Origin of the sequence: Paenibacillus sp. JMULE4 (assembly GCF_013337105.1) — a bacterium.
Classification (GTDB): Bacteria; Bacillota; Bacilli; order Paenibacillales; family NBRC-103111; genus Paenibacillus_G; species Paenibacillus_G naphthalenovorans.
This window is the reverse complement of record NZ_SGWF01000014.1, coordinates 573,642-630,012: the sequence shown is the minus strand read 5'-3', so window position 1 is coordinate 630,012 and position 56,371 is coordinate 573,642. Positions and strand designations below refer to the sequence as shown.

General features: G+C 51.5%; 58 protein-coding genes, 1 tRNA gene and 1 pseudogene (2 of these 60 only partly in view). 40 read left to right on the top strand and 20 right to left on the bottom strand.

Annotation, left to right across the window (positions count from 1 at the left end):
• The 5 genes from EXW96_RS15965 to EXW96_RS15945 form a co-directional block, all read left to right on the top strand.
• A protein-coding gene (locus tag EXW96_RS15965) for a tripartite tricarboxylate transporter substrate binding protein (protein WP_074727274.1) crosses the window boundary here: on the top strand, window positions 1-427 show its end. It extends 599 nt beyond the left edge of the window; the window shows 427 of its 1,026 coding nt (coding positions 600-1,026); its start codon lies beyond the left edge, outside the window; it ends in the stop codon at window positions 425-427.
• 18 nt (window positions 428-445) lie between these two features.
• Window positions 446-910 carry a tripartite tricarboxylate transporter TctB family protein gene (locus EXW96_RS15960; RefSeq protein WP_074727273.1) on the top strand — a complete coding sequence of 155 codons (465 nt, stop codon included), beginning with the start codon at window positions 446-448 and terminating at the stop codon, window positions 908-910.
• A gap of 12 nt (window positions 911-922) precedes the next feature.
• On the top strand, window positions 923-2,452 hold the full coding sequence (locus EXW96_RS15955; protein WP_062406870.1) for a tripartite tricarboxylate transporter permease: 1,530 nt from the start codon (window positions 923-925) through the stop codon (window positions 2,450-2,452).
• A gap of 127 nt (window positions 2,453-2,579) precedes the next feature.
• Window positions 2,580-3,251 (top strand): GntR family transcriptional regulator, encoded by a 672-nt coding sequence (locus EXW96_RS15950; RefSeq protein WP_062406872.1) that lies wholly within the window; start codon window positions 2,580-2,582, stop codon window positions 3,249-3,251.
• Window positions 3,252-3,299: 48 nt separating this feature from the next.
• Window positions 3,300-4,643 carry an MmgE/PrpD family protein gene (locus EXW96_RS15945; protein WP_074727272.1) on the top strand — a complete coding sequence of 448 codons (1,344 nt, stop codon included), beginning with the start codon at window positions 3,300-3,302 and terminating at the stop codon, window positions 4,641-4,643.
• A 107-nt stretch (window positions 4,644-4,750) separates the two neighbouring features.
• Here EXW96_RS15945 and EXW96_RS15940 read toward each other — a convergent pair whose 3' ends face one another.
• The 3 genes from EXW96_RS15940 to EXW96_RS15930 form a co-directional block, all read right to left on the bottom strand.
• Window positions 4,751-5,593 carry a 1,4-dihydroxy-6-naphtoate synthase gene (locus EXW96_RS15940; RefSeq protein WP_074727271.1) on the bottom strand — a complete coding sequence of 281 codons (843 nt, stop codon included), beginning with the start codon at window positions 5,591-5,593 and terminating at the stop codon, window positions 4,751-4,753.
• Entirely contained in the window at window positions 5,590-6,300 is a 711-nt protein-coding gene (locus EXW96_RS15935; protein ID WP_074727270.1) for a futalosine hydrolase, read from the bottom strand. Before EXW96_RS15935 ends, EXW96_RS15940 begins: the two co-directional genes overlap by 4 nt.
• 168 nt (window positions 6,301-6,468) lie before the next feature.
• Window positions 6,469-6,684: a hypothetical protein gene (locus EXW96_RS15930; RefSeq protein ID WP_054817149.1), complete on the bottom strand. Its 216-nt coding sequence runs from the start codon at window positions 6,682-6,684 to the stop codon at window positions 6,469-6,471.
• A gap of 220 nt (window positions 6,685-6,904) precedes the next feature.
• Here EXW96_RS15930 and EXW96_RS15925 point away from each other — a divergent pair, with 220 nt between their 5' ends.
• Window positions 6,905-7,207: a hypothetical protein gene (locus EXW96_RS15925; protein ID WP_054817150.1), complete on the top strand. Its 303-nt coding sequence runs from the start codon at window positions 6,905-6,907 to the stop codon at window positions 7,205-7,207.
• Between the two features lie 33 nt (window positions 7,208-7,240).
• A complete protein-coding gene (locus EXW96_RS15920) occupies window positions 7,241-7,624 on the top strand; it encodes a DUF423 domain-containing protein (RefSeq protein WP_074727269.1) in 384 nt (127 codons plus the stop codon).
• A 276-nt stretch (window positions 7,625-7,900) separates the two neighbouring features.
• Here the strand turns inward: EXW96_RS15920 and EXW96_RS15915 are convergent, their stop codons facing one another.
• A complete protein-coding gene (locus tag EXW96_RS15915; RefSeq protein ID WP_083351207.1) occupies window positions 7,901-8,401 on the bottom strand; it encodes a hypothetical protein in 501 nt (166 codons plus the stop codon).
• Window positions 8,402-8,557: 156 nt separating this feature from the next.
• Here EXW96_RS15915 and EXW96_RS15910 point away from each other — a divergent pair, with 156 nt between their 5' ends.
• The 8 genes from EXW96_RS15910 to EXW96_RS15875 all read left to right on the top strand — a co-directional run bounded on the left by EXW96_RS15910 (window position 8,558) and on the right by EXW96_RS15875 (window position 15,609).
• Window positions 8,558-8,860, top strand: coding sequence for a YunC family protein (locus EXW96_RS15910; protein WP_054817153.1), 303 nt, complete (start codon window positions 8,558-8,560; stop codon window positions 8,858-8,860).
• A gap of 199 nt (window positions 8,861-9,059) precedes the next feature.
• Window positions 9,060-9,773 carry a FadR/GntR family transcriptional regulator gene (locus EXW96_RS15905; RefSeq protein WP_074727342.1) on the top strand — a complete coding sequence of 238 codons (714 nt, stop codon included), beginning with the start codon at window positions 9,060-9,062 and terminating at the stop codon, window positions 9,771-9,773.
• A gap of 123 nt (window positions 9,774-9,896) precedes the next feature.
• Window positions 9,897-10,646 carry a (Fe-S)-binding protein gene (locus EXW96_RS15900; protein ID WP_062406886.1) on the top strand — a complete coding sequence of 250 codons (750 nt, stop codon included), beginning with the start codon at window positions 9,897-9,899 and terminating at the stop codon, window positions 10,644-10,646.
• The gene (locus EXW96_RS15895) at window positions 10,624-12,129 is read left to right on the top strand and encodes a LutB/LldF family L-lactate oxidation iron-sulfur protein (protein WP_074727268.1); all 1,506 of its coding nucleotides are present in this window, start codon (window positions 10,624-10,626) and stop codon (window positions 12,127-12,129) included. The genes EXW96_RS15900 and EXW96_RS15895 overlap by 23 nt, the downstream gene beginning before the upstream one ends.
• A complete protein-coding gene (locus EXW96_RS15890) occupies window positions 12,122-12,907 on the top strand; it encodes a LutC/YkgG family protein (RefSeq protein WP_074727267.1) in 786 nt (261 codons plus the stop codon). The genes EXW96_RS15895 and EXW96_RS15890 overlap by 8 nt, the downstream gene beginning before the upstream one ends.
• A 199-nt stretch (window positions 12,908-13,106) precedes the next feature.
• Window positions 13,107-13,862 carry an IclR family transcriptional regulator gene (locus tag EXW96_RS15885; protein ID WP_074727266.1) on the top strand — a complete coding sequence of 252 codons (756 nt, stop codon included), beginning with the start codon at window positions 13,107-13,109 and terminating at the stop codon, window positions 13,860-13,862.
• 29 nt (window positions 13,863-13,891) lie between these two features.
• A complete protein-coding gene (locus tag EXW96_RS15880; RefSeq protein ID WP_074727265.1) occupies window positions 13,892-14,665 on the top strand; it encodes an SDR family NAD(P)-dependent oxidoreductase in 774 nt (257 codons plus the stop codon).
• 32 nt (window positions 14,666-14,697) lie between these two features.
• Window positions 14,698-15,609, top strand: coding sequence for a fumarylacetoacetate hydrolase family protein (locus tag EXW96_RS15875; protein ID WP_054817156.1), 912 nt, complete (start codon window positions 14,698-14,700; stop codon window positions 15,607-15,609).
• Between the two features lie 349 nt (window positions 15,610-15,958).
• On the opposite strand, the gene nagA is transcribed toward EXW96_RS15875, so the two are convergent.
• Complete coding sequence (gene nagA / locus EXW96_RS15870) at window positions 15,959-17,140, bottom strand: N-acetylglucosamine-6-phosphate deacetylase (RefSeq protein WP_174350943.1); 1,182 nt, start codon at window positions 17,138-17,140, stop codon at window positions 15,959-15,961.
• Window positions 17,137-17,865, bottom strand: coding sequence for a glucosamine-6-phosphate deaminase (nagB, locus tag EXW96_RS15865; RefSeq protein ID WP_174350942.1), 729 nt, complete (start codon window positions 17,863-17,865; stop codon window positions 17,137-17,139). The genes nagA and nagB overlap by 4 nt, the downstream gene beginning before the upstream one ends.
• Before the next feature lie 235 nt (window positions 17,866-18,100).
• Here nagB and EXW96_RS15860 point away from each other — a divergent pair, with 235 nt between their 5' ends.
• Window positions 18,101-20,956 carry a cadherin-like beta sandwich domain-containing protein gene (locus tag EXW96_RS15860; RefSeq protein ID WP_254611400.1) on the top strand — a complete coding sequence of 952 codons (2,856 nt, stop codon included), beginning with the start codon at window positions 18,101-18,103 and terminating at the stop codon, window positions 20,954-20,956.
• Window positions 20,957-21,121: 165 nt separating this feature from the next.
• On the opposite strand, the gene mtnA is transcribed toward EXW96_RS15860, so the two are convergent.
• Together mtnA and mtnK are read right to left on the bottom strand one after the other, a co-directional pair.
• Window positions 21,122-22,213, bottom strand: a complete 1,092-nt coding sequence (gene mtnA / locus EXW96_RS15855) for an S-methyl-5-thioribose-1-phosphate isomerase (protein WP_373864963.1) — start codon at window positions 22,211-22,213, stop codon at window positions 21,122-21,124.
• Window positions 22,214-22,238: 25 nt separating this feature from the next.
• Complete coding sequence (gene mtnK / locus EXW96_RS15850; RefSeq protein WP_074727261.1) at window positions 22,239-23,444, bottom strand: S-methyl-5-thioribose kinase; 1,206 nt, start codon at window positions 23,442-23,444, stop codon at window positions 22,239-22,241.
• Window positions 23,445-23,651: 207 nt separating this feature from the next.
• Here mtnK and EXW96_RS15845 point away from each other — a divergent pair, with 207 nt between their 5' ends.
• A complete protein-coding gene (locus EXW96_RS15845) occupies window positions 23,652-23,831 on the top strand; it encodes a hypothetical protein (RefSeq protein WP_174350941.1) in 180 nt (59 codons plus the stop codon).
• 70 nt (window positions 23,832-23,901) lie between these two features.
• On the opposite strand, the gene EXW96_RS15840 is transcribed toward EXW96_RS15845, so the two are convergent.
• The gene (locus EXW96_RS15840) at window positions 23,902-24,069 is read right to left on the bottom strand and encodes a hypothetical protein (protein WP_054817164.1); all 168 of its coding nucleotides are present in this window, start codon (window positions 24,067-24,069) and stop codon (window positions 23,902-23,904) included.
• A 158-nt stretch (window positions 24,070-24,227) separates the two neighbouring features.
• On the opposite strand from EXW96_RS15840, the gene EXW96_RS15835 reads away from it, so the two are divergent.
• From EXW96_RS15835 to sufB, 6 genes are all read left to right on the top strand, one after another.
• Window positions 24,228-24,812 (top strand): DUF1802 family protein, encoded by a 585-nt coding sequence (locus EXW96_RS15835; RefSeq protein ID WP_174350940.1) that lies wholly within the window; start codon window positions 24,228-24,230, stop codon window positions 24,810-24,812.
• Window positions 24,813-24,926: 114 nt separating this feature from the next.
• Window positions 24,927-25,757 (top strand): Fe-S cluster assembly ATPase SufC, encoded by an 831-nt coding sequence (gene sufC, locus EXW96_RS15830; RefSeq protein WP_174350939.1) that lies wholly within the window; start codon window positions 24,927-24,929, stop codon window positions 25,755-25,757.
• 32 nt (window positions 25,758-25,789) lie between these two features.
• Window positions 25,790-27,103, top strand: coding sequence for a Fe-S cluster assembly protein SufD (gene sufD / locus EXW96_RS15825; protein WP_074727258.1), 1,314 nt, complete (start codon window positions 25,790-25,792; stop codon window positions 27,101-27,103).
• Window positions 27,100-28,326 carry a cysteine desulfurase gene (locus EXW96_RS15820; protein ID WP_174350938.1) on the top strand — a complete coding sequence of 409 codons (1,227 nt, stop codon included), beginning with the start codon at window positions 27,100-27,102 and terminating at the stop codon, window positions 28,324-28,326. The genes sufD and EXW96_RS15820 overlap by 4 nt, the downstream gene beginning before the upstream one ends.
• Window positions 28,313-28,738 (top strand): Fe-S cluster assembly sulfur transfer protein SufU, encoded by a 426-nt coding sequence (sufU, locus tag EXW96_RS15815; protein WP_062406911.1) that lies wholly within the window; start codon window positions 28,313-28,315, stop codon window positions 28,736-28,738. The genes EXW96_RS15820 and sufU overlap by 14 nt, the downstream gene beginning before the upstream one ends.
• Before the next feature lie 14 nt (window positions 28,739-28,752).
• Complete coding sequence (gene sufB, locus EXW96_RS15810; RefSeq protein WP_062406913.1) at window positions 28,753-30,150, top strand: Fe-S cluster assembly protein SufB; 1,398 nt, start codon at window positions 28,753-28,755, stop codon at window positions 30,148-30,150.
• 364 nt (window positions 30,151-30,514) lie between these two features.
• Here the strand turns inward: sufB and EXW96_RS15805 are convergent, their stop codons facing one another.
• The gene (locus tag EXW96_RS15805) at window positions 30,515-30,745 is read right to left on the bottom strand and encodes a hypothetical protein (RefSeq protein ID WP_174350937.1); all 231 of its coding nucleotides are present in this window, start codon (window positions 30,743-30,745) and stop codon (window positions 30,515-30,517) included.
• A 329-nt stretch (window positions 30,746-31,074) separates the two neighbouring features.
• Between EXW96_RS15805 and EXW96_RS15800 the strand changes: the two genes are divergently transcribed.
• A tRNA-Lys gene (locus EXW96_RS15800) sits at window positions 31,075-31,146 on the top strand.
• A gap of 143 nt (window positions 31,147-31,289) precedes the next feature.
• Here the strand turns inward: EXW96_RS15800 and EXW96_RS15795 are convergent.
• Window positions 31,290-32,294 (bottom strand): ThiF family adenylyltransferase, encoded by a 1,005-nt coding sequence (locus EXW96_RS15795; protein WP_309225123.1) that lies wholly within the window; start codon window positions 32,292-32,294, stop codon window positions 31,290-31,292.
• A 74-nt stretch (window positions 32,295-32,368) separates the two neighbouring features.
• Entirely contained in the window at window positions 32,369-33,085 is a 717-nt protein-coding gene (locus EXW96_RS28085; RefSeq protein WP_054819308.1) for a molybdenum cofactor biosynthesis protein, read from the bottom strand.
• A 131-nt stretch (window positions 33,086-33,216) separates the two neighbouring features.
• Between EXW96_RS28085 and EXW96_RS15785 the strand changes: the two genes are divergently transcribed.
• The 9 genes from EXW96_RS15785 to EXW96_RS15750 all read left to right on the top strand — a co-directional run bounded on the left by EXW96_RS15785 (window position 33,217) and on the right by EXW96_RS15750 (window position 41,800).
• Entirely contained in the window at window positions 33,217-33,366 is a 150-nt protein-coding gene (locus EXW96_RS15785) for a hypothetical protein (protein ID WP_160327335.1), read from the top strand.
• Between the two features lie 233 nt (window positions 33,367-33,599).
• Window positions 33,600-35,054: a bifunctional metallophosphatase/5'-nucleotidase gene (locus EXW96_RS15780; RefSeq protein ID WP_174350965.1), complete on the top strand. Its 1,455-nt coding sequence runs from the start codon at window positions 33,600-33,602 to the stop codon at window positions 35,052-35,054.
• A gap of 23 nt (window positions 35,055-35,077) precedes the next feature.
• Window positions 35,078-35,884 (top strand): undecaprenyl-diphosphate phosphatase, encoded by an 807-nt coding sequence (locus EXW96_RS15775; protein ID WP_062406917.1) that lies wholly within the window; start codon window positions 35,078-35,080, stop codon window positions 35,882-35,884.
• Between the two features lie 199 nt (window positions 35,885-36,083).
• The gene (locus EXW96_RS15770; RefSeq protein ID WP_309225122.1) at window positions 36,084-37,124 is read left to right on the top strand and encodes an HD-GYP domain-containing protein; all 1,041 of its coding nucleotides are present in this window, start codon (window positions 36,084-36,086) and stop codon (window positions 37,122-37,124) included.
• A 131-nt stretch (window positions 37,125-37,255) separates the two neighbouring features.
• Window positions 37,256-38,398 carry a radical SAM/CxCxxxxC motif protein YfkAB gene (gene yfkAB, locus EXW96_RS15765; RefSeq protein WP_174350934.1) on the top strand — a complete coding sequence of 381 codons (1,143 nt, stop codon included), beginning with the start codon at window positions 37,256-37,258 and terminating at the stop codon, window positions 38,396-38,398.
• Between the two features lie 38 nt (window positions 38,399-38,436).
• The gene (locus EXW96_RS15760) at window positions 38,437-39,807 is read left to right on the top strand and encodes a hemolysin family protein (RefSeq protein WP_174350933.1); all 1,371 of its coding nucleotides are present in this window, start codon (window positions 38,437-38,439) and stop codon (window positions 39,805-39,807) included.
• A 17-nt stretch (window positions 39,808-39,824) separates the two neighbouring features.
• Complete coding sequence (locus EXW96_RS27575) at window positions 39,825-40,334, top strand: AI-2E family transporter (protein ID WP_254611399.1); 510 nt, start codon at window positions 39,825-39,827, stop codon at window positions 40,332-40,334.
• Window positions 40,310-40,873: an AI-2E family transporter gene (locus tag EXW96_RS27570; RefSeq protein WP_309225115.1), complete on the top strand. Its 564-nt coding sequence runs from the start codon at window positions 40,310-40,312 to the stop codon at window positions 40,871-40,873. Before EXW96_RS27575 ends, EXW96_RS27570 begins: the two co-directional genes overlap by 25 nt.
• Before the next feature lie 42 nt (window positions 40,874-40,915).
• On the top strand, window positions 40,916-41,800 hold the full coding sequence (locus tag EXW96_RS15750) for a YitT family protein (protein ID WP_062406925.1): 885 nt from the start codon (window positions 40,916-40,918) through the stop codon (window positions 41,798-41,800).
• Between the two features lie 95 nt (window positions 41,801-41,895).
• Here the strand turns inward: EXW96_RS15750 and EXW96_RS15745 are convergent, their stop codons facing one another.
• A complete protein-coding gene (locus EXW96_RS15745) occupies window positions 41,896-42,402 on the bottom strand; it encodes a hypothetical protein (RefSeq protein ID WP_054820364.1) in 507 nt (168 codons plus the stop codon).
• Window positions 42,403-42,448: 46 nt separating this feature from the next.
• Window positions 42,449-43,318: a transposase gene (locus EXW96_RS15740; RefSeq protein ID WP_254611176.1), complete on the bottom strand. Its 870-nt coding sequence runs from the start codon at window positions 43,316-43,318 to the stop codon at window positions 42,449-42,451.
• Between the two features lie 330 nt (window positions 43,319-43,648).
• Between EXW96_RS15740 and EXW96_RS15735 the strand changes: the two genes are divergently transcribed.
• The 5 genes and pseudogenes from EXW96_RS15735 to EXW96_RS15715 all read left to right on the top strand — a co-directional run bounded on the left by EXW96_RS15735 (window position 43,649) and on the right by EXW96_RS15715 (window position 46,514).
• Window positions 43,649-43,852, top strand: a complete 204-nt coding sequence (locus tag EXW96_RS15735; protein ID WP_174350932.1) for a spore coat associated protein CotJA — start codon at window positions 43,649-43,651, stop codon at window positions 43,850-43,852.
• Window positions 43,853-43,875: 23 nt separating this feature from the next.
• A complete protein-coding gene (locus EXW96_RS15730) occupies window positions 43,876-44,139 on the top strand; it encodes a spore coat protein CotJB (protein WP_174350931.1) in 264 nt (87 codons plus the stop codon).
• A gap of 28 nt (window positions 44,140-44,167) precedes the next feature.
• Window positions 44,168-44,737 carry a manganese catalase family protein gene (locus tag EXW96_RS15725; protein ID WP_054819312.1) on the top strand — a complete coding sequence of 190 codons (570 nt, stop codon included), beginning with the start codon at window positions 44,168-44,170 and terminating at the stop codon, window positions 44,735-44,737.
• Window positions 44,738-44,960: 223 nt separating this feature from the next.
• Window positions 44,961-45,743, top strand: coding sequence for a class I SAM-dependent methyltransferase (locus EXW96_RS15720; protein WP_174350930.1), 783 nt, complete (start codon window positions 44,961-44,963; stop codon window positions 45,741-45,743).
• A gap of 118 nt (window positions 45,744-45,861) precedes the next feature.
• Window positions 45,862-46,514 (top strand): annotated as a pseudogene (locus EXW96_RS15715) (HAD family hydrolase).
• Window positions 46,515-46,563: 49 nt separating this feature from the next.
• Here the strand turns inward: EXW96_RS15715 and EXW96_RS15710 are convergent.
• The 5 genes from EXW96_RS15710 to EXW96_RS15690 all read right to left on the bottom strand — a co-directional run bounded on the left by EXW96_RS15710 (window position 46,564) and on the right by EXW96_RS15690 (window position 53,127).
• Window positions 46,564-47,667 carry a YheC/YheD family endospore coat-associated protein gene (locus EXW96_RS15710; RefSeq protein ID WP_137669887.1) on the bottom strand — a complete coding sequence of 368 codons (1,104 nt, stop codon included), beginning with the start codon at window positions 47,665-47,667 and terminating at the stop codon, window positions 46,564-46,566.
• Between the two features lie 7 nt (window positions 47,668-47,674).
• A complete protein-coding gene (locus EXW96_RS15705; RefSeq protein ID WP_174350929.1) occupies window positions 47,675-48,862 on the bottom strand; it encodes a YheC/YheD family endospore coat-associated protein in 1,188 nt (395 codons plus the stop codon).
• On the bottom strand, window positions 48,863-50,227 hold the full coding sequence (locus EXW96_RS15700) for a YheC/YheD family endospore coat-associated protein (RefSeq protein ID WP_062406933.1): 1,365 nt from the start codon (window positions 50,225-50,227) through the stop codon (window positions 48,863-48,865). It lies immediately after the preceding gene.
• 223 nt (window positions 50,228-50,450) lie between these two features.
• Window positions 50,451-51,692: a YheC/YheD family endospore coat-associated protein gene (locus tag EXW96_RS15695; protein WP_254611398.1), complete on the bottom strand. Its 1,242-nt coding sequence runs from the start codon at window positions 51,690-51,692 to the stop codon at window positions 50,451-50,453.
• 61 nt (window positions 51,693-51,753) lie between these two features.
• A complete protein-coding gene (locus tag EXW96_RS15690; RefSeq protein WP_174350928.1) occupies window positions 51,754-53,127 on the bottom strand; it encodes a YheC/YheD family endospore coat-associated protein in 1,374 nt (457 codons plus the stop codon).
• 150 nt (window positions 53,128-53,277) lie between these two features.
• Here EXW96_RS15690 and EXW96_RS15685 point away from each other — a divergent pair, with 150 nt between their 5' ends.
• The gene (locus tag EXW96_RS15685; protein ID WP_074727249.1) at window positions 53,278-54,450 is read left to right on the top strand and encodes a DUF445 domain-containing protein; all 1,173 of its coding nucleotides are present in this window, start codon (window positions 53,278-53,280) and stop codon (window positions 54,448-54,450) included.
• Here the strand turns inward: EXW96_RS15685 and EXW96_RS15680 are convergent.
• Window positions 54,414-55,547, bottom strand: a complete 1,134-nt coding sequence (locus EXW96_RS15680; protein ID WP_174350927.1) for a CdaR family transcriptional regulator — start codon at window positions 55,545-55,547, stop codon at window positions 54,414-54,416. The genes EXW96_RS15685 and EXW96_RS15680 overlap by 37 nt on opposite strands.
• 155 nt (window positions 55,548-55,702) lie before the next feature.
• On the opposite strand from EXW96_RS15680, the gene EXW96_RS15675 reads away from it, so the two are divergent.
• Window positions 55,703-56,371, top strand: the 5' portion of a protein-coding gene (locus tag EXW96_RS15675; protein WP_307722566.1) for a glycerate kinase. 477 nt of this gene lie beyond the right edge of the window; only the first 669 of its 1,146 coding nucleotides appear in the window; it begins with the start codon at window positions 55,703-55,705; the stop codon falls past the right edge of the window.

Genomic DNA, 56,371 nt, shown 5'->3' with positions numbered 1-56,371 from the left:
CTGGGTGCCTTATGAAAGCACCGGTGAAGCGGTTACAGTTCTGTTGGGCAATAATATTGATGTAGCCAATTCCAATCCCGCTCAAGTTTCCCAATATGTCAAGAGCGGTCATTTAAGAGTGCTGGGCGTCATGTCGGATAAGCGTTTGGAAGAATGGCCCGATGTTCCGACCTATAAAGAAGCCGGATATGAAGTGGATACCTCTTGGGCACAATTCAGAGGAATTTATGCGGCTGCCGGGATCCCGGAGGAAGTCCTGGCAAAACTGAACGATGCTTTCGGGAAAGCGATGCAAACGGAAGGATTTAAGAACTATATGAAAAACTCGCAAATGGTGGACGGAACAATGGATCACAAGCAATTTACCGAGTATGTGAAAAAGCAAGACGCCTTGACGAAAGAATGGCTCGGAAAATTGAGCAAGTGATTAAAAGGGAGAGCGAACATGAATAAAACAGTGGATCGATATGCAAGTCTGGTTTTTCTGGCCATCGGAGCTGTTTTCATGTACAAAAGCAGTCAATTGGCGGCCCAAAGCTCGATTGACACAAGCGTAGGGCCCAACGTTTTCCCCTTCGGGCTTGGATTTGTTCTCGTACTGTTAAGTTTCCGGCTGTTATATGAGACCTTTCAATATAAGGGCGAGAGCAAGAAAAAGGCCGCCGCATTGGATTATAAACGATTCGGCATCATCCTGGCCGCCACCATCTTATACGTGCTGCTTCTTGAAGTTCTCGGCTATGTGATTTGTACATTTATTTTTCTTCTGATCGGTTTCCAGACGATGGAAAGAGGAAAGTGGTTCCGGTCCGTTCTGATTTCATTCTTCTTTTCCTTCGGATTGTATTATCTGTATGTCGAAGTTCTTGAAGGTACCTTACCTGGATTACCATCATGGATGGGAATTTAAAGGGGATAAAATATGGACACATTACAGTTTTTATTTACAGGCTTCGGCATCGCCTTTCAATGGCATAACTTGCTCTTCGCCTTTTTCGGGGTGCTGATCGGCACAGCGGTAGGCGTACTGCCGGGAATCGGTCCGATGAGCGGGATCGCCCTGTTAATTCCGGTGACGGCTTCGGTTACAGGCGGACTGGGTCCGGACGAGGCCGCCGCCAGCTCCATTATTTTGCTTGCAGGGGTTTATTACGGAGCGATGTACGGCGGGTCTACCACTTCCATTCTGCTTAATACGCCGGGTGAATCCTCTTCAGTCGTTACGACGTTAGACGGGCACCAAATGGCCAAGCAGGGGAGGGCAGGAGCGGCCTTGGCGATTTCGGCCATCGGATCCTTCGTGGCCGGGATCGTCGCCCTGGTGGCGTTGATCTTTCTGGCGGCTCCTTTATCCAAACTGGCGATTCGTTTCGGTCCGGCAGAATATGTCGCCTTGATGATCCTCGGTTTATGCGCGGTGAGCGGGCTGGCCGGAAAATCGATGACCAAAGCGTTGATGATGACGGTTTTCGGGCTGCTGCTGAGCACGATTGGATTAGATACCGTTTCAGGCGTTGCCCGTTTTACCTTTAATAACCCCGCATTATTTCAAGGGCTTGAATTTTTAACGGTCGCTGTCGGTTTATTCGCGCTCGGTGAAGTGTTTAAAACCATTCTCGAAGGTGATTTCAATACGGGGACCGTCGCCAAAATCCAAAAAGTGATGCCAACGAAGCAGGACATTAAAGTCAGCACCATGCCCATTATCCGCGGATCGTTATTGGGGTTTATTATTGGGGTGCTGCCCGGAGCCGGTGCAACGTTAGCTTCCTTTTTCGCCTATTCCGTAGAGAAGAAGGTGAGTAAAACGCCGGGCAAGTTCGGGCAGGGGGCCATTGAAGGGGTTGCCGCACCTGAATCCGCCAACAACGCAGCGTCGGGGGGAGCGATGATCCCGCTCCTTACCCTTGGCATTCCCGGCTCGGGAACGACGGCTATTCTCATGGGCGCCTTGATTATGTACAACGTGCAGCCGGGTCCTTTGTTGTTTGAGGAGCATCCGACCATCGCCTGGGGACTCATCGCCAGTATGTTTATCGGGAATGTCATGCTGCTGATCCTGAATATGCCGCTTGTGAAGATATTTGCCAAAATTATCGAAACGCCGCCCAAATATTTGATACCCATGATTATAGCCATCTCGATTTTCGGCGTGTACGCCGTGCAGGTATCTGTTTTTGATCTTATGCTGTTGATCGTCTGCGGCCTTGTCGGTTATTTCTTCACTCAGCACGATTTTCCGTTGGCACCCATTGTGCTGGGCCTGGTGTTGGGGCCCATGATTGAAAATAATTTGCGCCGGGCACTGATTACGACCAATGGAAATTATATGATTTTTGTAGAAAGACCGGGCTCCCTGATTTTATTATCCATCGCCGCATTGTGGATCCTGATTCCCATCGTGCTGAAAATGAAAGGGAAAAAAGTGATTGTGAATGACGAGGCGGCTTAAGCGTTGCAAAAATCGACAATTTAACCCGATCCGGGCTTCCCTCTCTCATGAGAACGTCAAGCAGGTTGAAAAATGGAAAAAACATGAGAAAATAATGAAACAACACATTTGAGTGGGGGATGTACAATTGGCGGAGGAATTCAACACCAAAGTAGACGGAGTATATGAGTATATTTTTGATGCGATCAAAAGGGGGGATTTTCATTCGGATAAGATTCTTTCGGAGCGTGAATTAGGCAATTTGCTCGGCGTTAGCCGAACGCCCATTCGCGAAGCTTTTCGTAAACTGGAAAAAGAGGGACTGGTACAGTACGAGCCTCATAAAGGCGTCAGGGTCATCTCTTTCTCTCATGAAAAAATACGCCACCTGTATGAAGTCAGGGAAATGCTAGAAGGCTTGGGAGCCCGGTTGTTATCCCAGCACCCCAACCAATCCGCTATTCAAAGGCTTCACAAGCTGTTGGAGCAGGCCGAGCAGGCGGCGGAACAAGGCAATATCGCCCTGTTATCCAAAATTAACGCCCAATTTCATATGGGTATTGCATCAGGCTCCGAAAATGTGTATTTAATCCATGCCTTGCAAACGCTGCAGTCCCATATCACCATTATTATGGCCAAGTCTCTTTCGCAAAGCGGCAGACCCGTGGAAAACCTGAAGGAGCATTGGCTGATACTCAATGCCATTGAGAGCAGAGACCCGGAATTGGCAGAGGTGACGGCCAAATTCCATATTCGGAATGCATATTCCAATGCCATAAAACAACTCGATCGCCGCAATGAAGATAACGATGCCCCCTAACTGGCAGGGGGAATTCATAAAAAATAGGATGAATAGGGAGAGAACAAGATGATTACACAAACGCTGGTACACAATTGCCTAAATACAAAGTGGGAAGATATTCCGCAGGAAGTCATTCAGCATGCAAAGAAAAGTATTTTAAATTGGATGGGCGTTGCCGTCGGTGCGGCTTATCATCCTTCGGTAGACATGCTGTTGAGCTTGAAGGAAGACCTACAGTCTACCGAACAGGTGTCTATTTTTGGGAGAAAAGAGAAGGCCGATATATTGTTCTCCAGCTTGATTAACGGCATGAGCTCTCACATTTTCGATTATGATGACACCCATCTGGATACGATCCATCATCCCAGCGGACCCGTGGCCCCTGTTTGCTTTGCGCTGGCTGAAAAATACGGCCTGAGCGGCAAACAAGTACTGCGTGCTTTTATTCTTGGAGTAGAAGCGGAGCTGCGGATCAGCAATGCCGTTTATCCAAGTCATTATCATCTGGGATGGCATATTACGAGTACGGCCGGTGTATTCGGCTCCGCCATTGCCGCAGGAATATTGCTGGAATTGAATGAAGAGCAAATGCTGTATGCTTTAGGTATAGCCGGAACCCAAGCATTTGGGCTGCGTGAAATGTTCGGCACGATGACCAAGCCTTTCCACCCCGGAAAAGCGGCCGAGAACGGATTGCTTGCCGCATTGCTGGCACAAAAAGGATTTACCAGCTCCAAGCAAGTTCTTGAAGCCAAAAGGGGCTTCGCCAATGTATTGGCACCGGAACATGATCTCGACAAGGTCAACGTGAATTGGGGAACCCAGTGGGAAACGCTTAAAAATGCATTTAAACCTTATGCCTGCGGTATCGTTCTTCATCCGGCCATTGATGCGTGCATTGCCTTGGGGAAAAAAGTTGCCGATCCCGCTCTTGTAAAAGAAATCGAAATTACCGTCAATCCATACGTGCTTGAGTTGACGGGAAAACCTGAGCCGCAAACCGGATTGGAAGGGAAATTCAGTATCTACCATACAGGAGCTATTGCTTTTCTCGATGGCGATGCCAGTGAAGAACAGTATCAGGATGCCAAAGTGCTGGATCCGCGGACGATCGAATTCAGAAATAAAATCAAACCCGTGGTCAATGAAGCATTCGAAGAGGACGAATGTGCAGCGAAGCTCACCACAGTAGACGGGAATGTGATTGAATACCGGGTGAAGCATGCTACAGGCAGTATTGAAAATCCGATGACAGACGAGATGCTCTGCAGCAAATTCAGAAAATTGGTGAAAGGAATCCTGGACAGCGAGAATACAGAGGCTATCATTCAGAAGCTCTATGAGCTGGACTCGGTAGAAGATATCAATGAGATTATTCCATACTGCACCCAATCCAAAGTATCTGCGTAAATACTTGATCTTTTAATCCCCTTCTTCAAGGGGACAGAACCCTTATAACCCAACCAAAAGAAACCCTCCGTACCATAGATCGCATGGTTCCGGAGGGTTTTTACGTTTCAATGATTTTTGTTTCTTAAAGCGGCAAAATCAACCGCCGGTATCAGTCCTTCTTCAAACGCCCTGCGGAGCAAAGTCGTAACCGCGGCGTATCCGTCTTCGCCTAAGTCCGCGGTGAATTCGTTAACGTATAAATCGATGTGAGCTTGCGCGACTTTGGGATCCATTTCCTGAGCGTGACTCAGGATGTAATCCCGTGACGCTTCCGGATGTGCCCAGGCATATTCGACAGACGCACGGGTCCACCGGGCAATGGCATCAAGGTCCAGAGAACGATGGGCTATGATCGCACCCAGCGGAATGGGAAAGCCGGTATCACCCTCCCACCAGTTTCCCAGGTCGACCAGAAGAGAAAGCCCGTACGACGGGTAGGTGAAGCGCGCTTCGTGGATAACCAATCCGGCGTCGATCGAGCCGTCTCGTACCGCTGGCATGATTTCGTGAAATGGCATCACCACAATCTCGCCCACGCCTCCCGGTACTTGCTGGGCCGCCCACAGCCGAAACAGCAGATAGGCGGTCGAGCGTTCGCTTGGCACCGCAATCCGCCGGCCGGACAATATCGAAGGGTCATTCGTGCCGTCCTTCGTCAGCACCAGCGGCCCGCAGCCTCTGCCGAGCGCGCCGCCGCACGGTAAGAGGGCATATTCGGACATCGCCCAAGGTAGAGCCGCATAGGAGATTTTAAGCACTTCCGGCCCGCTGCCATTGGCCGCCAGGTTATTGGTGATATCGATGTCTGCATACTGCACGTCCAGCTTCGGCGCACCGGGCAGCAGCCCATGCGCCCAGGCATGAAAAACAAAAGTATCGTTGGGACAAGGTGAAAAGGCGATTTTCATAGTTGAGCCTCCCTCAGGATTGTACTTGCTGCTTCTAACGCATTCAGGGCGTCCCCGATTCGCCACGCGTCACGGTCCCTTGGGCCAACCGGGTTGGAAATCGCGCGGATTTCCAAAACGGGTATGCCAAATTTGACGGCGGCCGCAGCCACGCCATAACCTTCCATTCCTTCTGCAGCGGCACCCGGGATCCGGGCGGACAGTGCTGCAGCGGTAGCGGCCGTACCCGTTACCGTCGACACCGTCAGGACCGGACCCGTATGTACCGGCAGCCCGGCATTCCGGAGTGCCTCCGTCACCCGTTCAACCAGGCTGCCGTGGGCGTGTACGCGGGCTGTACCGAACCCCAGCTTGTCCAGACTGACGAAGCCCTCGGGGGTCTCGGCTCCCAGATCGGCGGCGACCATCTCCTCGGCGACAACCAGGGAGCCGATGGGAGCCCGTCCCGGGAACCCGCCGCCGATTCCGGCGCTAATCACCAGGTCATAATCGGACTTGGCCGACGCCAGGACCGCCGCAGTGCCGACTGCGGCGGCTATCGGACCAACGCCTGCTGCCAGGACGTCAAATCGGCCGTCCCCCTTCAGCCCCCGGCATATCGCATCCTTCTCGGCGTCGACGGCCGTTATCACAAGAATCCGTTTTCTCCGTTCCTCCGGCCCGGAGTTAGGGAAAAGCGACGCATCCTCGATGTGATAGATTTCCATTGGTATAATCCCCTTTTTCGTCTTTCAAAAAAGCGTAATGCGTAAAGGAGTTTACTCCCGGTCGTGTATCAAACATTATTATTATAGTACTTCAGCCGGACTTGAACAAATGCTGCCAAGCCATGACCTTCTGAAATGCCGGATACTTGCCCACCGGTTAACGGAGAGTCAGCCGTAAGCTTTGCCTTTGGTCAGTATACAGGGTACGCCTTTACCCACAGCACCGGGCAGCGACATTTTTTGCAGGTAGCGCCGTCCTCTTTCGCATTTGAGACAGCGTGCGCAGACATCTGAGGTGACAACCTTCATATTGAACCGGTTTTTATCAATGGAGGATGGGGGGGTTTTCTTTTTGAAATTTTTGTTTTTGCTCACCGTTTTCATCTCCTAAGGCTTGGATGTTGCATATTATGACGGAATGCTTCGTTTTGCCACCCGAGCGGAAAGCCGGAGATCGTTTTTTTGCTGAGCTCGAAATGATGATGTCAAATCCTGTTGAAAAAAGAGGAATGCAGGGATGCCGTGTTGAATCACTAAAGGTATTCGGGGTACGGATTCATAAGCCGGCCGTACGGCGGTACCCTTTAACCGAAGGAGGAAGGCAATGAAGTATATGATCTGCCAAATGGTCAAAATTGTAGATATGAATGACGAGATCATGTCTGAGGTCTTGTTCAACCATGGAGAATATGAAGCGGCGATGCTGTCCGTAGGGTCTACCGTGGTTTCATATCCGTTGGGACTTAAAGAATTTGAAGTGGTACATGATAAAAGAGAAGGCAGACGGGAGCGCTTCAGGGTGATTGATGTCGAATTCGATTTGATCGCTCAACCGACGTCTACCCGTGTCTTTCTTGAACCGGTCACTTTGATCATCGGTCAGCATGATGTCGGACAGATGGTTTAAGCGGGTCCGAAGAGATGGGGGGGTGAGCAGAGAATGAACAGAACGTTTGTCGCCATCGGCAGCATCTGCGCGCTTTTGTCCGTCGCGTTCGGCGCGTTCGGTGCGCATGGATTGAAAGAGGTGTTGACGCCGAACATGCTGGCAAACTACCAGACCGGCGTGCAGTACCAAATGATGCATTCGCTGGGGCTGATCGCCATAGGACTGTGCGCATCGATTCTTCCGGCCGGCGGACATCTGCGCCGTGCAGGGTGGTTTATGCTGATCGGCATCATCTTGTTCTCGGGAAGTCTTTATGTTTTGAGTATAACGGGCATTACGGCACTCGGAGCGATTACTCCGATCGGGGGCATTGCCTTTTTGTTGGGGTGGCTGTTTCTGGCGCTTGCGGCTTGGAAAAGCCCGTCCGAATCATAATTCAACACAGAGATCGTCCGGTGCACCGGGCGTTTTTTTATGCTTTCGGAGCAGCCGTAATGGCTGCCGACCGATAAGTTGCGGATCGGCATCTCCTTCGTCGGGGAAGGGCGTCACCCAAGGCGGCGATGCGAACATTGCAGCCGTCCATGATGCCGATGACAGCACATCGGAGTCTGCGTGTGAGCGCCGAAAGGGGTGAAACGGAAGAAGAGCTTGAATTCCTGCGGAGTCATCTGTGCAATGAAGTTCAAGGCTATTCTTCGTACTTACCCATTAGTGAATTTCATAATCGTCGATTTCGTTGATTTTAAACAGATAGACTTTTTTCTCGTCTACATGATAGACCGTCACGTTCCCGCTTGCCGAGTCTACGCTGATGATCCGACAGGGCATGCTGAGCTTGATGCCCTTGCCCTTGACGACGGACAGCCGGAGCAGGGTATTGTTCTGCTGGAACGTCATCATTTTTTCCCAGATCAGCTTGTGAGGATCGTTCTCCTGAAGGGAAGGCTCATTGGCCTTGCCGTCTCTCTTGTCTTCGGGCGAAGATGTCGTCGACTCTGCCCGCACGGTACTTTTTTTGATCACCGTTTCATTCAGAGCCTTTTTGATTTTTTTACCTAATTCCACTCCTTGCTTGATTTGATAATCCTCGACATCGTTGGTATTCAACAAGTGCAGCAGTGTTTCCAAGGCACGCCCGTTGGTTTCATCCTCTATCATGATGTCTACGTTGAACAAAAATTTGCGCTTGCGCGGATTGACTTTCTCCATAGGCGTCTCCTCTTAATTGAAATAGGTATATTATACTATACCACTATTTTATCATGAAAAGCAGCAGGGACCTTATAGATGCATAACGTCAATGGCACGCATGGGGCAGAGCATACATATACTGACAGCACAAGGTCATTAAGAGGAGTGCTTATCATGATGCGATTGGAACCGATTGATATGGGAGGACGCATCGCTCTCGCGGTCGAAGTGAAGCTGCCCAAAACAACGCTGCTCGCCGTGACTACGGATAGAGGCTATATCATGTGCGGGGCCTTAGACGTCGGACTATTGAACGAGCGGCTGAAAGAAAGAGGGATTATCGCCGGTCGGGCAACGGGGGTCAGGACGATTGAGGAGCTGCTGGAAGCCCCCTTGGAATCTGTAACCTATGGTGCGGTGGAGCTCGGCATCGTGCCGGGGATGATCGGAAAAGATGCGGTTGCACGGATGTTTTAACCAAAGGAAAGCCGCCGGGCGTTGTTCGGCGGTTTATTTTTAGCACATAGATAATCCGGGGGCTTGGAAGGTGCCGGGCGGCGTTGAATGGACGGTTTGGGTATGGGAAGGCCCGGGGACGCGATCCCGTCTGGTTGTGCTCCTTGAGAATCCGGGTATAATGAATATCGGAGGCAACGACAGACAGGGGGAGTCATGGTTGGAAATCCAAAAGATCAGAACGCACAAAATCTATGAAGCCATAGCGGAGCAAATCAAGGAGCAGATTGTGTCTGGCGGATTGAAGCCCGGAGAGAAGCTCCCTTCAACGAAAGAGCTGTCCGAACGCTTTCAGGTAGGCCGCTCAACTGTCAGGGAAGCGCTCAGCGCCCTGAAGGCCATGGGGCTGGTAGAGATTTATCAGGGCGAGGGCAGCTATGTGCGAAGTATCGAATCGCGGGATGTGGGGCTGCCGGAGTTCGATTCGCTGCTGATGAGCAAGGAGACGGTGCTGGAGCTGATCGAGGCGCGGAAGGCGCTGGAGATTGCCGGGGCAGGTATGGCGGCCGAGAAGCGGACGGACGAGGATCTTCGTAAATTTGAGGCGGTGCTGAAGCGGATGGAGGCATACCTCGGCGATGAGGAAGAAGGAGAACGGTCGGACATCGAATTTCACTTGATCTTGTCCGAGGCCACACATAATTCAATCATGGTCCGGCTGATCGATTCGATCTCGTCCCAGATGCAGACGGCGATCCGTGAGACCCGCAGGCTGGAGATGTACGCCAACCGCCAGGTATCCATACGGCTTTGGCAGGAGCATCAAGCGGTATATGAAGCCATTCGCGGCCAAAATGCGGCGGCGGCACAAGAACAAATGGGGCGCCATCTGGCCCACGTCGAGCAGATCCTGCTGAAATTTCTGAAAAAGTAGTGCCGTCGGCATGGAAGCGAGATTGGAGGAACGCCCCGAAATGGACCCGACCCCCTTTTCAAAACGTAACTTATCTGATAACCTGATAAGTGAGTGAACTCATAATGAAAAGGATGGATTCCCATGAGAGTTTCCTTATTTATTACCTGCCTGGCCGATCAGTTGTACCCGGAGGTCGGCGAGAGCGTCGTCCGGCTTTTGCACCGGTACGGCTGCGAGGTGGATTTCCCGGAGCTGCAAACCTGCTGCGGCCAGCCTGCATACAACAGCGGCTATCAAGATGAAGCCCGTGAAGTGGCGCGCAATTGGATTCGCGCATTCGAGCACAGCGATTATGTGGTATCGCCGTCGGGCTCCTGTACGGGAATGGTGCATCATTACTATCCGTCATTGTTTGAGAACGAACCGGAATGGAAGGCAAAAGCGGAACGGCTGATTGAAAAAACGTACGAGTTTTCCCAATTTATGGTCAATGTGCTGGGGATAAAGGATTTGGCTGCGGAGTTTCCGGAAAAAGTCACTTATCATCCGTCCTGTCATGCCATGCGTCTTCTTGGCGTCAGGGAGGAGCCCGGCACGCTGCTGGCCCATGTGAAAGGGCTGGAGCTGATCGATCTACCGTATAAAGAGGACTGCTGCGGCTTCGGCGGCACGTTCGCGGTTAAAATGGCGGACATGTCGGAGGCCATGGTGTGCGAGAAAGCGGCCAACGTCTGCTCGACCAACGCCAGCGTGCTTGTCGGTACGGATATGGGCTGTCTGATGAATATCGGCGGCCGTTTAAATAAAGAAAATAAGCCGGTACGCGTCATGCATTTGGCGCAGCTGCTGGAGGAAGGGGTGAAGCGGGGTGAGTCGGCAGGTCGCAAATGAAAAGGAACTGATCGGGACAGGGCTGAAGCAGCGGACGGAGGAAGCGCTGGCGGATGATTTTCTTCGCAAAGCGGTAGCGTTTACAACCGATAAGCTGAAGACCGGCAAGAAAATGGCGACGGATGATTTTGGCCAGTGGGAGGAATGGCGGGAACGCGGACGGCAGATCCGAAAGCACGTTGTGGACAACCTGGATTACTACCTGACGCAATTCTCGGACAATGTTGCCAAGGCCGGCGGACATGTGTACTTCTGCCGTACCGGGGATGAGGCGGTCCAAACGTTCATGGGCATTGCCGAAAAACGCCGCGCCAAGCTGGTCGCCAAGGGCAAATCCATGGTGTCGGAGGAAATTCATCTGAATCGTCACCTCGAAGAACGGGGCATAGAAGCCATTGAGACGGACCTGGGTGAATATATTTTGCAGCTGGCCAAAGAAACGCCTTCCCATCTGATCATCCCGGCCATTCACAAAAACAAGCAGCAAATCGCCGACCTGTTCTCGGCAGAGGCGGGGGAATCGTTCCTGCCGGAAACCAAGGTGCTCGCCCGGTATGCCAAACAGCGGCTCCGCGACTATTTCCTCCAAGCGGATATCGGAATGACTGGCTGCAATTTCGGCGTAGCCGAATCGGGTGCGATCACGCTGGTGTCTAATGAAGGCAACGGGCGGATGGTGAGCACGATCCCCGAATGCCATGTCGTAATCATGGGAATGGAGCGGCTGGTGCCCACCTACGATGACCTTGAGGTCGTGCTGAACCTGCTTGCCAGGAGTGCGACGGGGCAGAAGCTGACCACGTATACCTCCATGATTACGGGACCGCGCCGCGAAGGGGAGCTTGACGGACCGGAGGAGCTTCATGTGATCATACTGGATAACGGGCGGTCGGCACAGCTCGGAGACCCGGTTTTTCAAGAGGTGCTGCACTGCATCCGCTGCGCGGCATGTCTGAATGTTTGTCCTGTGTACCGTCACGTGGGCGGACACACTTACGGAAGCGTATACAGCGGCCCGATCGGAGCCGTACTGACACCGCTGCTGCAGCAGGACATGAAGGAAGCGGGGCAGCTGGCCTACGCCTCCAGCTTATGCGGGGCATGCTATGAAGCGTGTCCGGTGAAGATACCGCTGCATGACATGCTTGTGCAGCTTCGGGCGCGTAAGGTGCGGCTTGGGTTGACGCCGCTGGCCGAACGCGTGGCTTTCAAGACGTTCCAGACAACGTTTGGCAGCGTCAAGCTGTATCGGATGGCGACGAAGTCCGCCTATTATCTGATGAAGCCGTTTGTGAGCAAAGGCGTGATCAAAAAAGCGCCCGGACCGGCAGCGGGCTGGACGCAGTCACGCCATTTTCCAATGAAGCCGAAGCAGTCGTTCCGCGAGCGGTGGCGGGAGCTGCAGCAGGAGCTAAAGCGGGAAAGTGCCGGACGTGCAGGCGCTTTGACAAATCGAAACGGGGAGGAGCAGCGCTATGACTAAGGGTACAATCCAAGGCAGAGATGCATTTATCGGCAGTTTGTCTTCGCGGCTTGGACGCAGCTCTGTACCTCGTACAGCTCCGGCTCATCCTTTTCGGGGCGCGCCGCAATGGTATAAAGACTTGGATCGCACAGTGGAAGAGAAAATCTCGCTGTTTACCGAGAATTGGACGGCTTTGACAGGCAAGGTGCTCATTGTGGAAGCTTCTGAGGCCAAGCAGCGGATCGGCGCATGGCTGAAGGAGATCGCTGCCGAGCTCGGTGTAACGCACGTCTCCCGTTGGGAACACGAGGAGCTGAAGGCGCTCGGATTGGATGAGGCGCTCAAGGAAGCAGGCATCGAGGTTATACCGTGGGTGGAGCCCGTCAATTCGGGCGAGCTGGAATTTCAGCCTGAGGCGGGCGTGGAGGAGCTGCCTGAATCTAACTGGGCCAAGCGCAGCGAGCTGCTGAAGCGTACGGAGCGGTGCCAGCTCGGGATCGTATGGCCGGATTATGCCGTAGCGAATACAAGCACCTTAGTGCTTCAGTGCTCTCCGCAGAGAGGCCGGTCGGTCAGCCTGTTGACGGACATTTTGTTTGCCGTGTTCCGCGCCGGCCAGCTGGTGAACCGGATGGGGGAAGCGTTTGAGCGGATTACCCGGGATAAATCGTCGCCGGAGCAGTACGCTTCATCTCTCAATCTGATCACCGGCCCGAGCCGAAGCGCGGATATCGAGAACGACCTGACGATCGGAATTCACGGCCCCGGCAAAGTATATGCCGTTATTATTAAATAAGCCTTTCACTTTCCCCGCTGATCGCACAAGAAGGCTGCGCATGCGGGGTTTTGTCATTTCACGGGAAAGGGGGCAGTCTGCCGCGATTCTGCATAATTTCCGATTGACATATCAAGAAGCCGGGTGCTACTATGAAGATGTAATATACAAAACCTTGGTTTATTATAGTAAACCTATGGTGTAACAGCATGGAGGTTGCATGGAAAAGAAGTATTGGGTACCGGCACTCGAAAAAGCGAACGATGTGCTGCAGGTGATCGCCCAGCAGCCGTCCGGGCTGAAGCTGATCGATCTGTCCAAGCGGTTGGCCATCCATAAAAGCTCCATGTTTTCCTTGTTGAATACGATGGAAGCGCTTGAATGGGTTGTGCGCGAGAGCGACGGCACCTATTCGCTGGGCTCCAGACTAGGCTATATTGGAAACGCTTTTTTCAAACAGTTCAGCTTGATCGACCGTTTCCGCAAGGAGGCTTCCATCACGAAGCATATAATTAAGGAGACGATCCAGCTGGCGAAGCTGGAGGGGCGCGAGGTGCTGTATTTAGCCAAGGAAGAGATGCCCTCTCCCGTACGCCTTGCTTCGGAACCCGGGATCAAGTTTCCCGCCCATGCCACGGCGCTGGGGAAAGTGATGCTGGCTTTTCAAGACCGGGCCGAGCTGGATGCTCTGTACACTTCAGGGGAGCTGGAACCGAGGCTTACGCCTCATACGCTTCAATCGCGCGAGGAGCTGTACCGTCAGTTGGCCGAGGTCAGAGCAAACGGGTGTGCATATGATTTGCAGGAGGCGGTGATGGGCTTTAGCTGTGTGGCGGCGCCGGTGCGAGACGCGGACGGCAAGGTCATAGCGGCGATCAGCTGCTCCATGTTCCAGCACGAATGGGAGGAGAAGCGGGAACTCGCCAAAGAGGAGATCTGCGCCTTGGCCAAACGATTGTCACAAAACCCGCAATAACGGAGTAAAAAGCAAAGGATGTGATTCCCGTGAGATTGCAGAACAAAATTACGCTGATCACCGGTTCCGGATCGGGCATAGGCAGAAGCTCGGCGCTGTTGTTTGCAAGAGAAGGCGCGACCGTGATCGTCAACGACCTGCATGAGGACAAAGGGCAGGAAACGGTGGAGGACATTCAAGCCGCCGGAGGCCAGGCCATATTCGTGCAGGCGAATGTGACGAACCCGGAATCGGTGCAAGCGATGGTAGACACCGTGATTGGCCGGTACGGACGTATCGACGTTCTGTTCAACAATGCCGGCGTCAGCGGTGTCGGCGCCATACACGAAGTGGAGCCGGAGGCTTGGGACCGTGTTATCAGCGTCAATATCCGGGGCGTTTATTTGCCTTGCAAATTCGTGCTGCCCTATATGATGGAGCGCAGGGAAGGCTCGATCATCAACATGTCCTCGTGCATTGCCGAAATCGGACTCGCCCGGCGAGCTTCCTATTCCGCAAGCAAGGGAGCGGTGCTGGCCTTGACCAAATCAATGCAGGTCGATTATGCGTCTTACAATATTCGCGTCAATGCATTGCTGCCGGGGACCATTTTTACGCCGTTTGTCGAAGATTACCTCAAAAAGTCTTACGACAATCCGGAGGAAGCGATCGAGTCGATCAAAAAGCGTCAGCTGAGCGGCGAGCTAGGCCGTCCGGAGGATGTGGCGAATGCGGCATTGTTCCTCGCATCGGACGAATCCCGGTTCATGATGGGCTCCCCGCTGTACATTGATGGCGGAGCCACGTTCGGGAAGAATGCCTGATAAAACAAAACTGTTGAGGAGGATATGCAATTATGAAACTGCTTACATTTTTGGAGAATGGAAACGCTCAACTTGGCGTGAAAACAGACCGGGGCGTCATACATATTGGAAAAGCGATTCAAACGCTGCAAAATGCGGGACAGACGGTTCCGCAAACCGTACATGAAGTGATCGAAGGCGGCCCGGCGGCGGTCAGCGCGCTGCAGAATTTCGTTGATCAGGCTTTGGCGGCGGGCGGCAGCGAAGCGTATGTGCTGGATGAATCCAAGCTGACCTTTGGACCTTGCGTAACCCATCCGAACAAAATCATTTGTGTCGGACTGAATTACCGGAAGCATGCAGAGGAGACGAATTCGCCGATTCCGAAATATCCGATATTGTTTAACAAGTTCAACAATACGTTAACCGGCCACGGACATGATGTGCCGCTGCCCGTGAGCGTCAGCAGCAAAGTGGACTATGAAGCCGAGCTCTGCATTGTGATCGGCAAGCAGGCGAAATATGTGGCGAAAGAAAACGCGCTGGATTATGTGTTTGGCTACTGCAACGTGAACGATCTGTCCGCCCGCGATCTGCAAATGCGTACGCAGCAGTGGCTGCTCGGTAAGTCCTGCGATGGCTTCAGTCCGCTTGGACCGTACTTGGTGACGGCCGATGAAGTCGGCAACCCGAACAACCTCGGCATTCGCAGCATCGTAAACGGTGAAGTGCGGCAAAATTCCAATACGTCGGATATGATATTCCATTGCGACGAAATCGTTAGCTACATTTCTCAACATATGACGCTGGTACCGGGGGACATCATTCTAACGGGAACACCGGAGGGTGTGGTTATGGGATATCCGGAGGATAAGCAGGTCTACCTTAAAGACGGCGATGTCGTGACGATCGAGATCGAGAAGCTCGGTTCGTTGACGAACCGTATGGTGAATGAACGGGTTTAATGCCATCATAAGAGGACGGCCGTCACCCGAATAATGGAGGCAGGACATATTGCAGCGGAAGCTGATGCGCCTGTGACGGATGCTTGCGATCTTGCAGCGGCAGCGCATTATCGCATACCCATGAAGTGTTGGAATGACTCTGCTGGACGAGGCTTCTCCGTTCATGCGGCTCAGCCGGACGTTCATATGGAACATCAATTCAACCAAGCCTGTTTGGAAAGTAACGGACCTGAGTCCGTTCATCTAAACAGGCTTTTATTCGCTATGCCGCGGCTAAGACTTTATCAAGCTTCAAGGTTCCCCGCTGATTTCGTTATAACGAACATCGGCGGGATTTTATTTTTCCATTTTAGAACAAAACAAGGCTGCCCTTCACCCATACTTTGTCGATCGACAGCTCCGGAGACACCAGCAGCAGATCGGCCTGTTTACCGGGCGCAATACTTCCGGTCCTGTCCGCAATGCCGAGAGCCTTGGCAGGGTTATGGCTGGCCATCCTGCTGACCTCGGGCACTGATGCGCCGATGGTGTTGACCATGAACCGAAACGCATCGATCATCGTCAGGGTACTGCCAGCCAAGGTGCGGCCGTCCTTTAATGTGGCGGCTCCGTTTCGTACTGTCACCTCGAGCCCGCCGAACCGGTAATCCCCGTCGCCAAGCCCGGCGGCGGATATGGCGTCCGTAACCAGCATCAGGTTATCGCTGCGTTTCACCTGCATAAGAAGACGGATGCATGCCGGGTGGATATGGCGGCCGTCTGCAATCATTTCCGCACCGATGGCATCCTCGGTCAAGACGGCGCCGACGACGCCCGGCTCTCTGTGATGCAGCCCTTTCATCGCATTAAACGTATGAACCGCATGGCGCAGGCCGTGCCGGACGGCTTCTCTGATTTGTGCGTAAGTAGCGTCGGTATGACCGCAAGCGACAACGATCCCTTGACCGGACAGCTTCTCGATGAGAGGCAACGCGCCCTCCCTTTCGGGAGCCAGTGTCAACAACCGGATCAGCCCCGGGTACTGCCTTGTCCAATCGTCTATCCATTGCTGCCGGGGTGCAACGATGTAGGCGGGGTTCTGGGCGCCGGGATATGCCGGACTGATGAACGGTCCTTCCAAATGTACTCCTTCCAGCTGTGCATAGGGCATTTGTTTATTCCGGAACGAATGAACCGATTGCAGTACCTTTGCTAGCTCCTCTTGCGGAGCAGTCGTCGTCGCCAGCATCGTCGTTGTCCCGTGGCTCCCATGGAAGCGTGTAATTCCTTCCAGCGCTTCGGCAGACGCGTCCATGAAGTCATGTCCGTCCCCTCCGTGCACATGCACATCGATAAAACCGGGCAACAGCCAGAAGCCGCCGGCATCGATGATTTCTTCTGCAAGCTGCAGGAGCTGCGGGTCCAGCTCCTGCATAGGCCCCGTCTCTTGAATGATGTCCCCCTGCAGAAAAGCATAGCCTTGTGCAAGGACCCTGTCTAAAGTGACGATGTTCGCATGAAGGATAAGCGTTGTTTTTATTCTTGAGTTCATCCTAGCCCACTCCCCGCATCCGTATCCAAAAGCACCGTTACATCTGGATGGGTCTGCAGAAAAGACGCCGGACATTTCGTCGTGACCGGCCCTTGCAGCGCCCTTTTTACAATATCGGCTTTGTCCGGTCCGCGGACGGCAAGAAGAATCCTTTTGGCCTTGAGTATCGTTCCGACTCCCATCGTGATCGCCTGTGCAGGCACTTTCTCGGGCATGCCGAAGAAACGGGCATTCGCCTCGCGCGTTTGCTCTTGGAGTTCGACTACGTGCGTTACGTGCTCCAGTTCCTCATCCGGCTCGTTAAAGCCGATATGTCCGTTGTGACCGATGCCAAGCATTTGCAGATCGATTGGCCCGGCTTCCTCCAGCAGGCGGTCATAGCGCCTGCACTCCGATTCCAAATCGGCCGCCATGCCGTCGGGAATGTGGCACTGCTTCGGAGGAATGTCTATTTTGCCCAGTAAATGCCGCTGCATATAGCTGTAATAGCTTTCAGGATGGCCGCGCTCAAGCCCCACATATTCATCGAGATTAAATACGGCGGCCTTCGCAAAGCTGACCAGCCCTTGACGATGCGCTGCCGCCAGTTCCTGATAGATGCCGACCGGCGTACCTCCGGTGGCAAGCCCGAGGACGGCTCCCGGATTCGTTTGCAGTATTTCGATGATCATGCCGGCTCCGGCCTGGTTCAATTCCTTTTGCGAGCGGAATTTAAGGATATTCATTGCGTTATCTCCCTTTTTCTTGCCGTGAAATCGTCCTTTGATTCAAGAGTATGTCAGTTATTTTCTTATTATTTATTATATTATCATAATGATTGGCATGAAAAAGAAATAGCTTTGGCTTCCATCTGTCTTCGGATGATCTCTTTCTTTCTAAAAAACTATCAAAAATCCGGTTTCCTGCCGAAAATAAGATATGATAGGGATGGTAGATCTATACAGAGAGGAAGTTAAATTTATGATTCACAAGCCGGAGGCGGACTGCGGCATCCACCTGTTTGGGCTGCGGAAGAGGGTTCGGTTTGCAGCCGCCATATGTCTGCTATTCTTCTTGTTCTTGCAAATGGATGCCAACCGTACACAGGCCCATCCGATCGAATATGAATTACATACCCTAACGCTCGCGGATCAAAACGGCAACGCGATTCCGGATTTTCAATTCTCCACAAATACCAGGACATATGATATCGATGTTTCCGGCAGCGTCACTCGTCTGACCATTGCTGCCGAAGCGGAGAATGAGCATTCGGTGTCTATCTATCCCTCGAACCCTGTCCCGCTGCTGTGGGGCTCGAACCGGATTACGATTGGGGTGGGAGAAGGGGATACTCCTTACACTTTAACCGTGCACAGGGGCGCCAAATCTCCGGATCTTCACTTGGAGGAGCATTTTGCCGAGTTCGAAATGTCACAGAACATATCCACCGTGAAACCGACGGAGGACGGGGGACTGATCGCTCTGGGTACCCGTTATGGGACAAGCCAGTTATACAAGATGAACGGGCAGGGTGAAGTCACGGCGAAGAGCACGCTGTTGAATATCAAGCTGAATGACGTGCTGGAGATCAAAAAGAACCGGTATCTGGTCGTTGGAACGCGTGCGGATACGCCGGGTGGGACGCATCGTCCCTTTGTGGCTGTTTATGAGGCCATACCCGGAGCAGGGCCGGCAGGTTTCTTTCAACCTTTGACCGCTCTTTCCCCGGGATTAGGCGATGAAAAATCAGATCCCGTCTCCATCGTACGTATGGAGTCCGCAGATGAGTATATCATTGCGGTCAACCGGAATATCAATTCCGCTTGGGCCATACAACTGTACCGTTTAAAAATAAATGCGGATCCGGTCTTGCAGATCCTGTCTCAGACTACGATTTCAGGAGCGGATTCTTATTTTGCAAACAAAATCGTCAAAGTCGGCGGTTCGGATCATTATTTGGTCGTAGGTTATGCCCGGGATCGGGTAACGCAGGCGAATCACGGTCTTCTGGCTAAAGTTCATTATAACGCCGACGCGGACACGCTTTCTCCGGTTAACGATTTCGGAACGGACGGATTGGTGAAATCCGGTTTGGCTCCGATGGCCTATGTGTCGGCTGCGCAAGCAGGTGAAGACCGGTATGTCATTCTGGGGACGCGGGAGTCGTTCCCCCCCCATGTCGGTAACGCCGAGTTACATGTCGTCAAAGAAGACGGTTCTTATGCGGATGAAGCCCGGCTGCTGCCGGATTTATGGGTTCCAAACGGTAATGGAGCTTTGGCGGCCGCGCCGGACGGCGGATTTGTCGTAGGGGGAATAGCGATATCGTCAGGCAATCCTGACGTGCACAAGGGATACGTATACAAGTTTGGAACGTCGCTTGAAGAGCATTGGAAACAAACGATGGGAGGCCCCGGGCACATCATCGGCGTATCGGCTCTTCTGCCGCTTGTCAACGGGGATATTTGGGTTTCCGGAGGTTTTTTTAAGAACTGGGGAGATTTGCACCGAAAAGGTTATATAGCCAATGTGCTCGGTCCGGCTGCGCTAAACCGTATTGAACCCGCGGATCTGACTTATGTGGCAGCTAACGAAAGCGGCGCCGGCCAAGGATATCTGGACGATACTCATCTTACCTGGAACGTACCGGGGAACGTAAATCGTATACAAGGGACGGTAGATCGGAAACCCGGCCAAACGGTTCGAGTAAACGGGAAACTGCTTCCGGAAAATGAGCCGTTTCACATTTTTCTTCCCGAAGTGAACAATACGGCGAAGATTGAAGTGACTGCGGCGGACCAGCTTACGAAGAAGCTGTATACGCTGGATATCATCAAAACTCTTCCATATCAGGCAACGGTTACCGGAGTGACATATAACGGGACTCCGCTCATTCCTTACGAGCATCTGCAAACATTCTATATGCCTGTTACCTCAAGCGTATACCAGGCCAATCTGGACGTGGTTTTAAGCGATCCGTCAGCGACGTTTGACTTGTTCCCGTCTGAAGGCGTAACGCGTGACATGAATCGTATCCATATCGATTCCTTGCCTTACGGACAACAGTACTCACTCGCGTTAACCGTTCATTCTGTCGAACACATTCCAAGCCGATGGACCATTAGGATAGGTCCGCCGTCGAACGATGCGGAGCTTAAACATCTTTACGCCCAATCGCCATCGGCTGTAGTAGAGCGGGCCCCGGATCGCTTTATCGTGACGGTACCCAACGAGATGTCCCATGTGACGCTTGATCCGATCATTTCCGATTACGCGTCTATTGTTCAGGTAACCGGGGCCCGTTTCGATCCGACGACTCAGTCCATTGAGGTTTCCTTTTTGCAAGAAGGATCGAATCCCGTCACCGTCGTTGTACAAGCGCAAAGCGGGATGACACAGACCTTTGGGATTGATGTGATCCGAGACCAAAGACGGGAGGTCGGCGCCATTGTGCCTTCTCTTCAACCCGCCGGCAATATGTGGTTTGAAGTCACATTGTCGACCTTGCCGGCTGACGCAGCCATTTATTATACCGTAGACGGCACCGATCCTACGTTGTCAAGCGCTTTATATGATCCGGAGAATAAGCCGCGATTGTTTCCAGGCCAAACCTTAAAAGCGATCGGGGTCAAATGGGGGCTGAGGAATAGTCCTGTGCTGGTCCTCACCGGACCCGATCTTGAATATCCCGGTTTGCGGGATATCAGCGATATACTAAGTAAAATCAATGATCGTGCCGATGTCTATGGCGGGGGCTTCGGCACAAGGGACGTCGAATATTGGCTCAGTAAGATTAAGCCCGTAAAGGTTGTACCTGTTCCTCCTCCAGCCGGATAAATCAAATGGACCCTGCTTCACTAACAGAAGCAGGGTCCATTTGGTTAAGTAAGCCGCTTGTGCATTCGGAGCCCAATAAGTCCAGTGTCTGGAATATCGGCTGCAGTACAGGCCGCTGAATTCCATTATTACGCTGAAGCGGGGATATCCCCGAAGCATCGGCTTCTACGCAAACAGTTTTTTCAAATTTTCCGCGTAGGGTGCGCGGATAATGCCTTTTTCCGTGATAATCGCTGTGACATATTCGTTCGGCGTGACGTCAAAGGCAGGATTATACACCTTTACGCCTTGCGGCGCCGTACGCTTTCCGAAGCCCTGTGTAATTTCGTCCTCGTGCCGTTCTTCAATCGGGATGTCGGCGCCGGTCGGCGTATTCAGATCGATGGTTGACATCGGACATGCCACATAGAACGGGATGCCGTGGGCCTTGGCCAGGACAGCCACGCTGTATGTGCCGATTTTGTTGGCTACGTCTCCGTTGGCGGCTACGCGGTCCGTACCGACGATTACGGCTTGTATCCAGCCTTTGGACATGACGGCCCCTGCCATATTGTCGCAAATCAAAGTGACGTCGATCCCGGCCTGCTGAAGCTCGAATGCGGTCAGCCGCGCTCCCTGCAGAACAGGACGGGTCTCGTCGGCAAACACCTTGAGCGACATGCCTTTTTCCTTGGCCAGATACATCGGCGCCGTCGCCGTGCCGTACCGGGCCGTGGCGAGACCGCCCGCATTGCAGTGCGTAAGGACGCCCATGCCATCCTCAAACAAAGACAAGGCGTGCTCGCCGATCAGGCGGCATGTTTCCTCGTCTTCCGCCTGAATGGCGCGGGCTTCGTCCAGAAGCGCCTGCTTCACTGCATCCACGCCGACAGGCTCGGCAGTTCCACCAAGCAGCGCCTGCGCCCGTGCTTTCATCCGGTCGAGCGCCCAGAACAAATTCACCGCCGTCGGACGCGACGTCGCCAGGTAATCGCATTGGCGGATTATTTCCGCCAGCAGCGCTTCACGGCTGCCGGAGAACTTCCGTACGCCGAGATATACCCCGAACGCCGCCGCGATGCCGATGGCCGGCGCGCCGCGGACCGCGAGCTGCTTGATGGCGTCCCATACCTGCTCCGAGGTGGTCAGCTGAAGGTAAACGATGTCTTCCGGCAGCCGCCGCTGATCGAGCAGGTCCAGATGATCCTCCAGCGAGTTCCACCGGACGGATTGCAGCCAACCTTGCGTATGTTGTTGTTCTATCGTCATGACGGCCATTGCTCCTTTTGTCTAATTCCAACCCTTAGCTGACGTTTTTTTCCGCAATCTCAATCATTTGTTCAATCGACTCCGCTTTGCGGTGAGACTTGATCAGCGTTGTGCCGATCGCCAAAGCAATCCGTTGGGCGCGTTCTTTGGCTGCTTCGTCCTCCAGCTTATTGATATCGGCTACCTGCGCGAGACCGTGGACGCGGCGGACGATTTTGCAGCCCGCATATCCGAACGTATCCTGCAGTAGCCGTGTCATGTACAAATCCTGGTATCCGGGGGTCTTGGACATCCGGTCCACACCGTGTTCGTCCCAGAGCGCCCTGAACTCGGAGTCAAACTTCTTCCAAATATCCCGGATCGTTTGGGTAAGATAATTCCGGTAATCCTGACGGGATGCGGCGTCCGGGCTCCAGCCTTCCTGAGCTGCATAATTCAGCAGCAGGTTAGCAAGTACAGCTCCGATGTCAAAGCCCATAGGGCCGTAATAAGCAAACTCAGGATCGATGACCTTGGTCGAATCCGGCTTGATAAAAATACTTCCGGTATGCAGGTCTCCGTGAATCAGCGCCTGCGCCTGCGTCAGAAATTTTTCGCGGAGGATGGCGACCTCCAGATGCAGCTCCGTATCCTTCCACACCGCTTCCACCGCATCACGGATGGCGGGCGGGACGTTATTGTTCGGCGAATCCGTATACGGGTCGTCAAAAATGAGATCCTCCGTGATTTTGCACAGCTCCGGATTGATGAAGCGCTTCACCTGTTCTTTTTTATCCTGCTGGTTCATGCCCAGGTCGGAAGTGTAAAAAAGGGTCCGGGCCAGAAACGTTCCGATATGACTTGCAAACAGCGGGTATTTATTCCGTTCCATCAAGCCGCGCCGCATGATGACATGGTCGCTGAGATCCTGCATGACGGTCAGCGCAAGCTCCGGTTCATAGGCATGGACATGCGGCACCAGGTCAGGACACAGCGATTCCTGAATCATCAGGGCCTCGCTCTCGATGCGCGCGCGATCCAACGTCAAAGGCCAGGATTCCCCGACGACTTTCGCATAGGGGAGCGCCTGTTTGAGAATAATGCTTTTGCCGGTTGAAGGTTCTGAAATGTGAAACACCAGATTCAAGTTGCCGTCTCCGATTTCCCTGCTGGTCAGCTCGCTGTCCTTCTGAAACAGGTCGGGTATTTGTCTTGCGTAATCAATCGCTTCGGCTTCCGTAAGCGCGCGATATGCGGACATGGAACATCCTCCTTCTACATGACATAACTTGTAACCTCTAGTATAAATCAAATACCGCCGCGTTGGGAATAGAAGTTGAAAGTTTTTGGCTTTTCAAGCTTGCAGGGACGGGGGGTTTTTACAAAAAGTTCACATCCCGATTATATTTGCATCATATATGACTTATACAATGATGGCTGAGGTCATAAAGATGAAGGGGATTGACTCATGAAGAAAGGTTTCGAGCGCATCGTTTTTACCGCTGCCGCTGTCGCAGTGCTGCTTATCCTGGGATGGGTTTCGGCGGTAAATCCGGACGGTGCCCTGCAGGCCAATCCTATGAAAGTTAACCGGGAGCAGTTCGAACGGATCCGTGAAGCGGCTGTGTATGTATACGACGGCAAATAAAATCTTATAATATGAAAAAAGGGAGGCTATGATGCCTTCCCTTTTTCGTTCACCCAGCAAAATAAGATGATTAAAACATTTTGTTGCGGTGCTCCACCAAATCGATAGCTCCCAAAACGACGTGTGCCAGTCCAAACCCCACGACCGCCGCGGCGGCCATCGGATATTTGTTGCGCAGAGCGGCTCCGGACGCAGTGACAGCTGTCCCCAAAACTGTTGGAATCAGTCCTTCGCGCATAGCTCTTCATCCTCCTCGTTTTTGGTTTGATGCAGCATTTTTATTATCGATATAAGCGATTGTTTTTATGCCGCATCGGAATTGCATTGTTTTGGATGAAGAACTATAATATCGTAAATGGAAAAGGTTAGCGCAGTATAGGACAAGGGGGGTACAGCATGCGCGGACTGGAGCAAGAACAAGCTGTCGGCTTGAAGGAGTGGGCGGTGGCGGTTGAGGCGCTGCGGACAGGCCGTCAGCTTCTGATTATGCGAAAGGGCGGGATCCGGGAGGAAACGAAGGACTTTCAAGTGGAAAGCGAGAGCTTTTATTTATATCCGACCTACGAGCATCAAAAAAAAGAATTGATCAAGCCCGAATACCGAAGCGAAGTGAAAGAAGTAGAGGCCGGGTGGAGCGGCAGGCAGACGGAGGCGGTCATCAACTGCTACGCAGAGCTTGCGGAGGACATCCTCATCTCGTCTCAAGAGGAACTGGACCGTATCGCGCGATTTCACATTTGGACCGATTCTTTTGCCGAGGAGCGGCTCAAATGGAAACGGACCAAGCCCTTGCATCTCATGCTGCTCAGAGTATATGAACTGGACCAGGCGGTGCGTATACCGGTGCTTTCCGAATATAACGGGTGCAAGTCGTGGATAAGTCTGCCCCCGGCCCTTTTGAATAAAGTTCCGCGCCGGCCGGTTCTGGCGGATAAGGAATGGATCGCTCAAATTTCCGAATTAAAGGCCGCGTTGGGTTAAAAACGGGTCTTTATTGATTTTTACATGTAAGGTATAATATAATTGAGAATCAGTGAGAATCACTTTAAAATAATTATTAATAAAGAATAACTCAAAGTTGGAGGCTCAATGGTTATGACGAAAAGACCACAATTGATTATAGACGGTTTGAAGGCAACTGTCGAAGGAAAAGAGATTTTGAAAGGACTCAGTTTGTCCATCAATGGCGGCGAAGTGCATGCCATCATGGGACCGAACGGAACGGGCAAAAGTACGTTGGCTTCCACGTTGATGGGACATCCCAAGTATGAAGTCACAGGCGGTTCCGTGTCGCTTAACGACGAGGATGTACTGGAAATGGCGACAGACGAAAGAGCGCGTGCCGGCCTGTTCCTGGCCATGCAGTATCCAAGTGAAATTACAGGCGTCACCAACGCAGACTTCCTGCGCAGCGCCATCAATGCCCGCCGCGGCAAAGGCAACGAATTATCGCTGATCAAGTTCATTCGTCAAATGGAAGCCAAAATGAAAGATCTGGAGATGAACCCTGAGTTCATGCACCGTTATTTGAACGAAGGCTTCTCCGGCGGTGAAAAGAAGCGCAACGAAATATTGCAAATGATGATGCTGGAACCGAAAATCGTCATCCTCGACGAAATCGATTCGGGTCTGGATATCGACGCGCTGCGCATTGTGGCGGAAGGCGTCAATGCGATGCGCTCTGAAGATCGCGGCTTCCTGATCATCACGCACTACCAACGCCTTTTGAATTACATCAAACCGGACTTTGTTCACGTGATGATGCAGGGCCGCATCGTGAAGTCGGGCGGACCGGAGCTGGCCGAGCGTCTGGAAAACGAAGGGTATGACTGGATCAAGGAAGAGCTCGGCATCGTTGACGAAAGAGTAGGGCAAGATGAAGAAGAATTCAAGATGCCCATGAATACTACGGCTCCTAAATTTTAAGCGACCGATCAGGAAAACAGGAGGAATTATCAATGAGTACACAAACCGTTCTTCCCATCGATCGTGCGAGCTTGGTGGAGCAGTCCAAAGCAAGACGGGAGCCGGAATGGATGACCGCGTTGCGCGAAGAGGCGCTGGAGCTGGCAGGATCGCTGGAATTGCCCAAATTGGAAAAAACAAGAATCGACCGTTGGAATCTTCAATCCTTCGGAAACTATAAACCGGTAAAGGCCGCCCGTTCTCTCGACGAGCTGCCGGCCGAAGCCAAGAGCTTGCTTCAAAACGAAGGTCAGGGACAGCCGGATAATTTGCTGGTGCAGCATAATTCAGGCGTGATCTACAGCAGCATATCCGAATCGCTGAAGCGGCAAGGCGTGATTTTTACCAGTCTGGAAGAAGCATTGAACCTTCACGGAGATCTGGTGAAGCCGTATTTCATGAGCGTCGTGGACAAAAGCGAGAACCGCTTGACCGCGCTGCACACGGCATTATGGAGCGGCGGCGTATTCTTGTACGTGCCCAAGAACGTTCAGGTGGAAGTGCCTGTCCAAGCGTTGTTCATAACCGATGACGGAGAAGCCGTCTTCTCCCCGCATGTTCTGATCGTAGCCGAACAGCATGCCTCGGTTACTTACGTTGACAATTTCATCTCTCAAGGCAAGCTCAACGGTTTGGTCTATAACGGCGTGGCAGAGGTCGTTGTTAAACCCGAAGCCAAAGTTACTTTCGCTTCCGTTCACAACCTGGACGAGAGCGTAACAAATTTGACTTACCGCCGCGCCGTGGTAGAAAACGACGCCAGCGTGGAATGGATAATCGGAGAGATGCATTACGGCAACGCGATGTCCGATACGACGACCCTCCTGAAGGGCAAAGGATCGAATTCGGATGCCAAAGTCATTTGCGTTGGTACCGAGGATCAAAAACTGAACGTAACGACCCGTGCGGTACACTTTGGCAAGCATTCCGAGAGCAATATGATTACCCGTGCGGTCATGCGCGATACGGCGACAGCGATTTTTAACGGTGTGACAAAAATTGAAAAAGGCGCGACCAAAGCCAACGGTGAACAAACCGAAAAGGTACTGATGCTGAGCCCGAAAGCGCGAGGCGATGCAAACCCGATTCTGCTTATCGACGAAGACGATGTGAAAGCGGGCCATGCCGCATCTGTAGGCCAGGTTAATCCGGAACAAGTTTATTATCTCATGTCCAGGGGTATTTCAAAACAAGAGGCTGAGCGCTTGATCATCTACGGGTTTTTGGATCCGGTGGTATCCAAGATTCCATTAGAGCAAATCGGATCGCAGCTGCGTCAGCTGGTCGAAAGGAAGCTGGGACAATGAATACGGCAGAACTCCGGGAGCTGTTTCCCATTCTTCATCAGGAAGTGAATGGTCATCCTCTGGTATATCTGGACTCGGCGGCTACGTCCCAGAAACCGGTGTCCGTCATCGAGGCGGTTAAACATTATTATGAGTGGGATAATTCTAATGTGCACCGCGGTGTGCATACTCTTGGTTCAAGGGCAACGGATGCTTATGAAGGGGCGCGCGAAAAGCTGCGCCGCTTCATTAATGCAAAATTCACGGAAGAAGTTATTTTTACCCGCGGTACGACGACAGCCCTCAATCTGGTAGCTTCCAGCTATGCGAGAGCCGTATGCCAAAAGGGAGACGAGATCGTGATTACTCCGATGGAGCATCACAGCAATCTCATACCATGGCAGCAGGTGGCCAAGGCGACCGGAGCTGTCTTAAAATATATTCCGCTCCAAAAAGACGGGACCATTAGCTTGGCGGATGTAGAAAAAACGATTACCGGCAATACCAAGATCGTATCCGTGACTTATGTTTCTAACGTGCTTGGAGTGGTGAATCCGGTAAAGGAAATTGCCGAGATTGCCCATCGGAACGGAGCCAAAATCGTCGTAGACGGCGCGCAAAGCACACCCCATTTGAAGGTTGACGTTCAGGTGCTGGATTGCGATTTCTACGCTTTGTCCGGTCACAAAATGTGCGGCCCCACTGGAATTGGCGCGCTGTACGGCAAGAAGGAACTTCTTCAGGAAATGGAACCGATCGAGTTCGGCGGCGAAATGATTGATCATGTCGGACTGTTCGAATCTACATGGAAGGACCTGCCGTGGAAGTTCGAAGGGGGAACGCCGATTATTGCAGGGGCTGTCGGCCTCGGCGCAGCCATCGATTTTCTCGAGAGCATTGGAATGGATGTTATCGACAAGCATGAGAAGGAGCTTACGGCATACGCTCTGGAGCGGATGCTTGAAATTGAAGGGCTGACCGTCTACGGTCCGCAGAAAGACCGGGCGGGGCTGATCACCTTTAACTTGGATGATGTGCATCCTCACGATGTCGCAACCGTTCTTGACGCTAACGGTGTCGCCGTCCGTGCGGGACACCATTGCTGCCAGCCGCTGATGCGTTGGCTTAATGTAACGGCTACCGCGCGCGCAAGCTTTTATCTTTATAATAACGAAACCGATGTAGACCGTTTGATCGCTTCTCTAATCAAAGCAAAGGAGTATTTCGGTCATGCAATTGGATGATTTGTACCGCAGAGTCATTATGGATCATTATAAAAATCCGCGTAACCGCGGCACCTTTGAAGGCGAAGCGGTCAGCATCAATCTCAACAATCCAACCTGCGGAGATAAAATCCAGCTCCAAATGCAGGTGGAAGACGGTAAGGTCAAAGCGGCCAGGTTTTTGGGCGAAGGATGCTCGATCAGTCTCTCTTCCGCATCCATGATGACAGATGCCGTTAAGGGCAAAACGCTGGAAGAAGCGCTTGAGATGGCAGAGAAATTTTCCGGGCTGATGAAGGGCGAAAACGTTGAATTCGAATATGAGGATTTGGAAGCATTGTCCGGCGTGAATAAATTTCCGGCCCGGATCAAATGCGCCACACTTGCTTGGAATGCCTTGCGAAAAGGTATTGAACAATCCAATGCGAAATAAGGAGGCTGAGAACGATGGCAAAAAAAATGCCGGAACTCGGAGAGTATAAATATGGTTTTCGTGACGAGCACAAAGCCGTATTTCAAAGCGGTAAAGGGCTGACCCCGGAAATCGTAACGGAAATTTCCAGAATGAAGGGCGAACCGGAATGGATGCTGGAATTCCGTTTGAAATCCCTGGAGCAGTTTATGAAGATGCCATTGCCGCGTTGGGGCGGAAATATGGATGATCTCGATTTTAACGATATCCAATATTATGTAAAACCTTCCGAAAAACAAGGTAAAACTTGGGAGGAAGTTCCTACCGAAATTAAAGAAACGTTCGACAAGCTGGGAATTCCGGAAGCGGAACAGAAGTTTTTGGCCGGCGTCTCTGCCCAATATGAATCGGAAGTTGTTTATCACAGCATGCAGAAGGATCTGGAAGATCAGGGCGTTCTGTTTATGGATACGGACACGGCTCTTAAAGAGCATCCGGAAATTTTCAAAAAATATTTCGGAACGATTGTTCCTCCCAGCGATAACAAGTTCGCTGCACTGAACAGCGCCGTATGGTCCGGCGGCAGCTTCATCTATGTACCGAAGGGCGTAAAGGTGGAAATACCGCTGCAGGCTTACTTCCGGATCAACTCCGAGAACATGGGGCAGTTCGAGCGGACGCTGATCATCGCCGATGAAGGCAGCTTCGTGCACTATGTCGAAGGCTGTACGGCGCCGGTTTACAGCACCAACTCGCTGCACAGCGCCGTCGTTGAAATTATTTGCTTGAAGGACTCCCGCGTACGTTATACGACGATCCAGAACTGGGCTCCGAATATCTACAACCTCGTTACCAAACGGGCCGTAGCTGAAGAGAATGCTACAATGGAATGGGTCGACGGCAACATTGGTTCGAAATTGACCATGAAGTATCCTGCCGTTGTTCTTAAAGGCCGCGGCGCTAAAGGCATGGTATTGTCTATCGCCGTTGCCGGCAAAGGACAGCATCAGGATGCAGGCGCCAAAATGATACATCTGGCTCCGGATACGACTTCGACGATTGTCTCGAAATCGATCAGCAAGCACGGCGGTAAGGTCACTTATCGCGGTCTGGCCTCCTTTGGGCGCAACTCCCAGGGCTCGAAAGCCAACATCAAATGCGATACGCTGATTATGGATAATCAGTCGACGTCCGATACGATCCCGTATAACGAGATCATGAATGATAACATCACGCTGGAGCATGAAGCGACGGTCTCCAAAGTATCCGAGGATCAGCTCTTCTATCTGATGAGCCGCGGATTGACGGAAGCGGAAGCGACCCAGATGATCGTTATGGGCTTCATTGAGCCGTTCACCAAAGAGCTGCCGATGGAATATGCGGTCGAAATGAACCGTTTGATCAAGTTTGAGATGGAAGGTAGCATTGGATAATTCCTTTTCGAAGCAAATACGTGTCCGCTGTGACTTTCACGCTTGCGTGCCAGTCGCTCGGACACGTATTTTATTTTATGCCGGTTCAGGGAAGCGGAGATCCGGGAGGGTTCTTCCTCTTTTTGTGGTTTCATGCTTCAGCTTGATAAACGGTTATTACGGATAAATTTAAAATTTCCATAATCAATAACGATGATTTTTCCTTTTTTGTTCAGCCGTAAGTTTTGAAAATTGGGTTTACCGGTACGGCGTCTCATAATTTCATATGGAATGACCCCATTTTTCTTGAATAATTTTTTTAATTTGTACAATTTTCGTTTATATTTTTTTGATTTTGGGAACTTCTTGGAATACTTTTTCATGATTAACCAGTCATATCTGCGCCCATGCTTTTTATTTTGCCAAGATGCTTTTTTATCTTATAAGTAGAGGATTTATAGACAACAAACTCTTTTTTATTGCTTCTGATCCCGCCCTTTGGTTTAGCAATCTTTATCACCGTGCCATTACCCAAATCATATACTAGTCGCCGTGCGCCTGATCCAATCTTTTTTTTTCCTTTAATTTTCTTCCTGATTTTATACCTAATTATCACGGCTGAATGACCTCCGTTTGTTAAAAAATTGTAAATATCACCATTATTATAATGCGAAAAAATGGAATGGCTTGGACGAAATCTCCCCATTTTTAGATTGTGTTACATTTGCTCTATCATCAAACCCCGGTAAATTTTGTCATTTATTGTGAAAGACTTGATGAGAAATACGGGCATAAAACAGCGACACGTAGGACAACTTACGAAAGTTCGAATGTTGAATATGAGCAGACTTGGCCCCGAGCCCATCGGGGTTATTTTTTTGAGGTGGGAGGTTCCGAGAGGGACTTTATTTTTTTATCGTAAAGTGCTATAATAAAAAACAGTTCAGGTCCGTAGCTCAATGGCAGAGCAACCGGCTCTTAACCGGTAGGTTGTGGGTTCGACCCCCACCGGGCCTATATCTGAATTTCCTCTTGCCGACCTCTCGTTAGGTCGGTTTTTATTTGTACAGAACAAATCGATATACCGGGGAACTTGCTGGTCGTTATGATAAAAAGCAGCCTCGCTCTTCCTGGAATCGCAGGAGAAGCGAGGCTGATAATTACATACCGATATAACGGCTGTATAAGCTTTTGGCGGCTACAGGATCGTCTGTTCCTTGAACGATCATTCGGCCGTCCGGAAATAAAACAAGCGTGATGTCATTTTCCAAGTGAAGCTTGAGCAAAAACGGATTCAACTCCAGACGGCCGAGTGGACGGAGCTTGTCGGCCCATTCGCCCAGAGAAAGCGCGGATGGCCGTACAGGTTGAATTTGTACGGAATTTCGCCCGCATAACGTTTGAATGGTTTCTTCCTGAACGCTGGCGTTTAAATAATCAAACCGGCGTTCTCCACAGCAAGGGCAATCGGCCTTCCTCGCCTTGGAAACATCCACGGCGGCGTATTGATTATACCATAAGTCCCAATGAATCATCTTGCGGTTTCTCTGACTATCGGCGCCGATCAGCACTTTAAGCGCTTCTGCTCCCTGATGTGAAGCGACCGTATGAATGATCGGTCCGATGACGCCCGCCGTATCACAGGTCTCCGTCGTTCCTTGTTCCGGAGGTTGTCCGAACAGGCAGCGCAGACAGGGGGTTTCTCCCGGTACGATGGTTAGACTGACGCCCCGTGAACTGACCGCCCCCCCGTATATCCATGGAATACCGTGCTTGACGCTTACGTCATTGATCAGGAAGCGAACGGCAAAATTGTCTGTTCCGTCAAGAATGAGGTCGACGTCCTTCAGCAGGTCGTCTGCATTCGACCAGTTGAGATCGGTCACTACGGGTTCGATCGTCACGGAGGAGTTGGCGGCGCGCAGCCGCGCAGCTCCGGCCTCGGCTTTAGGAGCCGAACCGGCGGCATCGGCCTCATCATAAAGCATCTGTCTCTGCAGGTTGCTTCTCTCAACGAAGTCCCGGTCGATCAACCGTACAAAGCCGACCCCGGCTCGTACCATATGGTTCGACAGCACGGTACCCAGCGCACCCATGCCGACAATGGCCACGCGGGCTTTTTGAAGCTTGGCTTGGCCTTCCTTGCCGATCGGTGCGAACAGGATCTGCCGGGAATAGCGTTCCGGGTCGGGAGCTGAAGCTTGTGCAGCAGCAGCCGAGGATTGTACGTCCTGTACGGTCACTTTGAGACACCTCCTTGACCCGGTATCTCTGCCGTAGGGTTCCAAGGCCCAAGCTGATGCCCTTTCCATTCGGAGCCGTCTTCCCATATTTCCTTTTTCCAGATCGGGACAATCTGCTTCAGCCGCTCAATGGCATAGCGGCTTGATTCATATGCGGCATCCCGGTGCGGAGAGGAGACGGCGATGACAACGCTGATTTCTCCAACCGGAACAGAGCCCAGACGATGAGTAATGGCGATAAGTGTTCCCGGGTATCTGGCGGCGATTTCGTCCCCGATCTGATGCATTGTGCGAAGCGCCATAGGCTCGTAGGCTTCGTATTCCAGCAGGGTCGTCCTTTTGCCGTGTGTAAACTCTCTGGTGGTTCCAATGAACGTCAGTGCAGCGCCGTGATGAGGATGCAGTACTTTAGCCGTTACTTGATCAATGGAAATGGGGGCCCGTGTAAGCTCCATGTTTTCCGGTTCGCCTCCGGATACGGGAGGAATGACCGCTACCTCGTCCTGTTCGCTTATGAATACGTTCTCATCGGCGTAGGCTTGATTCACGGCGATGAAGGAACCGGCGAGCGGTGCGGCGATTTCGGGATATAATTCAGCCAGCTTCGTTTTGAGCTGAGACGGGGTCAGCTTATCTTCTTCAACATCCAGCTCCAGCACGGGGGAGCCTATGCTTTCGGCCAAGCCGGCAAAAAGCAGAAGTTTGAGCTTCATGGTTGTCACTCCATTCTGGCAGCGCCGCCTATCGGCGGACTCTGTTTTTACTATTCAGCATACCATATTTTTAGGAATAAATGATATAATAGATAAGAAGTTCCGAGAAAGAAATCGGAGGTATATTGAGGGTGCTCCAAGTATATGATGATGTAAGGGGTGACGTCCGCTATTTGGCTGGCGAGCTTGCGGCCCTTTGTCCCGAATCGTTTTTGGCCCGCAACCGTGTGAAGGGCGTAAACGGCAAAACGATCGATTGGAGCACCCGATATACGGCATGAATCTCTCGGCCGTGCGGCCGATCCGGCCGCACGCCGATCCGTTTGCAGGCCGCGGCAGAGTGTCTTCACGTGAAAAGTGTTGTGAAATTTTGTGTCTTATTACGATGAAAAGTCGGGGATGGAGGCAACCAGCGGTTTCAATAACACAATCACGCTTGGGCAGCTGCGAAACCCGCATCCGGAACATGGAATTCATATTCTAATTATCGCACTCGAAGGAAGGTGGCCTTGTGATTCCGGAGCGGATTAGGCTTCGTATCCTTCATACGAACGATATTCACAGCCATTTTGAACAATTGCCCCGCATCGCTTCGATCATCGCAAGCCTTCGGCAGGAAGCAGGGGCGGAACATACGCTTTCGCTTGATATTGGAGACCATATCGACCGGATGCGCCCCGAAACGGAGGGAACCGGAGGGCTTGCCAATATTGCGCTGCTGAATGCGATTGGCTACGATGCCGTTACATTGGGGAACAACGAGGGGTTAACTTGCACGCCTGAAGTGCTGAACGAGTTGTACGGAAAGCATGCACGGAGCAAAGTAGTGATTGCCAACCTGCGGGACGCTGAAACAGGAAGCCTGCCTTTGTGGGCGAGTCCTTATGCAATTTTTAATAAATCGGGTATTCAAATCGGAGTTATCGGCGTTACAGCCCGCTTTACTGATTTTTACCGATTGTTGGGGTGGAATGTATCTGATCCGTTCGAGGCTGTCGCATCGCTGGCGGCAGAGCTTCGTCCGAAGGTGGACGTCCTTATCGTGATGTCCCATTTGGGGCTGCGCAACGATGAGAGAATGGCGGCCGAGATTCCGGGCATCGACCTCATTCTGGGCGGACATACCCATCATTTGCTGGAGGAACCGATTCGTTCAGGCCGTACGCTGATATGCGCCGCAGGTAAATTCGGCCAGTACGTCGGGGTAGTCGATTTGGAGCTGGATGCCGTCTCCAAGCGCTTACTTCACGCCGAAGGCGGTGTGAAGGCGGCTGCCGAATCCGAAGAGGAAGAAAGCATTCGATTACAGATTCAGCAATACGCTGTAAAGGCTAAAGCTTCTCTTGACCGGGAGGTTGCTCGGATCGATTGTGATTTGGACGTGGATTGGTACGGCGAGTCCAGATTAGGGAATCTGCTTGCTGCCGGCTTGCGCGATTGGGTTGGAGCCGAGATCGGGCTGGTGAACGCCGGTCAGCTGCTCGGAGGGCTGCCCCAAGGCCCGGTGTCGGCAGGCATGCTGCTCGAATTGTGCCCATCGCCGATCAATCCTTGCCGAATGAAGCTGAGCGGGGCGCAGCTGCTCACAGCGTTGGAGGAATCGCTGCTTCCCGAATTTATGAACAAGCCGCTCTATGGCTTCGGCTTCCGGGGCAAAGTACTCGGTACACTCTGTGTGGACGGGATAACCATCGAGTATGATCCCGAGGCGGCTCCCTACTCGCGCATACTTTCCGTTCTTGTAGGGACGGAAGCTCTCGAACTGGAGCGTCTGTATACCGTAGGAACCATCGACATGTTTACATTTCGGATCGGTTACCTTTCGATCGCAGAAGGCTTGGAACCCGAATTTTTTATGCCCGAATTTTTGCGGGATGTACTCCTTAAGGAGCTGCATAACGCCAGAGCCATGAAGGACAGCAGCCGCAAGCGCTGGGTTCGCATGAATGGACAAGCGGCACCCCATTAATCCGTTTCAGAGGTGGGAAGCCTGTGTACGATTGGTGGGTAGCGGTAGTAATAGGTATTGTGGAAGGGGTAACGGAATTTTTGCCTGTCTCCTCTACAGGCCATATGATATTGGCGGGTACTCTGCTTGGGGTATCTGAAGCCGACGAGCGGATGAAATCTTTTGAAATCGTCATTCAACTCGGCGCCATATTGGCAGTGGCTATCGTGTATTGGAAACGGATTGCAGGATTATTCAGGTTCGGAAATAAGAAACAAGCAGCACGTAAAGGCTTGAATTTGCTGCATATTCTGCTTGCGATCCTCCCGGCAATGACGGTCGCATATCTGCTGAGTGATTGGATCAAAGAGCGTCTGTTCTCGCCGGAAACGGTGCTGATTGGTCTTGTGCTTGGAGGCATACTGCTGATTATCGGAGAAAAACAGCAGTCCGCTGTCACGGCCGATGATGTGGACAAGCTGAGTTACTATCAGGCCTTTATGATCGGATTATGGCAGATTGTCGCGCTCTGGCCCGGCTTTTCCCGTTCGGGATCGACGATTGCAGGCGGTATGCTGGCCGGAGCAAGCCGGAGCGCCGCTGCCGATTTTTCGTTCATTATTGCCATTCCCGTGATGGTCGCGGCTACCGGGTATGAGATGTTAAAGAGCGCCGGAAGCTTTTCTTCCGCCGATTTCGGTTTTTTCGCCATCGGCTTTGCCGTTTCATTTGTCGTGGCACTGCTGGCGGTGGTGACGTTTATCAAGTTCGTGCAGAGGTTTAGCTTGACCTTTTTCGCTTATTACCGGTTTGTCCTTGCCGCACTGTTCTGGTTTTTTCTTCTATTGTAACTTTTTTGTCGATTTATGAAAAAAAATATTGCTCTTTTTCATTGAATCCGATACGCTAGGGGTATAGGGTATCAGATTTTTTGAATTATTTTAGAAAGAAGATGTGGTTAGTCCTATGCGCTTGCTCCCGATCGGCAAAGTAGAGTCCGGTATGAGGCTCGCAAAAAGAATTTATAATTCGGAAGGACTCCCGCTGTTGATGGAACAAGTCGAATTGACCCAAACCATGATTCGACGACTTATGGATCTCGGAGTCGATTTCGTCTACATCGATGACCCGAGAACCCGTGACATCACGGTTGAGGACGCGATTTCCGAAGAGACACGGATTCGGGCCATCTCGCAAATACGCCGTTCCTTCCGACAGCTGATGGGGGATCAGATGAAGCGTACATCCATTACCGGACTCCAGCTTGGCAAGGAATTTCGCAGTGTCATGGACATGATCCTTAACGATTTGAGCAATCATAAAGAATCGATGATTATGCTGACCCATATCAGCGCAATGGATGACTATTTATACCATCATTCGATGAATGTTTGCGTCTATTCGACGATGCTCGGCATGGCTCATGGCTATTCCCGGGACGAATTGATGACACTTGGCATAGGGGCGCTGCTGCACGATATCGGCAAGACCCAAATTCCGTTAGAGCTGCTGCGCAAAAAGGAACCTTTAACGGAAAAAGAATACGATTTAATCAAGCAGCATGCCGTGTACGGTTTTCAATTTCTAAAGGACGAGCCCAACATCCCGCTGATTGCGGCGCACTGCGCTCTCCAGCATCATGAACGGATGGACGGCAGCGGATATCCCCGGGGGTTGAAGGGAGACGAAATTCACGAATATGCGCGTCTCATCGGCCTGGTTGATTCTTATGATGCCATGACGACACACCGCGTATACCGGAATGCGCTGCTGCCTCATCAGGCGCTGGAAATCCTTTTTACAGGCTCCGGAACCTTATATGAGACGGAAAAAATTGAATTGTTCCGCGATAAAATCGCCATCTATCCGATCGGCATTACCGTTACTCTGAGTACGGGTGAAAAAGGGGTTGTCGTTGATTTGAATTCGAAGGTGCCGCATCGTCCGGTCATTCGGCTTCTGCAGGATGCCGAGGGTCAGGAACTGAAGGACACGCCGGAAATCGACTTGTCCAAAGCCTTGTCGGTAACGATCACCGGCGTGAATGATATGGATGTGCCTCTTCCTCGCGGCACTCAAGTCCGTGCATAAGAATAAAGCCCGAAACCCGGTAAAAGGTTCTCGGGCTTTGGTTTTCTTTTTAAACTTATTAAGATACAATAAAGAATAGATATTTTATCAAGAGGTTTATACTATTTTATATAGAATCAGGTGTAGAAATAATGTCCGAACGTTTCAACGTAATTTCAATGCCGAAGGCGGAACTGACGCCGCTTTCTCCTGAATACGACCCCTGGGATCCGCTTCGTTCGATCCAATTGTACGGAGAACACCGTCTTACGAGCATCGAGCTTACCGTAACCAATTTATGCAATATGCGCTGCGAGCACTGCGCGGTAGGCGAGACGCTGACGATGACCGAAGGACCGCGCATTCCGCTGAGCACGATTTTGAACCGGCTCGATGAGGTGGAGGATCTGCAGACGATCAGCATTACCGGCGGCGAGCCAAGCTATCATGAGAAGACCGTCAAGGAATACATCGTGCCGATTCTCCGTTATGCCCGCGAGCGCGGAGTCCGCTCACAGATCAATTCCAACATAACTTTGGATCTTTCGAGGTATGAGCTTCTTGCTCCTTATCTTGACGTGATGCATATCTCATTTAATTATTTAAGTGCGGACGACTTCTACGAAGTCGGTTTTGCGCGGACGGATCGCCGCGTATCCAAAGAAATGGCCGCCAAAATGTATGACCGTATGATGAACAATGCGGCCGAGCTTTCCAAAGGCGGCATGTTCGTATCCGCCGAGTCGATGATTAATTACCGTACACATGAGAAGCTGCCTGAAATTCACCAATTGATACGGCAAATGGGCTGCAAGCGCCATGAGGTGCACCCTATGTATCCGAGTGCGTTCGCTTCCGGACTGCCGGTCCTTCAATTGGATCAGACCCGCGAAGCGATCCACCGGCTTCTCGATCATAGGGACAAAGAGCTGTGGATGCTGTTCGGTACGCTTCCGTTTTACGCCTGCAGCAGCAATGAAGAGGATTGGAAGATCGTAAGCCGGCTTCGTTCCGAGCCGAATGTGACCGTGCGCAACGATCCTGACGGACGAAATCGGTTGAATGTGAATTTGTTCACGGGCGATGTGTTCGTCACGGATTTTTCCGATGTTCCTGCACTGGGCAATATTCACAAGGATAAGTTGAATCAAGTGTACGAAAGATGGAAACGGCACCCTTTGCGCGAATCCGTGAACTGTTATTGTGAAGCGGCAGCATGCTGCGGACCGAATCTTCTTGTCGCCGACACCTATTACAAAGACGTGGATTTTAAGGCGCGCCGTGCGGTAATGTAAGGGACTGCAATTTATAAAGCGGAGGAGTTTGAAGATTCTTGGAAATTCAAAGTTCAGGATTCGATTTCGGACGGATTGCTCTGAATCTTCTATTGGTCGCGTTTCTGGTATTCCTCAACGGTTTTTTCGTAGCCGCGGAGTTTGCCCTGGTCAAGGTCAGGCAATCTCGCCTTCAGCAGCTTGAGAGTGAGGGCAACAGCAGGGCGGCCTCCGCGCTGGCCGTAACCGGGAAGCTGGATGCTTACCTCTCCTCCACACAGCTTGGCATCACGCTGGCATCTCTTGGTCTGGGTTGGGTCGGAGAGCCCGCGATCGCTCATCTGATCGTAGAGCCTGCGTTCCAATGGCTTGGCCTGGGAAATGCGTGGTATAAAGATGCCCTTTCCTTCGGGATTGCCTTTGCTATCATTACCTTCCTGCATATCGTGCTGGGTGAATTGGCCCCCAAATCCATTGCCATTCAGAAATCGGAAGCGGCATCTCTCTGGCTGTCGGGTCCTTTGATGATGTTTTATAAATTGTTTTATCCTGCCATCTGGCTTCTGAACGGTGCCGCGAACCGGCTGCTCAGGTTGATCGGGATACAGCCTGCCGTGGAGCAGGAGGCCCATACGGAAGAAGAAATCCGTATTTTGATGGATCAAAGCGCCAAAAGCGGTCACATCGACAAAGACGAGATGGCTTTGTTCGATAACATCTTTGAATTCTCGGAGCGGGTTGCAAGGGAAGTCATGGTACCCCGGACGGATATGGAATGTTTGTTTACGGTACTGACGTTCGGGGAAAATCTGAACATCGTTTACGAAACCAAGCATACCCGCTATCCGGTGGCGACCGATGACAAGGATGACATCATCGGGTTCGTGCATATGTCGGATCTGCTTACGGCCGATCCCGATCAAACGCATGATCTGAAAGATTTTTTGCGGCCTGTTCTGATGGTTCCCGAAGCCATGGAAATCAGTCATGTGCTCAAGCTCATGCAAATGAAACGTTCGCAGATTGCCGTGGTGGTCGATGAGTACGGCGGAACAGCGGGACTGCTTACAGTTGAAGATATCCTGGAGGAAATCGTAGGGGAAATTCACGATGAATTTGATATCCGTGAACGTTCTGAAATCGAAAAGCAGGGAGACATCTATTCGGTTGACGGACGCGTTCTGATCGAGGAGCTTAACGATTTGCTGGCTCTCGGGATTGAGGACGATGAAGTCGATTCCATCGGCGGCTGGATGTTTAAACAGCTGGAGGGTTCAATCCATGTAGGCAAAAAGCTGGAGTACGGCGCATTTTTGTTCGAAATCACGGAAGCCGAGCGGCTTAGAATATTACGCGTATCCATTCAGCAGATAGCCAAACCAATGACCGAGGAAAGCCCGGGCGTTCAATCAAACCAGCATAACGTGTGAGGGAGGAAGGCCGATCCATGTCACTAAGAACAGCAGTATTTTGCGCCTTGGGCGCTATCCTTTTGTACGGTTTGTTTACAACCGGATTTCCGTTTTTGCTGGCTATTTTGATCGCCATATTTTTAGAGCGTCCCGTTCAGATGATGATGAAATATTTTCGAATCGGACGCATGACGGCCTCGGCAGCCGCCTGTACATTATTTACAGCGGTCATACTCGGTTTTTTTTATATGGTTGGCTTCAAAATCATTTCAGAGCTTATACAATTGTTGAAAAGAGCCCCGGGTTATTTGAATGATGCGATCCTGTTCTTTGAGAATACGACCTCAAGCTCCGGGCTGTTGTATCAAACGCTGCCGTCCGGGGTGGCTGAGCAAGTGGTGAAATGGATGGAATCCAACGTAGGCTCGATTGCGGAAAATTTGAACGGCATTTTGCTGGCGATTTACGGTTATTCGCTCGGGGTGGCCAAAGTGATTCCAAGCTTGTTTATTTTTTTGTCGTGTTCATCATCGGACTTTATCTGATTTCATTTCATCTTCCGAAGCTGTATGAATCCTTCCTGAATTTATTCGATACGACATCGAGGTCCAAGGTTTCTTCGGTGTTAAATGATTTGCGCCGCGCCATTCTCGGTTTCTTGTTCGCACAGCTGTTGATCAGTTTGCTGACTTATATATTGACGCTGGCGGGTCTGCTCATGCTCAGAGTCGATTATCCGCTCGCGATCGCACTCCTGATCATATTGGTCGATATTCTTCCCGTTCTGGGAGTCAGCGCGGTTTTTGTGCCGTGGCTTGTCTATTGTTTTCTTGTCGGCAACACCCAACTCGGCATCGGTCTGCTCATATTGCTGATTGTCATCGTCATTTTCCGTCGCATGATCGAGCCGAAAATCATTGGCGATGCCATCGGAATCAACGCATTGGCCGCGCTCGTCAGTATGTATGCAGGGTTTCAACTGATCGGCGTCGTCGGACTCGTTCTGGGCCCGGTCATGGTCATTGTATATCAAGCGATGCGCCGCGTCGGATTGCTTAAAATAAACATCAAGCTGGAGGGTTAACTTACAGCATGATCATTCAATCATAGTAAAGGTGGGAATTGTATGCAAGCGGACTTACAGCAAATCAAACAGCATTCAAAGCTGTCCGCAGCGAAGATTGTGCACCGCGCATTTTTTATCTTCCTGGGGGCAGCGCTCGTATCCGTCGGACTCGAAATTTTTCTCGTACCCAACAGGATCATCGACGGAGGCATTGTAGGCATTTCGATCATTTCATCTCATTTGACTGCCCTTCCAGTCGGTATATTCCTGTTGTTACTCAATTTGCCTTTTTTGCTTATCGGCTATAAACAAATCGGCAAAACCTTTGCCCTATCCACATTGTATGCGGTCATCCTGATGTCCCTCGGAACCTGGCTGCTTCATCCGGTAGCTCCGCTTACGATTGATCCTCTGCTCGCATCGGTGTTCGGCGGGGTTATTCTCGGAATCGGGGTCGGGATCGTGATCCGTTTTGGCGGTTCGCTGGACGGTACGGAAATTTTAGCGATTCTGTTCAGCAAAAAAACGCCATTCTCCGTAGGAGAAGTAGTCATGTTTTTTAACCTCTTCATTCTCAGCAGCGCAGGATTTGTCTTCGGTTGGGACCGGGCGATGTACTCGCTTATTGCCTATTTCATTGCTTACAAAATGATTGATATTACCATCGAAGGGTTTGACGAATCCAAATCGGTCTGGGTTATCAGCGACAACAGCCGTGAAATCGGCGATGCCATCATCAGCCGTTTGGGCCGCAGCGTCACTTATTTACAAGGTGAAGGAGGCTACATGGGCGGCGACAAACTCGTGATTTTCTGTGTAATCAACCGTCTGGAGGAAGCAAAGCTGAAATCGATCGTCGAGGAACTGGATCAGGGCGCATTTCTTGCGATCGGCAACATTCACGACGTGAAGGGCGGACGCTTCAAGAAGAAGGACATTCATTAGTAAGACAAGCTGTCAACAGGGCCTTTTTAATCTCAGGTTACCCAGTATGTGCCGGGTAGCCTTTTTTTTCTACGGCGGCATGAATAACATACATGTTATTTGAGCCATTGGTTTTCTAAATTTTTAAGATAATTTTGTGGATCGCGTTTAAACCGTTTGCGCATAACACTATCGCTCAACCGGTTATTCCATTTTTCTTTCTGTTTCTTGTAGCTTGTGTAGTCGACCATCCTTAAACGGGCGATTAGGTTTTCCTGTTTAAGTCCATCATCAACGAGCACAACCATCTCACCATTCCGTAAGATGTATTCGTTCCAGTTGCGTAGCCCGGTCATCCGACGGTGTCGTGTCTTCGTAGCTCGGAAGAAGCGTTCCAGATCGTTGTTCGTTCTTGGCACATGATAATGATCGTAGCAAGTGAAGAGTCCCTTCCAGAATCCCTTGCTGTAACTAAGGAGATTGTTAACCATTTCCAGATCATTCTCTTCGGTATAGGAAAGCCGAACCCAATCCAACAGCTTTGTCATTTCCCATTCAACTGTCTTGCTTGTCTTATCCATGCTGGGTTCAAGGATTTCTGCAATGTGACGGATTGGCTTCATCCAGCGAGCGACTTTCTCGTATTGTTGCTGAAGGGAATCGACTTTACTAAATATTCTGAAAACGTTTTGAAGTAGGGTGGCCCCCTTTTTTATCCAAGCATTTTTGAAGGGACGCTTGAATGGCTTGGGCCTGTTCATAGATACGCATACCGGGTAAATCTAATGGAGGATTTCCGTCTTCCAAGAGCAATGCACGTACGGCAGCAACGTAACCCTTCGCGATGCTTGCTTCTTGTGAATCCGACTGTTCGATTTTCCGCTCGACTTCACGAATGCCGCGCATGCTTTTCTTGAGCTCGGTCTTTAACTTTCGATCGACATCAACAACCGGTTTCGCGATGTCTTTTAAATAATGGTACTGGCAATATTGATAAGGCACATCGGGCAAAAGCGTCTCCATCGCTAGACGAATGGATTGCTGTCCATCACTAACAATACCGACGATCGGATAGCCTTGCTCGATGATCGGTTGGATGAGCGTTTGTAACTCGGCAGATGAACCACTTTTCATGTTTTTTGCTATTAAGACAGTACCGCTGAATACTTCACGAATTACATAAAGTGTCTCATTGCCTTTCTCTGGCTGGACGCCATCCATAGACAAGATAATACCGCCGTTTTGTTCTGTGACTTCAGCCAGCACTTTCTTCGTATGTTCAGTAAGACTAGCAGCAAGCAATGTTTGATACCGTTCATACAGATTTTGTGCGCTCCGTTCGGATGTCTGAACACCTCTCGCGTTCAATTCATCCGCAATCTCCTTGCGGGTCATATGCCGTTTGAAGCGAAGTTCACCAACTAGGCAAACAACGTCGAAGCCGTAAGGAGAATGCTTCATGCTTATTGCTTCTGCTTCCGCCGATTTGTAGTATACACCTGGCTTCGGGCAATCTGGATTTTCGCAATGGTAGGCCATGCTCCAAACGTGAACGACTTCTTTCAATGTGGCGATTTTCTTATTCCATGCTGTATGTGAACGACGTAATTTCTGTTGGCAGTGAGGACAATTCTTATGTTCAGGTCTAAAGTATATTCTCCGTTGTGGACGCAGACGGTTTTTGGAAAGCAATGCGGGTCAACTCCTTTGGAAATTTTGACCGTAATTACTTCGACAAACCGTTAGGAAGATCCTGTTAGTTATTCATGCCGCCGTAGTTTTTTTTGCGTTATAGAATCGGGAATAAACATAATGGACAAACAGGAGCTGTATATATAGAGGTAGTATGAACAAGGAGGTACATCCGTTATGGAACAGGAGAAAGTATGGCATCCGTATCATAGTCCGTTCGACCCGTGTCCGCCGATTACAGTGAAGACTTACAGTACCCCGCCAAACCTTTATATTCACTATCAACCGATGCATCTTCCCCAATACCCGCCGATGGAAGCGCTGATGCGCGGCACGCTCTGGCCGGCGCTCTTTAGTCCGTACATTTCGAAAAATTGCTGAAGCGTGAAGGAAGGAGAATAGGTATGCAACAACCGCTTCCGGAACATTTTTACACCATGCTGCAGGAACTGCAGGCGATTGACTTCGTGCTGGTGGAACTCACGCTCTATCTGGATACGCATCCTTTAGACGTTCAAGCCATTCAGCAGTACAATCAGCACGCGCACCAACGAATGCATCTGGCCAGGCGTTTTGAGACGGAATTTGGTCCGCTTATGGCCTTTGGCCACAGCTATTCCAGGCATCCCTGGCAATGGATCGAGACGCCCTGGCCATGGCAGGTTTAACCAATGAACGCTGGAGGGGAGCAATGGCATGTGGATCTATGAAAAGAAGCTGCAATATCCGGTAAAGGTAAGTAAATGCGATCCCAGAATGGCAAAGCTTTTACTGGAGCAATATGGCGGTGCGGACGGCGAGTTGGCCGCGGCGCTGCGGTATTTGAATCAACGCTATACGATTCCGGATAAAGTTATCGGTTTGCTGACGGATATCGGGACAGAGGAATTCGCTCATCTTGAGATGATCGCTACGATGGTATACAAACTGACAAAAGATGCTACGGTGGAGCAGCTGAAGGAGGCCGGATTGGACGCTTATTATGCCAGTCATGACCGAGCGCTGTTTTACAGCAATGCGGAGGGCGTTCCTTGGACTGCCGCTTATATTCAAGCCAAAGGAGATCCGATCGCCGATTTGTATGAAGATATAGCGGCGGAAGAGAAGGCCAGAGCTACATATCAATGGTTGATTGATTTGACGGACGATGTGGATTTGCAGGACGGGCTCAAATTTTTGCGGGAGCGGGAGATCGTCCACTCGCTGCGGTTTCGTGAAGCTGTAGAAATATTGAAAGCGGATCAGAGCGAGAAGAAGGTTTTCTGAACGAAAAAGCATTGGTAAGATAAGCGAATTTACTTGTCCAGGCGAAGTCAACGGATTTCGCCTGTTTTGTCGTTTCAACAAGCCGCCGGGCAAAAAGTAAAAAAAATGCGCGTTAACTGGGAGGGCCGACCGAATTGTGATAAATTGGTAATGTTGCTTGAAAGAGATTTTGAAAATTACGGTCCGCCTTATAATCAAACTATGCGGGAGGGAACAAAAAGCCATGATGGACCCAAAACAGGCAAAAGAAACCGTTCGGGATCAGTTTTCCAGAAATGCGGAAAAATATGTGACTAGCAGCATCCATGCCAAAGGAGATGATCTTCCGCTTTTGGTGGAGTGGCTGGAGCCTGGAGCAGACTGGCAAGTGCTTGACGCAGCTACCGGAGGAGGACATGTTTCCAAAGCGCTCTCCCCATTTGTAGCGCAAATAGTTGCAACGGATTTGACAAAGGAGATGCTGGCTGCAGCTCGCAAGCATCTGATAGAGGAAGGCTGCGACAACGTTGGATTTGTGGTGGCTGATGCCGAGGATTTGCCGTTTCTGGACGACTCCTTCGATGCGGTCACCTGCCGGATTGCCGCGCATCATTTTCCTGACCCGGGGCGGTTTATTACGGAAGCGGCACGCGTCTTGAAGCCTGGAGGCAAGCTTCTGCTTATTGATAATGTGGTTCCGGAGGAAGCTCGTCTGGATTTGTTCATCAATACATTGGAAAAGTTAAGGGATGAGAGCCACGTGCGATGCTGCAGCCTGGCTCAGTGGACCGGATGGATGAAGGATGCAGGTCTGGAAGTACGGAAACAGCGGGTCCGCAAGAAGACATTCGAGTTTCCGACCTGGGTCCGGCGAACGGCCAGAACGGAGGAACAGGTAAAGCAGGTCGAATCCCATATCCTGAAGGCGGATAAAGATTTGCAGGAGTACTGCGGATTGGTGCTGAAAGATGGGGCCATTCGCTCCATTACAATTGACGAGTGGATGGTTGTTGCAGGAAAGGAATAAAAGCAGTGGACAATGCCTAATTGACATTCTTTGCAAATCATGGTTGTATAGAACTTGACGTTTTTGAAGGACAGGGGAGGAAAACGAATTGGCGATTGCAATCACAAAGCCGGAGGCTATGATCTTCGACCTGGACGGGACCTTGTTTCAAACGGAGACGTTGCTGCTGCCGGCTTATCGGGCGACGTTCGACAGACTGCGCGAGGAGGGACTGTATGAAGGCGAAACGCCGCCGGAAAAGTACGTTCTCAGCGGTCTGGGCATGCTGCTCGAGCATATTTGGCAGATGGTGATGCCCGAGGTGGACCAAGCAGTTCACCGCAGAGCGGACGAGCTCCTGTTAAAGCTGCAGATTGAAGGGATGGAGCGGGGCGACGGGAAGCTGTATGACGGTGTAGCCCATACTCTTCAGGGGCTCCGCAGCAGGGGAATACGGCTGTTATCGCAAGCAACGGACTGGAGGATTATGTGAAGGGGGTCATCCGATACCAAGGTCTGGAGACGCTGTTTGAGCCGGGCGGACTTTACAGCGCAGGGGAGTACCGAACCCGGTCGAAGGCGGATCTGGTACGGATGCTCTTGGATCGGCACGGGGTAAGCTCCGCTTGGATGGTAGGTGACCGCTCCTCCGACGTGGAGGCGGGACATGCCAACGGATTGTTTGTCGTCGGCTGCGATTATGCCGGCTTCCGCAAGGAAGGAGAGCTGGATCAGGCAGACGTGAGGATTGCGGATTTCAGCGAACTGCTGAAGCTAGTAGACGAAGCGTGAAGGAAGCGACTTGCATTATAACGGAAATCCCATTAGAAAATGGAAAAAATCAGCGGGTTACGCCGCTGATTTTTTGTTTGTTCAGCCAAAGTGCGAATTCGAGAGGACGTCTGACGGCTATCCGGTACGTTTCTAATTCTCCGATCCGGTAAAAGACTTCCCGCGAAGGCTTCGGATTGACTTCAAGCAGCCAGACATGTCCTTTGGGATCAACAGCCAGGTCAATCCCCGCCTCGCAAAGTCTGCCGAATTTATCCTCAAGGTGCTTCATTACGTTTAGACCGAGTTCGTATGCGCTCTTTTTAATGTTCTTCACGACGTCATCCGAATTGAAACGCTTCTTCAGCAAGGCATCCATCGAAATGGCGGTGCCTCCGCCGTGCAGATTGGAAGTAACGGACTGTGCGGGCCCGATCCGGCCGGCGCAGCCGGTGATCTGCCATTCTCCGTTGCCGTCTTTTTGCACCAGCATGCGAAAGTCGTGAACCCGGCCGTCTTTTAAGCGAAGTGGAATTCCTTGCTGAAGGATGTATTTCTCTTCCAGTTTCCAATCACGAAGCTTCACAGGTATCTGCGCTAAGGTCACCTTATGCATGGGAAGTATTCGCCGGTTCGGGTCGCGCCCCTGCATCAGATAGACTCCGCCTCGAAGCCGCTGCAGTCGGATGATGCCGCGGCCTCCAGTTCCGCTTTTTGGCTTCATGAAGATGACCGGATGCTTTTTGAGAAATTGGCCCAGTTCTTTTGCATCTTTATACTTGACGGTTGCCGGCAGGTGAGGTTTGATACTTGAATTCTCGGATAGAAGCTGATGCATGGACCACTTGTTGGTGAGGGGGCGGCTTAAATAGCGTAAGGAACTGTACTGCTTGCGGAATCTTGTCAGCTTGCGAAAATTTTCAAGTCCATGGTAACGGCAGCGGTCATAGATGATGGGCGGAAATCTGGTCCACTTTCGGACCCACTTCCCCATTGCAGGATTATATTTCAAAGCGTGAATCCGGGACCTGGTTTTATCTACATCATCTGGTGTGAAGACCAAAATTTCCAGTCCGAGCTTTCGTCCGCTAATGCTCAGCTTACGGAAAAAGGAAATTTCTTCTAGCCTTTGTCCCGCCAAATACATAGCCAATACCCCCACTGGATACCTCACGCGTTTTTCACCTGCTTTCATCGGCAATGCTCTTTATAGCGGACATGGTTGAATTTTTTTTGAAGAACCGTTTGGGCTTTCTTTGGCACAGGTAAATGGAATAGTCGATTAAATTTTCAAGCGATTTTTTTCGGATGGGGGGTTCGTCAAACTTCATCGGCTTGGAGTTGGCTTCGAAAAACCAAATATGTCCAATTTGGTCCACTCCGAGATCCATAGACATTTCGCCGAGGGAATATCCGTACGATTTCTCAATTTGTTTGGCTATGATCAAGGCTGTCTTCCGCGCCTCTCTAATGATGCGTTTGCTGCCAGCTGTTCCGAACGAGGAGTTAAGCAGCTTGACAGGATTGTCAATCGAACCGCCCCGCGGGACGTGGGTCGTAATACTGGACTTTCCCGCAAGCCGCGCGCCAATGCCCGTTATGGTCCACCGGCCTTTGCCGTTCTTCTGCACAAGAACCCGCAGATCGAAAGGTCTTTGCTTGTAGCTTGAAAGGACGATTCCTTGTTGCATGATATATTCTTTGGAGTTAATTTGGCGTTGGATCTCCGTCCACAGTTCCGAAACGGTCGAATACCGGGAGATATGGCTTTTGGTTTTGTTCTGGATACTGAGCTCGTATGAGTTGCCTTTTGAACGTCCGCCACTAATGCGGCTGACCCTCATGATGCCTTTGCCCGCTTTTCCGCGAATCGGTTTAAGGTAAAGGAACGGATAAGCCAGAAGCATCTTATGAAGTTCTGTGCTTGAAGACAAACGCTCCGTGACGGGAATAAAGGGCCTTGTTTTCTGCGATTTGTTAATCCATTCGAAGAGGTTCCATTTGTTAAAAAAGGCCGGATTAAAAAAATGGATCTGTCCGTGGCGCAGACAGGTCTGAATGACCTGCTGCACCTCGGGATAAAGCTCGAATTTTCGGTAAGGAATCCGGTTATAGACAACATGGGGAAGAGGCATCCGCTGTTTGGTCCACGATTTGGTTGAAGGGTGATATGAATAACCGGGGACATGCTTGCCGGATAGCTTGAAATCAGATGTGGTCATGACGTATACCTGCACTCCGCGTTCCTTACCGATTCGGATCAGATCTACAAAGTTATCCTGGTTCCCGCGGAATACTCTTTTTTTGTCGGCATAAGTGAGAATGGCCAGGGTGGGCCGCTTCTGTTTCCTTTGTATGATGGCACCCACTTAAGAATCCCTCCTTGACCGGAATCGGCTCAGGAAGAGACAATAGTCGAAAACATACTGAAGTGAACGTCTTCCCTGCTCCTTGAGGGCAGGGTGTTTAAATATGGACCGCCCTGGTTTGGAGTTGGCTTCGAACATCCAGATGTGTTCGTTTTGATCGATCCCGATATCAAAACCGAGCTCGCCAAGGGTGTGGCGGTCATTGCGTTCGATCGCCTCCGCCAGCTTGATGGCCGTCTCTTTGGCGTTGGCGAGAACAGCCTCCGCCCGCGTTCCTAATACTTCCTTCAACACCTGCTCCGGCGTCATCAATTGGCCGCCGGTACGCACGTGTGTCGTGACGCTGCCTCTGCCGGCCTTCTTGGCTCCGATCGCGGCAACGACCCATTGGTTATTGATGTTCTTGGTCATATGGAAGCGGAAATCGATCGGACAGCTGTCGATTTCAATCAGCCTAATGCCCTGTTGGGCGACATAACCGTTTAAGCCGCTGCTCTGGCGGTTTAACAGGGACATCAGCGATTCAAATTTTTTGAAACGCAGCAGCACATTGCGTTCTCCCCTGCGGAAACGTGCGTAATACCCCTGCCTCGGATTATACGTCAACCGGTAAATTCCGATGCCGAGGCTGCCGGCGGTCGGTTTGAGATAAATAAACCGGTGCTTCTCCAGCATTTCCTTCATCTGTGCCGGCGTAGGATTGATACGGGACTCCGGTACGTTTTTGAAGACATCGGTGTCTTCGAGCAGATTGTACACGTCCCATTTGTCAAAGAAGCTCCAGTTGAACAACGGAATGCCCTGCCGCACGAAGCGGTTCTTGAAGGCATTCATGGAAGCGAGCTTCTCCGCTTTGCGGCTTGGCAATCGGTTATAGACCACGTCCGGCAGCGGCAGCACTTTGCGGACCCATCCGCCGCCGCCGCTCGGAACGACTGCGTTTACCGTCTGTTGCGACCAGTTCACGTCACGGGGCGAGAAGCCGAAATAGAACGCTTTGTCTTTCCCGGCCTGCATGAATTGACGGATGAATTCCGTCCGCGAGCCGAAGGGAGCGGAGTTGCCTGGAGAAACGCTGGTCAAGATGCCGATCAGCGGGCCCAGGCGAAGTTCGGTATTGTCGCTAACAATCAGAGTGGTGCCGCTTCTGGGAATGCGTAACTGGGTGTACACATATGACGGTAAATAGACTTGGTTTCCGCTCTTCTTCAGCAGCTTGAGTTGCAAATAGAGGCTTTTGCTGCCGAGCTTTAAGGTCACATTTCTTGCTTTGGCCACCTTCAGGGTTTTGGCCAATTCACTTGTCAAGTAAACGACCCGTTCTTGCCGCTTAATGACATGAATCGTGCAAGTTGTCAAGCTCATGTTGAACCTCCTAAGAGTTTTGCCGGAGGCAAAACTGGCTTCGTATAGATGTGCTTTGCGTTTTGCCGGAGGCAAAACTGGCTTCGTAAGGAATGAGGCAAGAGGATATGAAAACTTTGCGACTGGCAAAGCAGTTCTGATTCGTAGGTACTGTTGGCTTCAGGAGAAGGAACGAGCCTGAGCGCCGATGCGTTCTTTTTTGACGGATGACGTGATTTCCGGCCTAATGGTTTTTTGGCATCCTTGCTCCTTCAACGACTTTCCCGGAGAGTCTTCTTCCCGTGCCTCCGAAATTTTTTCCACGCTTCCTTTCGTCCTGCTGCCGCAAGATATACCATGCATAATGAAGGGGATTGGCCAAAGCTGCACACCTTGCCTGATCGTCTTGCAAATAAGTAAAGATGGAACGGCCGGGCTTGGAATTCACTTCAAGAATCCATAAATTACCGTCCCGGTCGACGCCGTAATCTATCCCGAGCTCGACGAGCCGTCCGTGATATGATTCCAGAGCGATCGGCAGCTCCTCCGAGAGGCGAGTCAGCTTGCGAAGAAGCTCCTCGGCGGCTTCCCGCCCGAATTCCCGGGCGAGGAAGGGAGCGGCGGGCTCTGCCGTGCCTCCTCCATGCAGGTTTGAAGTCAGGCTGCCGTCCCGACCCCGGCGAACAGCCATGCCGGTTAACTGCCAGCGGCCGGTGCCGTTTTTTTGCGCCAGCACGCGCACGTCGTACGCTTCGCCATCTTGGGTCTGCAGCGGCAGATACTGCTGCAGCAGGTAGCTGCGCCGCGCGACAAAACGGCGCAGCCATTCCAGCAGCGCGGCCTTGTCCGCGAAATCCCGCTCAAAAGCGCGGTTTCGCTTATCGCGTCCGCGCACGGTAAATGCCGGTTCAGCGGTGTTTACCGTTCCGGCCGCGGGGAGCGGCCTGCTCCGCACGAGCAGCACGCCGCGGCCTTGCGAGCCGCTTTGTGGCTTCAGGATGACTTCCCGGCATTCCCGGAGCCAGTCTGCCACCGTCCGCATGCCGCGCAGTCGTTCGGTCCGGGGAAGATAAATGCCAAACCGTTCATCCTGCTCCAACAGCTGCTGAACGGTCCATTTGTCTTTAAGGCCGCACCCTAAAAGGCGGACGGACGGGTGTTCGTCCAGACGGCGCATTGCCGCCCGATATGCTGCGTACTGATGCCGTTCGGTGAAAAAACACCGGTCATACACGACGGACGGCAGCGGGAATGTCCGGCACATCCATTGCTTATGATCAGGATCATAGGCATAACCTGTCACTTGCTTTCTGCTCCAATCGATGCCAAGCGGAGTAAACACGAATACCATCAAACCGCTTCGTCTACCGGCTATACACAAGCTGCGGTAGAAGCGGCGGTTTCGAAAAGGCGGATCCTCATCGGTATGCGTCGTCATGATGCCTACCGAACGATCAGCGATCCTCATGAAGCTGGAGATCATCATGCGCGTCACCCCATAAGTGCAGGGAGCTTCCCGAACGGGAAGCCGCCCGAAATGGTAAAACTTAAAAGCTTGCGGAATGTCTGGCGTATTGTACAAGCTTTTTCACCGAAGGCCGGATTTTATTGTCCGCTGCAAGCGGCGTGTTGTCTTCTTTCGACGGCTTCGAATTGACTTCGATCAGCCAAACGCGTCCATGGATATCGATAGCCAGATCGATGCCGAGCTCTGCAAAATGGCCAGGCACTTGTGCTTCGATTCCTTTGGCGATCTGCACCGCCGCCCGGCGCAGCTTCGGAAGTCCGCCGGATGCGGCGGCAGAGCCTGAGCGGGCCAGCGCTTCTTTTACGGTGCTCAAGCTTCCGCCCCGGGCGAGGTTGGAAACAAAATGATGATTTCCCGCAATCCGGGCTACGATGGAGGTAATGGCCCACTGCCCGGTTTCGCCGCGCTGCACTAAAGCGCGGAAATCGATCGGCCTTCCGCCCGCCGTCAGCAGATCCAGTCCCTGCTGGATTTGATAGCGATGTTTTTTCACTTTTCCGGATACGGCGGCAAACACGCCGGTTAGCGAGGAAAACGATTGTTTACGTGCGCCGCTCAGATTGGTAAAATGACAAATGTACGATCCGTCCGGCTGTTTGCGTATCCGAATGATTCCTTTGCCCAGACTTCCCGTAACGGGCTTGAGAAATACGGTTTTATGCTTTGCGCACATGGACTTCAGCATTTGAAAATTCCGCAGCAGGTATGATTCCGGTAAATAAAGATGCAGACCGCTCTCATTGCGGAGCGCGTCAAAGACTTCCGTTTTGTCCAGATATTTCTCGTTAAACATGATGGTGTTATGACGGGTTTTGACCTGGTTTATAAAATGTTGAACATTCGGCCGTTTTTCCAGCTTGCGCGAGGTAAGCCGATTGTAGAGGACATTCGGGATCGGGAGGTTGAGCTTTTCCCATTTCTCACCTCCGGCATAGCGCCACCCCTGAACCGTATCGCTCTGCCCGCGAAGGTCGTCCGGGGTGCAAAAGAACACTACGGCGCCATACAGCTTGCATGCATCGGATAACTCCCTGCAGAATGCCGTGTTCGCGCCAAACAATTTGTCGGGCGACGAAGGATGGACGCGACTGACCATCACGCCGATCAGCGGTCCGATTTGAATCGTACGTGTTCCGGATTTGTACTGCAAACACAACTGGTCACCCTGCGACAGCCCCCATGCGGCAGCAAGCGTTTTGCTTATGCGAAGCGTGCCGGTTTGCGAAACAGGCATAATCTTTACTTCCTGCTTGCTTGCTCCGAAGCGCAAATGCAGAGTAGTGTGAAGCGGGATTTTCCATTTCTTTGCGATCGCATCGCTGAGCATCAGAACGGAGCCGTCCGAGGAAATGCCGGGGTTTTGTATTTGAATCCTGACCTTTGTTCTTTTCATGCGGAACTCCTTCCCAGCAAGGGCTTGCCGTACGGCATGCCTCAGCATGCTTGGAACATTACCAAACGAACTACTTCATCATATGAGGGCGTTTTCCCCTTGGTGAATGGGAAAGAGCCTCTACTTGCAAAAGGATGTGAACTTCGCAGCATGTTGAATGTCTGGTTTATTTTAATGAATATAGCTGTGGCCGGTTTTGTGGGCGGGGTAACCAACCACCTGGCGATCAAAATGCTGTTTCATCCCCGCCGGGAATGGCGCCTCTTCGGAATAAGGGTACCTTTTACGCCGGGTCTTATCCCTAAACGCAAGGACGAAATCGGCCGCTCGCTTGGCAAAGTGGTAGGAGAATATCTGGTTACCGCTCACGGGCTCTCGCAAATGCTGCAAAAGCCTGAAACGAAAGCCCGTCTGGAACAGGCGCTTGGCCGGATTGTAACGGATTGGACGGGACGGGAGATCACGGTACGCGAACTGCTCGCCAAGTGGCTGACTCCCGAAAAGGCGGATGAATGGATTTCGCGGCTTGCCGGATGGCTGCGGGAGCGTACGGGGCGGGGAATCGAATGGCTTTGGCTGGAAAAGGGCTTGGGAGATATGAAGCTGTCGGAACTGCTTCCGGATTGGTCGGAAGAGAAGCGGGAGCGCTTCGTAGAATGGGGAGTCGACTTGTTGATTGAAGAGATCAGGAAGGAACTGATGTCACCGAACGGGGAACATATGCTGCGTCAAATGACGAACCAGTTCATGGGGCAGACAGGCGGTTTTCTGGGCGCGCTGGCCGGCATGTTTATGGATGAATCGAAGACGGTTGAAAAAATCCGGGCGGCTCTTCTTCAACAGCTGGAATCCGCAAATGTGAGGATCACCCTCGGTCATTTTATCCGCAAAAAAGTAGAGCAATTTGAAGACATGAGTTTGTCTGTTGTGCTTGAAGCGGCGGCCAAAGAGGAGAGTCTGCCTTTTCTTAAAGAAAAAGCGCAGTCGCTGCTCCGTTTTGAGGATTGGCTGCATAAGCTGGGAGAGGCCCGCCTGGATGAGGCACTCGGCCGTTACAGGGAGACGCTGCTGGAGTATACTCCCGAAGTGGCAGAGCGCCTGCTTGCTCTTCTTGCGAATCATATGGAACGGATCATAGAAGCGATCGAGCTGCCGAAAATCGTCGAAGGGCAGATTGCCCGCTTTCCGATTGAGCGCGTGGAGGAAATCATACTTGGCGTGTCGGGCAAAGAATTCCGGGCCATTACCTGGCTGGGAGTTTTGCTCGGCGGAATCATCGGGTTGATTCAGTCGCTGCTGCTGCCCTTGTTTAATTCCATGTGAAAGCTTTCCGGTCTGAACCACAGCACAAACTGAAGCAGAACGGCATCTTGAAATTGTTGGGGATCGTAGCCCGTTAACGCCTTGATTTGCTCCAAACGGTAAATCATCGTGTTCCGGTGAATATTCAGCATTTTTGCAGAGCTTGCAATACTCAGGCTGCAGTCGAAAAACGCCTGCAGCGTCTCGCGCATTTTGTCGTTCCAGTAAGGCTGAATTTTAGTCAGCAGCCGGTTGCGGTGCTCTAATGGAATTTCATGAACCAAAGCTTTGGCTTCCACGGTGTCAAAGCGGACCAGGGGGCGGTCCTCGGATTCGCCCATACGGAGGGCGAGATCCGCTTCCGTAAACCCGAGACGGATCGCTTCGCGGGTCATGACGGGAGATCCTACTCCAATGGTGTGCTTCAATGCCTCCCGCTCTAATAGCTCCGTCAGCTTGACAAGCTTATGCTCAACGCCTTCCGGGGGAATCTCATAAAAGAGAAAAAGCAGTTTTTGCGGCCGGTACTGACTGATCAGCACCTTGTCCGATTGGAACATGCGTTGGACCTTGGCAAGAAGGCCTTCATTTCCTTTATTTTCCGAAGGCAGCTTGTAAGCGGCGGCAGCCACCTGATAGGGAGGGCTGAACCGGCAGTGAAGCGTCTCTAGTCTTTGATCGATCATCGGCAAATCCGGAGCGGAGGATTGGAGAAGCTCCTCTACAATCAAATCAACGGTCATTTGCTTCCATTCATCCTGCAGCTTCAGATGTTTCTGCCTGATCATGAGCTCGGTCGTCATCTTGACCAAATGGCCGAAAGGCTTGACCTCATTCGGGGTGCCCGTAATGCCGATCGCTCCTACCACCCGTCCATTATAATGAACGGGCAAATTTATCCCGATGTGAGCTCCGTTCCATTGCGGGACATGATGCTCCTCTACGATCAACTCCCGGTTTTGCCGCATGGCTTCTGCGGCAGCTTCATGGTATTGTCCGATACGGCCGGCATCACCGCTGGCGATAATCGTACCTGTCAAGTCCATGATATTGATGTTGCGGTCAAGCCGTTCCATCGTTTCCTGAACGATTTCGGCGGCCAATTCAGGGGTTAGCATCAGCAGTCCTCCTCTACTTGCATCCTTTTGTATATTATAACTGAATTTGAGTTGAAAATAACTTCAAAATTTAGTTAAAAGCAATAAAGAAAGCGATTACGTTTTCGTGTATGATAAGGATAACAGCAGATAAGATCAGACGGGAAAGAGGATGAATGATGAAAATTGTAGTCGCACCGGATTCCTTTAAAGGAAGCCTGACGGCCGTACAGGTAGGCAATATCATGGCCCGGGCCCTGCTTCAGGAAATTCCATCAGCTGAAGTGAACGTGATTCCTATGGCGGACGGAGGAGAAGGTACAGTCGACGCCTTGGTCAAAGCGACGGACGGCAGCATCGTTCGGCTTCAAGTCACAGGGCCTAGAGGAGAGCGTGTGGACACGTATTATGGCGTCATTACGGATCAAGGAGAGCCTGCTGCGGTTATCGAAGCGGCCAATGTCATCGGACTGCCTATGGTGCCCAAGGAGCACCGGAATCCTCTGCACACGACGACCAGAGGGTTGGGTGAAGTCATTCGCAGCGCTCTGGATCAAGGCTATCGGCGATTGATCATCGGGCTTGGGGGAAGCTCGACCAACGATGGAGGATTGGGGCTTCTTATTGCGCTTGGAGCCCGTTTTACCTGCAAGGACGGACGAGCTGCGGAAGGATACGGCCGTGAGCTCGGGCAGCTGGCCGAGGCGGATTTGAAAGGCTTGGACCCGCGTCTTGCGGATTGCCGAATTACGATTGCCAGCGATGTGACGAATCCGCTGCTCGGGCCGGAGGGCGCTTCCCACATCTTCGGTCCGCAAAAAGGAGCTTCTCCCGAGATCGTACTT

What these genes read in the sequence shown, in the direction of transcription:
- EXW96_RS15960 (WP_074727273.1), top strand. Translation starts at nt 446, where the DNA reads ATGAATAAAACAGTGGATCGATATGCAAGTCTGGTTTTTCTGGCCATC.
- EXW96_RS15955 (WP_062406870.1), top strand. Translation starts at nt 923, where the DNA reads ATGGACACATTACAGTTTTTATTTACAGGCTTCGGCATCGCCTTTCAA.
- EXW96_RS15945 (WP_074727272.1), top strand. Translation starts at nt 3,300, where the DNA reads ATGATTACACAAACGCTGGTACACAATTGCCTAAATACAAAGTGGGAA.
- EXW96_RS15940 (WP_074727271.1), bottom strand. Translation starts at nt 5,593, where the DNA reads ATGAAAATCGCCTTTTCACCTTGTCCCAACGATACTTTTGTTTTTCAT.
- EXW96_RS15935 (WP_074727270.1), bottom strand. Translation starts at nt 6,300, where the DNA reads ATGGAAATCTATCACATCGAGGATGCGTCGCTTTTCCCTAACTCCGGG.
- EXW96_RS15930 (WP_054817149.1), bottom strand. Translation starts at nt 6,684, where the DNA reads ATGAAAACGGTGAGCAAAAACAAAAATTTCAAAAAGAAAACCCCCCCA.
- EXW96_RS15925 (WP_054817150.1), top strand. Translation starts at nt 6,905, where the DNA reads ATGAAGTATATGATCTGCCAAATGGTCAAAATTGTAGATATGAATGAC.
- EXW96_RS15920 (WP_074727269.1), top strand. Translation starts at nt 7,241, where the DNA reads ATGAACAGAACGTTTGTCGCCATCGGCAGCATCTGCGCGCTTTTGTCC.
- EXW96_RS15915 (WP_083351207.1), bottom strand. Translation starts at nt 8,401, where the DNA reads ATGGAGAAAGTCAATCCGCGCAAGCGCAAATTTTTGTTCAACGTAGAC.
- EXW96_RS15910 (WP_054817153.1), top strand. Translation starts at nt 8,558, where the DNA reads ATGATGCGATTGGAACCGATTGATATGGGAGGACGCATCGCTCTCGCG.
- EXW96_RS15900 (WP_062406886.1), top strand. Translation starts at nt 9,897, where the DNA reads ATGAGAGTTTCCTTATTTATTACCTGCCTGGCCGATCAGTTGTACCCG.
- EXW96_RS15890 (WP_074727267.1), top strand. Translation starts at nt 12,122, where the DNA reads ATGACTAAGGGTACAATCCAAGGCAGAGATGCATTTATCGGCAGTTTG.
- EXW96_RS15885 (WP_074727266.1), top strand. Translation starts at nt 13,107, where the DNA reads ATGGAAAAGAAGTATTGGGTACCGGCACTCGAAAAAGCGAACGATGTG.
- EXW96_RS15875 (WP_054817156.1), top strand. Translation starts at nt 14,698, where the DNA reads ATGAAACTGCTTACATTTTTGGAGAATGGAAACGCTCAACTTGGCGTG.
- nagA (WP_174350943.1), bottom strand. Translation starts at nt 17,140, where the DNA reads ATGAACTCAAGAATAAAAACAACGCTTATCCTTCATGCGAACATCGTC.
- nagB (WP_174350942.1), bottom strand. Translation starts at nt 17,865, where the DNA reads ATGAATATCCTTAAATTCCGCTCGCAAAAGGAATTGAACCAGGCCGGA.
- EXW96_RS15860 (WP_254611400.1), top strand. Translation starts at nt 18,101, where the DNA reads ATGATTCACAAGCCGGAGGCGGACTGCGGCATCCACCTGTTTGGGCTG.
- mtnA (WP_373864963.1), bottom strand. Translation starts at nt 22,213, where the DNA reads ATGGCCGTCATGACGATAGAACAACAACATACGCAAGGTTGGCTGCAA.
- mtnK (WP_074727261.1), bottom strand. Translation starts at nt 23,444, where the DNA reads ATGTCCGCATATCGCGCGCTTACGGAAGCCGAAGCGATTGATTACGCA.
- EXW96_RS15845 (WP_174350941.1), top strand. Translation starts at nt 23,652, where the DNA reads ATGAAGAAAGGTTTCGAGCGCATCGTTTTTACCGCTGCCGCTGTCGCA.
- EXW96_RS15840 (WP_054817164.1), bottom strand. Translation starts at nt 24,069, where the DNA reads ATGCGCGAAGGACTGATTCCAACAGTTTTGGGGACAGCTGTCACTGCG.
- EXW96_RS15835 (WP_174350940.1), top strand. Translation starts at nt 24,228, where the DNA reads ATGCGCGGACTGGAGCAAGAACAAGCTGTCGGCTTGAAGGAGTGGGCG.
- sufC (WP_174350939.1), top strand. Translation starts at nt 24,927, where the DNA reads ATGACGAAAAGACCACAATTGATTATAGACGGTTTGAAGGCAACTGTC.
- sufD (WP_074727258.1), top strand. Translation starts at nt 25,790, where the DNA reads ATGAGTACACAAACCGTTCTTCCCATCGATCGTGCGAGCTTGGTGGAG.
- EXW96_RS15820 (WP_174350938.1), top strand. Translation starts at nt 27,100, where the DNA reads ATGAATACGGCAGAACTCCGGGAGCTGTTTCCCATTCTTCATCAGGAA.
- sufU (WP_062406911.1), top strand. Translation starts at nt 28,313, where the DNA reads ATGCAATTGGATGATTTGTACCGCAGAGTCATTATGGATCATTATAAA.
- sufB (WP_062406913.1), top strand. Translation starts at nt 28,753, where the DNA reads ATGGCAAAAAAAATGCCGGAACTCGGAGAGTATAAATATGGTTTTCGT.
- EXW96_RS28085 (WP_054819308.1), bottom strand. Translation starts at nt 33,085, where the DNA reads ATGAAGCTCAAACTTCTGCTTTTTGCCGGCTTGGCCGAAAGCATAGGC.
- EXW96_RS15770 (WP_309225122.1), top strand. Translation starts at nt 36,084, where the DNA reads ATGGAACAAGTCGAATTGACCCAAACCATGATTCGACGACTTATGGAT.
- yfkAB (WP_174350934.1), top strand. Translation starts at nt 37,256, where the DNA reads ATGTCCGAACGTTTCAACGTAATTTCAATGCCGAAGGCGGAACTGACG.
- EXW96_RS27575 (WP_254611399.1), top strand. Translation starts at nt 39,825, where the DNA reads ATGTCACTAAGAACAGCAGTATTTTGCGCCTTGGGCGCTATCCTTTTG.
- EXW96_RS15750 (WP_062406925.1), top strand. Translation starts at nt 40,916, where the DNA reads ATGCAAGCGGACTTACAGCAAATCAAACAGCATTCAAAGCTGTCCGCA.
- EXW96_RS15745 (WP_054820364.1), bottom strand. Translation starts at nt 42,402, where the DNA reads ATGAAGCCAATCCGTCACATTGCAGAAATCCTTGAACCCAGCATGGAT.
- EXW96_RS15740 (WP_254611176.1), bottom strand. Translation starts at nt 43,318, where the DNA reads ATGGCCTACCATTGCGAAAATCCAGATTGCCCGAAGCCAGGTGTATAC.
- EXW96_RS15735 (WP_174350932.1), top strand. Translation starts at nt 43,649, where the DNA reads ATGGAACAGGAGAAAGTATGGCATCCGTATCATAGTCCGTTCGACCCG.
- EXW96_RS15730 (WP_174350931.1), top strand. Translation starts at nt 43,876, where the DNA reads ATGCAACAACCGCTTCCGGAACATTTTTACACCATGCTGCAGGAACTG.
- EXW96_RS15725 (WP_054819312.1), top strand. Translation starts at nt 44,168, where the DNA reads ATGTGGATCTATGAAAAGAAGCTGCAATATCCGGTAAAGGTAAGTAAA.
- EXW96_RS15720 (WP_174350930.1), top strand. Translation starts at nt 44,961, where the DNA reads ATGATGGACCCAAAACAGGCAAAAGAAACCGTTCGGGATCAGTTTTCC.
- EXW96_RS15700 (WP_062406933.1), bottom strand. Translation starts at nt 50,227, where the DNA reads ATGAGCTTGACAACTTGCACGATTCATGTCATTAAGCGGCAAGAACGG.
- EXW96_RS15695 (WP_254611398.1), bottom strand. Translation starts at nt 51,692, where the DNA reads ATGATGATCTCCAGCTTCATGAGGATCGCTGATCGTTCGGTAGGCATC.
- EXW96_RS15690 (WP_174350928.1), bottom strand. Translation starts at nt 53,127, where the DNA reads ATGAAAAGAACAAAGGTCAGGATTCAAATACAAAACCCCGGCATTTCC.
- EXW96_RS15685 (WP_074727249.1), top strand. Translation starts at nt 53,278, where the DNA reads ATGTTGAATGTCTGGTTTATTTTAATGAATATAGCTGTGGCCGGTTTT.
- EXW96_RS15680 (WP_174350927.1), bottom strand. Translation starts at nt 55,547, where the DNA reads ATGCTAACCCCTGAATTGGCCGCCGAAATCGTTCAGGAAACGATGGAA.